This window comes from Arenimonas sp., from assembly GCF_036275555.1.
In the GTDB taxonomy this organism is placed as follows: Bacteria; Pseudomonadota; Gammaproteobacteria; order Xanthomonadales; family Xanthomonadaceae; genus Arenimonas.
The window spans coordinates 1-53,630 of record NZ_DASUDO010000006.1; the positions used below are offsets into that span (position 1 = coordinate 1).

58 protein-coding genes, 1 tRNA gene and 1 other RNA gene (1 of these 60 running past the window's edge) are annotated in these 53,630 nt (G+C 68.4%); 19 read left to right on the forward strand and 41 right to left on the reverse strand.

What is annotated here, in order from left to right; genetic code table 11:
* The 3 genes from purL to xerD form a co-directional block, all read right to left on the reverse strand.
* Positions 1–3,323, reverse strand: a 3,323-nt coding sequence (purL, locus tag VFV21_RS00940) for a phosphoribosylformylglycinamidine synthase (RefSeq protein ID WP_329667697.1), incomplete at its 3' end; no start/stop codon positions are given.
* Positions 3,324–3,405: 82 nt separating this feature from the next.
* On the reverse strand, positions 3,406–4,218 hold the full coding sequence (locus tag VFV21_RS00945) for a thioredoxin fold domain-containing protein (RefSeq protein WP_329667698.1): 813 nt from the start codon (positions 4,216–4,218) through the stop codon (positions 3,406–3,408).
* Between the two features lie 82 nt (positions 4,219–4,300).
* Positions 4,301–5,254 carry a site-specific tyrosine recombinase XerD gene (gene xerD, locus VFV21_RS00950; protein ID WP_034210765.1) on the reverse strand — a complete coding sequence of 318 codons (954 nt, stop codon included), beginning with the start codon at positions 5,252–5,254 and terminating at the stop codon, positions 4,301–4,303.
* A 45-nt stretch (positions 5,255–5,299) separates the two neighbouring features.
* Here xerD and VFV21_RS00955 point away from each other — a divergent pair, with 45 nt between their 5' ends.
* A complete protein-coding gene (locus tag VFV21_RS00955) occupies positions 5,300–5,746 on the forward strand; it encodes an RDD family protein (protein WP_329667699.1) in 447 nt (148 codons plus the stop codon).
* Positions 5,747–5,749: 3 nt separating this feature from the next.
* On the opposite strand, the gene lptG is transcribed toward VFV21_RS00955, so the two are convergent.
* Together lptG and lptF are read right to left on the reverse strand one after the other, a co-directional pair.
* Positions 5,750–6,853 carry an LPS export ABC transporter permease LptG gene (lptG, locus tag VFV21_RS00960; RefSeq protein ID WP_329667700.1) on the reverse strand — a complete coding sequence of 368 codons (1,104 nt, stop codon included), beginning with the start codon at positions 6,851–6,853 and terminating at the stop codon, positions 5,750–5,752.
* Positions 6,850–7,932 carry an LPS export ABC transporter permease LptF gene (gene lptF, locus VFV21_RS00965; protein ID WP_034210759.1) on the reverse strand — a complete coding sequence of 361 codons (1,083 nt, stop codon included), beginning with the start codon at positions 7,930–7,932 and terminating at the stop codon, positions 6,850–6,852. The genes lptG and lptF overlap by 4 nt, the downstream gene beginning before the upstream one ends.
* A gap of 128 nt (positions 7,933–8,060) precedes the next feature.
* On the opposite strand from lptF, the gene VFV21_RS00970 reads away from it, so the two are divergent.
* Positions 8,061–9,533, forward strand: coding sequence for a leucyl aminopeptidase (locus VFV21_RS00970; protein WP_329667701.1), 1,473 nt, complete (start codon positions 8,061–8,063; stop codon positions 9,531–9,533).
* A gap of 1 nt (position 9,534) precedes the next feature.
* The gene (locus VFV21_RS00975; RefSeq protein ID WP_034210755.1) at positions 9,535–9,960 is read left to right on the forward strand and encodes a DNA polymerase III subunit chi; all 426 of its coding nucleotides are present in this window, start codon (positions 9,535–9,537) and stop codon (positions 9,958–9,960) included.
* Between the two features lie 180 nt (positions 9,961–10,140).
* Here VFV21_RS00975 and VFV21_RS00980 read toward each other — a convergent pair whose 3' ends face one another.
* Entirely contained in the window at positions 10,141–11,451 is a 1,311-nt protein-coding gene (locus VFV21_RS00980; protein WP_329667702.1) for an aminopeptidase P N-terminal domain-containing protein, read from the reverse strand.
* Positions 11,452–11,458: 7 nt separating this feature from the next.
* Positions 11,459–12,010, reverse strand: coding sequence for a UPF0149 family protein (locus tag VFV21_RS00985; RefSeq protein ID WP_329667703.1), 552 nt, complete (start codon positions 12,008–12,010; stop codon positions 11,459–11,461).
* A gap of 160 nt (positions 12,011–12,170) precedes the next feature.
* Between VFV21_RS00985 and VFV21_RS00990 the strand changes: the two genes are divergently transcribed.
* The 7 genes from VFV21_RS00990 (at position 12,171) to rpiA (ending at position 17,007) form a co-directional block, all read left to right on the forward strand.
* The gene (locus tag VFV21_RS00990; protein ID WP_329667704.1) at positions 12,171–14,456 is read left to right on the forward strand and encodes a putative bifunctional diguanylate cyclase/phosphodiesterase; all 2,286 of its coding nucleotides are present in this window, start codon (positions 12,171–12,173) and stop codon (positions 14,454–14,456) included.
* A 32-nt stretch (positions 14,457–14,488) separates the two neighbouring features.
* Positions 14,489–14,710 (forward strand): TIGR02449 family protein, encoded by a 222-nt coding sequence (locus VFV21_RS00995; RefSeq protein WP_034210749.1) that lies wholly within the window; start codon positions 14,489–14,491, stop codon positions 14,708–14,710.
* A complete protein-coding gene (locus tag VFV21_RS01000) occupies positions 14,707–15,000 on the forward strand; it encodes a cell division protein ZapA (RefSeq protein ID WP_034210747.1) in 294 nt (97 codons plus the stop codon). Before VFV21_RS00995 ends, VFV21_RS01000 begins: the two co-directional genes overlap by 4 nt.
* A 106-nt stretch (positions 15,001–15,106) precedes the next feature.
* Positions 15,107–15,292, forward strand: a non-coding RNA gene (gene ssrS / locus VFV21_RS01005) — 6S RNA.
* A gap of 3 nt (positions 15,293–15,295) precedes the next feature.
* The gene (locus VFV21_RS01010) at positions 15,296–15,871 is read left to right on the forward strand and encodes a 5-formyltetrahydrofolate cyclo-ligase (protein WP_329667705.1); all 576 of its coding nucleotides are present in this window, start codon (positions 15,296–15,298) and stop codon (positions 15,869–15,871) included.
* 7 nt (positions 15,872–15,878) lie between these two features.
* Positions 15,879–16,340 carry an EVE domain-containing protein gene (locus VFV21_RS01015; protein WP_329667706.1) on the forward strand — a complete coding sequence of 154 codons (462 nt, stop codon included), beginning with the start codon at positions 15,879–15,881 and terminating at the stop codon, positions 16,338–16,340.
* Between the two features lie 13 nt (positions 16,341–16,353).
* Entirely contained in the window at positions 16,354–17,007 is a 654-nt protein-coding gene (gene rpiA, locus VFV21_RS01020; protein ID WP_034210741.1) for a ribose-5-phosphate isomerase RpiA, read from the forward strand.
* A gap of 169 nt (positions 17,008–17,176) precedes the next feature.
* On the opposite strand, the gene VFV21_RS01025 is transcribed toward rpiA, so the two are convergent.
* The 4 genes from VFV21_RS01025 to rplM all read right to left on the reverse strand — a co-directional run bounded on the left by VFV21_RS01025 (position 17,177) and on the right by rplM (position 19,509).
* A complete protein-coding gene (locus tag VFV21_RS01025) occupies positions 17,177–18,235 on the reverse strand; it encodes a cyclic nucleotide-binding domain-containing protein (RefSeq protein WP_329667707.1) in 1,059 nt (352 codons plus the stop codon).
* Positions 18,236–18,562: 327 nt separating this feature from the next.
* Positions 18,563–18,636: transfer RNA gene (locus VFV21_RS01030), tRNA-Gln, on the reverse strand.
* Positions 18,637–18,666: 30 nt separating this feature from the next.
* Positions 18,667–19,059: a 30S ribosomal protein S9 gene (gene rpsI / locus VFV21_RS01035; RefSeq protein WP_034210737.1), complete on the reverse strand. Its 393-nt coding sequence runs from the start codon at positions 19,057–19,059 to the stop codon at positions 18,667–18,669.
* Positions 19,060–19,068: 9 nt separating this feature from the next.
* On the reverse strand, positions 19,069–19,509 hold the full coding sequence (gene rplM, locus VFV21_RS01040; RefSeq protein ID WP_034210735.1) for a 50S ribosomal protein L13: 441 nt from the start codon (positions 19,507–19,509) through the stop codon (positions 19,069–19,071).
* A 98-nt stretch (positions 19,510–19,607) separates the two neighbouring features.
* Between rplM and VFV21_RS01045 the strand changes: the two genes are divergently transcribed.
* Together VFV21_RS01045 and coq7 are read left to right on the forward strand one after the other, a co-directional pair.
* Positions 19,608–20,741, forward strand: a complete 1,134-nt coding sequence (locus tag VFV21_RS01045) for a (Fe-S)-binding protein (protein WP_329667708.1) — start codon at positions 19,608–19,610, stop codon at positions 20,739–20,741.
* Positions 20,738–21,382, forward strand: coding sequence for a 2-polyprenyl-3-methyl-6-methoxy-1,4-benzoquinone monooxygenase (coq7, locus tag VFV21_RS01050; RefSeq protein WP_329667709.1), 645 nt, complete (start codon positions 20,738–20,740; stop codon positions 21,380–21,382). Before VFV21_RS01045 ends, coq7 begins: the two co-directional genes overlap by 4 nt.
* 195 nt (positions 21,383–21,577) lie before the next feature.
* On the opposite strand, the gene speD is transcribed toward coq7, so the two are convergent.
* A complete protein-coding gene (speD, locus tag VFV21_RS01055) occupies positions 21,578–22,372 on the reverse strand; it encodes an adenosylmethionine decarboxylase (protein WP_034209981.1) in 795 nt (264 codons plus the stop codon).
* Between the two features lie 190 nt (positions 22,373–22,562).
* Between speD and crp the strand changes: the two genes are divergently transcribed.
* Together crp and VFV21_RS01065 are read left to right on the forward strand one after the other, a co-directional pair.
* Positions 22,563–23,234: a cAMP-activated global transcriptional regulator CRP gene (gene crp, locus VFV21_RS01060; protein ID WP_052574982.1), complete on the forward strand. Its 672-nt coding sequence runs from the start codon at positions 22,563–22,565 to the stop codon at positions 23,232–23,234.
* A 3-nt stretch (positions 23,235–23,237) separates the two neighbouring features.
* Positions 23,238–23,699, forward strand: coding sequence for a GNAT family N-acetyltransferase (locus tag VFV21_RS01065; protein ID WP_329667710.1), 462 nt, complete (start codon positions 23,238–23,240; stop codon positions 23,697–23,699).
* Positions 23,700–23,760: 61 nt separating this feature from the next.
* On the opposite strand, the gene VFV21_RS01070 is transcribed toward VFV21_RS01065, so the two are convergent.
* From VFV21_RS01070 to pdsR, 26 genes are all read right to left on the reverse strand, one after another.
* On the reverse strand, positions 23,761–24,417 hold the full coding sequence (locus VFV21_RS01070; protein ID WP_034209984.1) for a haloacid dehalogenase-like hydrolase: 657 nt from the start codon (positions 24,415–24,417) through the stop codon (positions 23,761–23,763).
* Positions 24,418–24,424: 7 nt separating this feature from the next.
* Complete coding sequence (trpC, locus tag VFV21_RS01075; RefSeq protein WP_329667711.1) at positions 24,425–25,213, reverse strand: indole-3-glycerol phosphate synthase TrpC; 789 nt, start codon at positions 25,211–25,213, stop codon at positions 24,425–24,427.
* A gap of 24 nt (positions 25,214–25,237) precedes the next feature.
* Positions 25,238–26,272 carry an anthranilate phosphoribosyltransferase gene (trpD, locus tag VFV21_RS01080; RefSeq protein WP_034209986.1) on the reverse strand — a complete coding sequence of 345 codons (1,035 nt, stop codon included), beginning with the start codon at positions 26,270–26,272 and terminating at the stop codon, positions 25,238–25,240.
* Between the two features lie 23 nt (positions 26,273–26,295).
* Positions 26,296–26,883 (reverse strand): aminodeoxychorismate/anthranilate synthase component II, encoded by a 588-nt coding sequence (locus VFV21_RS01085; RefSeq protein WP_329667712.1) that lies wholly within the window; start codon positions 26,881–26,883, stop codon positions 26,296–26,298.
* Between the two features lie 307 nt (positions 26,884–27,190).
* The gene (locus VFV21_RS13470; RefSeq protein ID WP_414638441.1) at positions 27,191–27,661 is read right to left on the reverse strand and encodes a type II toxin-antitoxin system YafO family toxin; all 471 of its coding nucleotides are present in this window, start codon (positions 27,659–27,661) and stop codon (positions 27,191–27,193) included.
* 328 nt (positions 27,662–27,989) lie between these two features.
* Positions 27,990–28,325, reverse strand: coding sequence for a hypothetical protein (locus tag VFV21_RS01090; protein WP_329667713.1), 336 nt, complete (start codon positions 28,323–28,325; stop codon positions 27,990–27,992).
* A gap of 208 nt (positions 28,326–28,533) precedes the next feature.
* Positions 28,534–29,235: an SOS response-associated peptidase gene (locus tag VFV21_RS01095; protein ID WP_329667714.1), complete on the reverse strand. Its 702-nt coding sequence runs from the start codon at positions 29,233–29,235 to the stop codon at positions 28,534–28,536.
* Between the two features lie 160 nt (positions 29,236–29,395).
* A complete protein-coding gene (locus tag VFV21_RS01100) occupies positions 29,396–29,764 on the reverse strand; it encodes a hypothetical protein (protein WP_329667715.1) in 369 nt (122 codons plus the stop codon).
* A 17-nt stretch (positions 29,765–29,781) separates the two neighbouring features.
* Positions 29,782–30,162 carry a hypothetical protein gene (locus VFV21_RS01105; protein ID WP_329667716.1) on the reverse strand — a complete coding sequence of 127 codons (381 nt, stop codon included), beginning with the start codon at positions 30,160–30,162 and terminating at the stop codon, positions 29,782–29,784.
* Positions 30,159–30,464, reverse strand: coding sequence for a hypothetical protein (locus tag VFV21_RS01110; RefSeq protein WP_329667717.1), 306 nt, complete (start codon positions 30,462–30,464; stop codon positions 30,159–30,161). Before VFV21_RS01110 ends, VFV21_RS01105 begins: the two co-directional genes overlap by 4 nt.
* Positions 30,465–30,584: 120 nt before the next feature.
* Positions 30,585–31,010 carry a hypothetical protein gene (locus VFV21_RS01115; RefSeq protein WP_329667718.1) on the reverse strand — a complete coding sequence of 142 codons (426 nt, stop codon included), beginning with the start codon at positions 31,008–31,010 and terminating at the stop codon, positions 30,585–30,587.
* On the reverse strand, positions 31,007–31,411 hold the full coding sequence (locus VFV21_RS01120) for a hypothetical protein (protein ID WP_329667719.1): 405 nt from the start codon (positions 31,409–31,411) through the stop codon (positions 31,007–31,009). The genes VFV21_RS01115 and VFV21_RS01120 overlap by 4 nt, the downstream gene beginning before the upstream one ends.
* A 264-nt stretch (positions 31,412–31,675) precedes the next feature.
* Positions 31,676–32,338, reverse strand: coding sequence for a hypothetical protein (locus tag VFV21_RS01125; RefSeq protein ID WP_329667720.1), 663 nt, complete (start codon positions 32,336–32,338; stop codon positions 31,676–31,678).
* A complete protein-coding gene (locus VFV21_RS01130) occupies positions 32,338–34,671 on the reverse strand; it encodes a hypothetical protein (protein ID WP_329667721.1) in 2,334 nt (777 codons plus the stop codon). The genes VFV21_RS01125 and VFV21_RS01130 overlap by 1 nt, the downstream gene beginning before the upstream one ends.
* 702 nt (positions 34,672–35,373) lie before the next feature.
* Entirely contained in the window at positions 35,374–36,525 is a 1,152-nt protein-coding gene (locus tag VFV21_RS01135) for a primase C-terminal domain-containing protein (RefSeq protein WP_329667722.1), read from the reverse strand.
* A 362-nt stretch (positions 36,526–36,887) separates the two neighbouring features.
* The gene (locus VFV21_RS01140) at positions 36,888–37,148 is read right to left on the reverse strand and encodes an AlpA family transcriptional regulator (protein ID WP_329667723.1); all 261 of its coding nucleotides are present in this window, start codon (positions 37,146–37,148) and stop codon (positions 36,888–36,890) included.
* A gap of 269 nt (positions 37,149–37,417) precedes the next feature.
* A complete protein-coding gene (locus VFV21_RS01145; RefSeq protein ID WP_329667724.1) occupies positions 37,418–38,131 on the reverse strand; it encodes a hypothetical protein in 714 nt (237 codons plus the stop codon).
* Between the two features lie 90 nt (positions 38,132–38,221).
* On the reverse strand, positions 38,222–38,455 hold the full coding sequence (locus tag VFV21_RS01150; RefSeq protein ID WP_329667725.1) for a hypothetical protein: 234 nt from the start codon (positions 38,453–38,455) through the stop codon (positions 38,222–38,224).
* The gene (locus VFV21_RS01155; protein ID WP_329667726.1) at positions 38,452–38,649 is read right to left on the reverse strand and encodes a hypothetical protein; all 198 of its coding nucleotides are present in this window, start codon (positions 38,647–38,649) and stop codon (positions 38,452–38,454) included. Before VFV21_RS01155 ends, VFV21_RS01150 begins: the two co-directional genes overlap by 4 nt.
* A gap of 30 nt (positions 38,650–38,679) precedes the next feature.
* Complete coding sequence (locus VFV21_RS01160) at positions 38,680–38,907, reverse strand: hypothetical protein (RefSeq protein WP_329667727.1); 228 nt, start codon at positions 38,905–38,907, stop codon at positions 38,680–38,682.
* A 73-nt stretch (positions 38,908–38,980) separates the two neighbouring features.
* Positions 38,981–40,198 (reverse strand): tyrosine-type recombinase/integrase, encoded by a 1,218-nt coding sequence (locus VFV21_RS01165; RefSeq protein WP_329667728.1) that lies wholly within the window; start codon positions 40,196–40,198, stop codon positions 38,981–38,983.
* Positions 40,199–40,504: 306 nt separating this feature from the next.
* Positions 40,505–41,524 (reverse strand): TerC family protein, encoded by a 1,020-nt coding sequence (locus tag VFV21_RS01170; RefSeq protein WP_329667729.1) that lies wholly within the window; start codon positions 41,522–41,524, stop codon positions 40,505–40,507.
* 250 nt (positions 41,525–41,774) lie between these two features.
* The gene (locus VFV21_RS01175) at positions 41,775–43,520 is read right to left on the reverse strand and encodes a sensor domain-containing diguanylate cyclase (RefSeq protein WP_052574984.1); all 1,746 of its coding nucleotides are present in this window, start codon (positions 43,518–43,520) and stop codon (positions 41,775–41,777) included.
* 6 nt (positions 43,521–43,526) lie between these two features.
* Complete coding sequence (gene trpE / locus VFV21_RS01180; RefSeq protein WP_329667730.1) at positions 43,527–45,002, reverse strand: anthranilate synthase component I; 1,476 nt, start codon at positions 45,000–45,002, stop codon at positions 43,527–43,529.
* 105 nt (positions 45,003–45,107) lie between these two features.
* Positions 45,108–47,126, reverse strand: coding sequence for an ATP-binding protein (locus VFV21_RS01185; RefSeq protein ID WP_329667731.1), 2,019 nt, complete (start codon positions 47,124–47,126; stop codon positions 45,108–45,110).
* A 1-nt stretch (position 47,127) separates the two neighbouring features.
* Positions 47,128–47,817 carry a proteobacterial dedicated sortase system response regulator gene (gene pdsR, locus VFV21_RS01190; protein WP_034209992.1) on the reverse strand — a complete coding sequence of 230 codons (690 nt, stop codon included), beginning with the start codon at positions 47,815–47,817 and terminating at the stop codon, positions 47,128–47,130.
* Between the two features lie 143 nt (positions 47,818–47,960).
* On the opposite strand from pdsR, the gene VFV21_RS01195 reads away from it, so the two are divergent.
* The 3 genes from VFV21_RS01195 (at position 47,961) to VFV21_RS01205 (ending at position 50,899) form a co-directional block, all read left to right on the forward strand.
* On the forward strand, positions 47,961–49,994 hold the full coding sequence (locus VFV21_RS01195) for a marine proteobacterial sortase target protein (RefSeq protein WP_329667732.1): 2,034 nt from the start codon (positions 47,961–47,963) through the stop codon (positions 49,992–49,994).
* A 93-nt stretch (positions 49,995–50,087) separates the two neighbouring features.
* A complete protein-coding gene (locus VFV21_RS01200; RefSeq protein ID WP_034209993.1) occupies positions 50,088–50,282 on the forward strand; it encodes a hypothetical protein in 195 nt (64 codons plus the stop codon).
* A 92-nt stretch (positions 50,283–50,374) separates the two neighbouring features.
* The gene (locus tag VFV21_RS01205; RefSeq protein ID WP_052574986.1) at positions 50,375–50,899 is read left to right on the forward strand and encodes a class GN sortase; all 525 of its coding nucleotides are present in this window, start codon (positions 50,375–50,377) and stop codon (positions 50,897–50,899) included.
* Between the two features lie 228 nt (positions 50,900–51,127).
* Here the strand turns inward: VFV21_RS01205 and rpe are convergent, their stop codons facing one another.
* Entirely contained in the window at positions 51,128–51,805 is a 678-nt protein-coding gene (gene rpe / locus VFV21_RS01210) for a ribulose-phosphate 3-epimerase (protein WP_329667733.1), read from the reverse strand.
* Positions 51,806–52,003: 198 nt separating this feature from the next.
* Here rpe and VFV21_RS01215 point away from each other — a divergent pair, with 198 nt between their 5' ends.
* A complete protein-coding gene (locus tag VFV21_RS01215) occupies positions 52,004–52,831 on the forward strand; it encodes an outer membrane protein (protein ID WP_329667734.1) in 828 nt (275 codons plus the stop codon).
* Positions 52,832–52,876: 45 nt separating this feature from the next.
* On the opposite strand, the gene VFV21_RS01220 is transcribed toward VFV21_RS01215, so the two are convergent.
* A complete protein-coding gene (locus VFV21_RS01220; RefSeq protein WP_329667735.1) occupies positions 52,877–53,200 on the reverse strand; it encodes a J domain-containing protein in 324 nt (107 codons plus the stop codon).
* Complete coding sequence (locus VFV21_RS01225) at positions 53,197–53,514, reverse strand: c-type cytochrome (protein ID WP_329667736.1); 318 nt, start codon at positions 53,512–53,514, stop codon at positions 53,197–53,199. Before VFV21_RS01225 ends, VFV21_RS01220 begins: the two co-directional genes overlap by 4 nt.
* A 94-nt stretch (positions 53,515–53,608) precedes the next feature.
* Between VFV21_RS01225 and VFV21_RS01230 the strand changes: the two genes are divergently transcribed.
* On the forward strand, positions 53,609–53,630 hold the 5' end (the start) of the coding sequence (locus VFV21_RS01230) for a phosphoribosylaminoimidazolesuccinocarboxamide synthase (RefSeq protein ID WP_329667737.1). The gene runs 875 nt beyond the window's last position; only the first 22 of its 897 coding nucleotides appear in the window; it begins with the start codon at positions 53,609–53,611; its stop codon lies off the right edge, out of view.

Consider the following 53,630-nt stretch of genomic DNA (forward strand, 5'->3'; position numbering starts at 1 on the left):
CGCGGGTTGAACAGGATCGACTTGGCCCAGCCCTCGCCGGCGCCGAGCACGTCGCCGAAGGAGAATCCGCCGCAGGCGGCGAAACCCTTGAAGTCCTTGAGCGCCGCGCGTCCGTCGATGACGTCGCTCATGGTCACGTCCACAGCGGTGAAACCGGCGCGGGTGAAGGCTGCGGCCATTTCCACCTGGCCGTTGACGCCCTGCTCGCGCAGGATCGCGATGCGAGGGCGCACGCCGGTGTGGATCCACGGCGCGGCGACATCCTCGGACGGATCGAAGGACAGCTTCGGCGACAGGCCGGGATCGGCGAAGTCGAGCCGCGCCTCGCGCTCGGCATCGGCGCCGGCGGGGTCGTCGCGCATCGCCTGGATGGCGTGCGTCACCGACCACCAGGCGCCGAACAGTTCCTGCCAGCCCCACTCGGCCAGCACCTGCGCGCCGTCGCTGACGCGCACCACTGGCGCCGTGGTCGGGCGGCCGATGCGCTGCGCGCAGTGCGTGAGCTGGTGGCGGTTGACGAGGTCGGCGAAGGCCACGCGGTCCTCCGCGGCGACCTGCACCACCGCACCCAGCTCTTCGTTGAACAGCGTGGTGAAGGGATCCTCGCCCCAGCCCTCGAGGTTGATCTCGAGGCCGCAGTGGCCGGCGAAGGCCATCTCGCACAGGGCGGCGAAGGCGCCGCCGTCGGAGCGGTCGTGGTAGGCCAGCAGCAGGCCGTCGGCACGCGCCGCCTGCACCAGCGCGAAGAAATCGCGCAGGCGCTCGGGCTCGTCGAGGTCGGGGCTGGCGCCGCCGAAGGCCGCGTGCACCTGGCCCAGGATCGAACCGCCCATGCGCCGGGCGCCGGCGCCCAGGCCGATCAGCCAGAGCTCCGAATCAATGCTGCGGTCGAGCACCGGCACCAACGTCTGGCCGGCGTCGGCGACGCGCGCGAACGCGGTGACCACCAGCGACACCGGCGACACCGACTTCTGCGGGCCTTCCGGCGCCTGCCACTGGGCCTGCATGGACAGCGAGTCCTTGCCGACCGGGATGGCGATGTCGAGTTCCGGGCACAGCTCCATGCCCACGGCCTTCACCGCGTCGAACAGCAGCGCGTCCTCGCCCGGGAACGAGGCGGCCGCCATCCAGTTGGCCGACAGCTTCACTTCCGACAGCGAGGCGACGCCGGCGGCGGCCAGATTGGTGATGGCTTCGCCGACGGCCATGCGCGCCGAGGCGGCGGCGTCGATCAGGGCCAGCGGCGTGCGCTCGCCGATCGCCATCGCTTCGCCGGCGGCGGTATTGAAGCCGGTCAGCGTGACCGCGACGTCGGCCAGCGGCAGCTGCCAGGGGCCGACCATCTGGTCGCGCGAGCACAGGCCGCCGACGCTGCGGTCGCCGATGGTGACCAGGAAGTTTTTCGACGCGACCGTGGGGTGCGACATTACGCGCAGGCCGGCTTCGCGCAGCTCGAGCTTGCCGACGTCCAGGCGCGGCCAGCGCGGCGCGGGCACGCGCTGGGTGTCGCGGTGCATGCGCGGCGAATTGCCGAACAGCACGTCCATCGGCAGGTCGATCGGCAGGCTGCCGTCGGGCGCCTTCAGCACCAGCCGCTCCTCGGCGGTGGCGAAGCCGACCACGGCGAACACGGCGCGCTCGCGCCGGCAGATCGCCTCGAAGTCGGCGATGCGGTCGGCGGCGACGCCGAGCACGTAGCGTTCCTGCGCCTCGTTCGACCACAGCTGCATCGGCGACAGGGAGGGGTCGTCGCTGGGGATCCTGGCCATCTCGATCACGCCGCCGACGTTGGAGTCGTGCAGCAGCTCGGGGATGGCGTTGGACAGGCCGCCCGCGCCGACGTCGTGCGCGGTCAGGATGGGGTTGCGCTCGCCCTGGGCGAAGCAGCGGTCGATCACTTCCTGGCAGCGGCGCTGCATCTCGGGGTTCTCGCGCTGCACCGAGGCGAAGTCGAGGTCTTCCGAGCTCTGGCCGGCGTCCACCGACGAGGCGGCGCCGCCGCCCAGGCCGATCAGCATCGCCGGGCCGCCCAGCACCACCACGGCGTCGCCGGGGCGCAGGTCGAGCTTCTTCACCTGGCTGCGGTCGATCGCGCCAAGGCCGCCGGCCAGCATGATCGGTTTGTCGTAGGCGCGGGTCAGGCCCGGCTGGTCGGTGGGCTGCTCGAAGCTGCGGAAATAGCCGGCCAGCGCGGGGCGACCGAACTCGTTGTTGAACGCGGCGGCGCCGATCGGGCCCTCGGTCATGATCTCGAGGGCGGTGGCCATGCGCGGGTTCAGCGGGCGCTCGGCTTCCCACGGACGCGGCAGCGACGGGATGCGCAGGTGCGAGACCGAGAAGCCGGTGAGGCCGGCCTTGGGCTTGCCGCCGCGGCCGGTGGCGCCCTCGTCGCGGATCTCGCCGCCGGCGCCGGTGGCCGCGCCCGGGAAGGGCGAGATCGCGGTGGGATGGTTGTGGGTCTCGACCTTGATGCAGAAGGCGGAATCCACCGGCGCGCCGTGGCCGTACTCGGCGCTGCCGGGGTCGGCGCGGAAGCGCGCGGCCGGATGGCCCTCGACCACCGCGGCGTTGTCCTTGTACGCGGTCAGCGTGAGCTGCGGCGACTTCGCGTGCGTGTTCTTGATCATGCGGAACAGCGAGAGCGGCTGCGGCTCGCCGTCGATGGTCCAGTCGGCGTTGAAGATCTTGTGGCGGCAGTGCTCGGAGTTCGCCTGCGCGAACATCATCAGCTCGGCGTCGGACGGATCGCGGCCGAGTTCGGCGTAGCGGGCCTGCAGGTACTCGATCTCGTCCGGCGACAGCGCCAGGCCCAGGCGCAGGTTGGCCTCGGCCAGGGTGGCGGCGGGGATGCGCTCCAGCGCGCCCGGGGCCAGTTGCACGAACAGCTTCGCGGCGTCCTCGCGCGCGGCCAGCAGCGACTGCGTCATCGGATCGTGCAGCGCACGCGCCAGCTTCGGCCAGCGCGGGTCGCCGGCGGGCGGCAGGCCGGCGAGGTCCAGGCGCAGGCCGCGCTCCACGCGCTTCACGGCCAGGCCGGCACCCTGCACGATCTCGGTGGCCTTGCTCGACCAGGGCGACAGCGTGCCCAGGCGCGGCACCACGAAGCGGGACTGGGCGCCGTCGGCAAGCGGCTCGCTGCCCGTGCAGCCCTCGAGGATGCGGCCGAGCGCCGCCAGGTCCGGCGAGGCGCCGGATTCAGGCTCGACAAAGTAGGCATGCCAGGCCCCGGTGACCCGGAGGCCGTCGACGATCTGCTGCAGGCGGTTCTGGAGACGGTCGCGCCGGAAGGGCGACAGGGCCGGCAGGCCCTCTAGGACGATCATGTCCGCACAATTCCGTGGGAAACGAGCGCCGTATTGTAGAGCAAGACCGGGCCCGCGGCCCGGTCGGGTCGCTCCGCCGGGCTCAGCCCGCGGGCTTGGCCGGCTTGGCGGCCTTGGCGGCGAGGTCGTTCAGGCGGGACAGCATGGCCTCGGGCTCCAGGTAACCGCCCAGCTGCACGCCGTCGGGGGTGTAGATGGCCGGGGTGCCGTCCAGGCCCATGCGGCGGCCCAGGTCGTAGTCCATGGTCACCGGGTTGGTGCAGTTGGCCTTGGGCAGGATCTTGCCGGCCTTGGCTTCCGTCAGGGCCCGGTTGCGGTCCGGGGAGCACCAGACGGCCACGGCCTGCTCGAAGGACTCCGAGCCGATGCCGCCGCGGGGGTAGAACAGGTACTCGATGGTGATGCCGAGCTTGTTGTAGTCGGCCATCTGCTCGTGCAGGCGGCGGCAGTAGCCGCAGTCGATGTCGGTGAACACCGTGACCACGTGCTTGGGCTCGGCCGCGGCGAAGACGATGCGGCGGTCGGTGCCGATGGTGGCCAGCAGGTCCTTGCGGATCACCGCCTCGCTGGCGCCGGTCAGGCTCTCGCGCGCGGCGATGTCGAACAGGGTGCCCTGGATCAGGTACTTGCCGTCGTTGGAGACGTAGATGACGCGGCCCTCGAGCACCACCTCCTGGTAGCCCGCGATCGGCGAGGCGGCGATCGTGCCGATCTCGGCGCCGGGCGCCAGCGCCTCGAGCGCGGCCCGGACCTTGGCTTCGGTGCCGGCCGGGGCCGTTGCGGCGGTGGCCGCGGCGGCGGCGGGCGCGGCGGCGGGCGCCCCGGCAGGCTGCGGCTCGGCGGCGCAGGCGGTGAGGCTGAGCAGGAGGGCGACGGGCAGGGTGCGACGGATCATTCGGGGCGTCCTTCGGAATCAGTGCGGCTACGACCGCGGCCGGGGCGGGAAGTTCGCCGATTGTGGCACGGGCGGCGCGGCTTCAGGCACGGGGGTGGTGCTGCTGGTGCAGGCGTTTGAGGCCTTCACGCGCGACCAGGGTGTAGATCTGGGTGGTGGACAGCGAGCTGTGCCCCAGCAGCATCTGCAGCGCGCGCAGGTCGGCGCCGTGGTTGAGCAGGTGGGTGGCGAAGCTGTGCCGCAGGCCGTGCGGGCTGGCCTTGGCCGGGTCGATGCCGGCCAGCAGGGCCAGGCGCTTGACCACGTTCCAGAACTGCTGCCGGCTGATGGCCTCGCCGCCCCGCCCCAGGAACAGCGGCGCCGCCGCCCGGCCGCCGGCCAGCGCCGGGCGGGCCTGCGCGATGTAGCGCTCGAGCCAGTGCTGCGCCTCCTCGCCCAGCGGCACCAGGCGCTCCTTGCTGCCCTTGCCCATCACCCGCACCACGCCCTGGCGCAGGTTCAGCGCGGTGGCGGGCAGGTTCACCAGTTCGCTCACGCGCAGGCCGGTGGCGTACATCAGCTCGACCATGGCGCGGTCGCGCAGCCCGGCCGGGGTGTCGGTGTCGGGTGCGTTGATCAGCGCCTCGACTTCGCTTTCGGACAGCGCCTTGGGCAGCGAGCGGCGCAGCTTGGGCGGATCGAGCAGCGCCGTCGGGTCGGCCTCGCGCAGGCCCATCCGCACCTGCTGGCCGTAGAAGGCGCGCAGCGCGGACAGCAGCCGGGCGTTGCTGCGCGCGGCGTAGCCGTCGGTGGTCCGGCGCGAGAGGTAGTCGTAGAGCACTTCGCGATCAACGCCGGCGAGGTCGCGGCCGCGCGTGGCCAGCCAGCGCGCCAGGCCCTCGAGGTCGCGCCGGTAGCTGTCGAGCGTGAGCTTGGACAGCCCGGACTCGGCCCAGGCGCGGTCGAGGAAGCCGGCGATCGCGCGCTCATCCTGCGGCGCCGCCGGCGGCAGCGCCTGGGCACGTGCGCGACGGTCGGCGGGGCGCGAGGAAGGCATCGGGACAGCTTAGCGAGGCCCCGCCGGCGCCGCTATGCTGTGCGCATGAATGATGCCGCCGCCCCCGTCGCCCGCCCCGCCAACCTGGCCTGGCGCGTGCTCGCCCTGGTCTACGACGCGATGCCGAACATCGCGCTGTGGTTCGCCGTGAGCGGCCTGGCGCTGCTGCTGCGGCCCAGCCACGAGGCGTTCGCGCCGTGGAGCGCGGGCCAGTTGGTGCTGTGGCTGGCCTGCGCGGGCGTCAGCGGCCTGTATGCCGTGTGGTCGTGGCGGCGCGCCGGGCAGACGCTGGGCATGCGGCCGTGGCGGCTGAAGGTGACCACGCCCGACGGCCGCCTCGCGACGGCGAAGCAGCTCTGGCTGCGCTACGCGGTTTCGATCGTGTCGCTGGGCGCCGCCGGCCTGGGCTTCCTGTGGTCGCTGGTGGACCGCGACCGCCGCACCTGGCACGACCTCGCCAGCGGCACCGTGCTGGTGCGGCTGCAGCGCTAGCCGCTACTCGCGCCGCGCGAACAGGCCCCAGCACAGCACCAGCAGCGCCACCGGCGGCAGCAGGTAGGCCAGCCGCGCATCGAAGTCGTAGACATCCGACAGGCTAACCACCAGCCGCTGCGCCAGCAGGTAGGCGACGCCGATGACGATGGCGGTGAACAGCCGCTTGCCGAAGCCGCCCGAACGCAGCGAACCGAACGCGAACGGCAGCGCCGCCAGGCACAGCACCGCCACGTTCACCGGGTAGTACCAGCGCGCCCAGTAGGCGTTCTCGAAGGCCTTGGCGTCGAGGCCGTTGCGCTCCATGTATTCGATGTTGCGCTGCAGTTCGGCCGCGCTGAGGTAGCGCGGCCGCTTGGCGGCCGACGCCAGGGCGTCGGCGTCGAGCGCGGTTTCCCAGCGCTCCTCGGCGATGGTTTCGCTGGAGACGGCGCGGCCCGTGAAGCGCACGCGGGTGACGTCGCGCAGGCGCCAGCCGTCCTCGCGGTGCTCGGCGATCCGGGCCTCGGCCAGCGACACGAGCCGGCCCTCGTCGTCGAACTCGAACAGCCGCACGCCCTGCAGTTCGGTCCAGGCGCCGTCCTCGGATTCGCGGCGGGCGCCATCGCGGGCGTTGAGGTAGCTGTTGCCTTCGCGCAGCCACAGGCCCGACAGGCGGGCCACCACCATGTCCCCCGACTTGGCCGCGTTCGCCACCGCCTGCGCGTTCTGCTCGCCGCGCGGCGCGATTGTCTCGGCGTTGACCATCATCAGCGCCGTGAGCAGGCCCAGCGACAGCAGCGCGCCCAGGCCGATGCGCAGCCGCGACATGCCCGCCGAGCGCATCGCGGTCAGCTCCGAGCGCGCCGACAGCCCGCCCAGGCCGAGCACGCAGCCGATCAGGGCCACGGTCGGGAACAGTTCGTACATGCGCCGCGGCACCGTGTAGGCGGTGTAGAGCACGGCGTGGCTGAGCGTGTAGCCGCCCTCGCCCACCTCGTCGAGCTCGTTGAACAGCGCCGTCATCAGGTCGAAGCCCAGCAGCACCGCCCAGGTGGCCAGCGCCGTCAGCAGCACCGTGCGCGCCAGGTACAGGTCGATGATGCGCGGGCGCAGGCGGGCGATCATGCCGGCACCGGGCGCGGGCGGCGCAGGCGGCCGTCGGTGCGGAACAGCCACCCGGCCAGCAGCGCCATCGGCAGCAGCAGCCACCACAGGCCGGCCCAGGCCGGCAGCGCGCCCGTGGCCAGCCAGCCCTTGCCCAGCATCAGCAGGGCCATGGCGTTGATGTAGATCAGCAGCGCCGCGAGGATGCGGCCGTAGCGCGCCTGGCGCGGCTCGCCGCGGCCCAGCGGCATGGCCAGGAAGCCCAGCGCCAGCGTCAGCAGCGGCGTGGCGATGCGCCAGTGCAGTTCGGCCCGCGCGGCGGCGTCGGTTTGCGCCAGCAGCTCGCGGGTGCGGCGCGCCTCGATCTCCTCGGCCTCGGCCTCGACCTCGCGGTCGGGGATGCGCAGCTCGTTCTGGTCGAAGCGCATCAGCCGGAAATCCTTGGCCGCCGGCGTGCCCTCCACCCGGAAGCCATCGCGCAGGCGCAGGAAGCGGCCGGTCTCCTCGTCGAAGAAGATCTCGCCGTCGCGGGCGGTAATCACGTCGAGGCGGCCATCGCGCTCGGTCTGGACGAACATCTGCCGGAAGCGCGTGCCGTCGCTACTCAGCTCGCCGACGTAGAGGATGCCGGCGCGCCCGGGCAGTTCGAGGAAGCGCCCCGCCTCGAGCCCGGCGACCAGGAAGCTGCGGTTGGCGGTCTCGATCATGTCGCGGGCGATGCGGGCGCCGGCCGGCGCCAGCCACAGCGAACTCAGCGCGACGATCACGGCCACCGGCAGCGTGACCATGAGCAGCGGCCGCCACAGCTTCTGCGGGCCCAGGCCCACCGAGGACAGCACGGCCATCTCGCTGTCGCCATACAGGTGGCCCACGGCCAGCAGCAGGCCGACGAACAGCGCCAGCGGCATCAGCAGGGGCAGCACCTGCAGCGAGCGCAGGCCCAGCTGCGACAGCAACAGCGCCGCCGGCACCTGGCCGCGGGCGATGTCGGACATCAGGTCCACCAGCAGGCCGCCCAGGCCCACCATCAGCAGGATCGCGGCCACGGCGGCCACGCTGAGGACGAACTGGCGCAGCAGGTAGCGTTCGATCAGCAGCAATGGGGCGTCCTGGCCGGGGCGGGAGTGGGCGTGGGGCTGAGTTGCTAGAATCGCGGGGTCATCACGGCGGGCCGCCACAATTGGCAGGCCTGCCCCGAATCCCCTTCGATTGTACGGAATCCCAGACCATGGCCCTCGAATTTCAACTGAACCACGCCGATCCCGCCACCGCCGCCACCGATTGCCTGGTGGTGGGCCTGTTCGCCGACGGCCGCTTCGCGCCCTCGGGCCAGGCCGTGGACAAGGCCAGCGGCGGCAAGCTCGCCGCCCTCGCCGCCCGTGGCGACCTCTCCGGCAAGACCGGCCGCACCGCCCTGCTGCCCGACGTGCCCGGCATCGCCGCGCCGCGCGTGCTGGTGGTGGGCCTGGGCGAGGCCGGCAAGTTCGGCGTGCCGCAGTACCTCAAGGCGGTCGCCGACGCCGTGCGCGCGCTGCGCACCGGCCCGGCCGACAGCGCCCTGCTCACCCTGCCCGAGATCGCGGTCGGCGGCCGCGACGCCGGCTGGAACGTGCGCCAGGCCGTGATCGCCGCGGACCACGCCGCCTACCGCTACACCGCCACCCGCAGCAAGAAGGACGAGCCGGGCCTGGCGAAACTGGCCGTGCTGGGCGCGGACGCGCAGCGCGCCGACTTCGCGCGCGGCCTCGCAATCGCCGCCGGCGTGGAGTTGGCGCGCGAGCTGGGCAACCTGCCGCCGAACATCTGCAACCCGGGCTACCTGGCCGACACCGCCCGCAAGATCGCCGCCGAGCACGCCAACGTCGAGGCCGAGATCCTCGAGCGCGCCGACATGGAGAAGCTGGGCATGGGCTCGCTGCTGGCCGTGGCCCGCGGATCGGCCAACCCGCCGCGCCTGATCGTGCTGCGCTACACCGGCGCGGGCAAGGCCAAGCCGCATGCCCTGGTCGGCAAGGGCATCACCTTCGACACCGGCGGCATCAACCTCAAGGTGCAGGGCGGCATCGAGGAAATGAAGTTCGACATGTGCGGCGCCGCCACCGTCATCGGCACCTTCGCCGCGGTGGCGAAGATGCAGCTGCCGGTGAACCTGGTCATGGTGGTGCCGGCGGTCGAGAACATGCCCGACGCCGACGCCTACCGCCCCAGCGACATCCTCACCTCGATGTCGGGCAAGACGATCGAAGTCGGCAACACCGACGCCGAGGGCCGCCTGATCCTGTGCGACGCGCTCACCTACGTGCAGAAGTACGAGCCGCAGGCCACCGTCGACGTCGCCACCCTCACCGGCGCCTGCGTGGTCGCCCTGGGCAAGTTCGCGGCCGGCCTGATGAGCAAGCACGACGACCTGGCCAACGAGCTGCTGGAAGCGGGCGACACCGTGTTCGACCGCGCCTGGCGCCTGCCGCTGTGGGACGAGTACCAGACCCAGCTCGAGTCGGCCTTCGCCGACGTCTACAACATCGGCGGCAAGAACGCCGGCGCGATCACCGCGGGCTGCTTCCTCGCCCGCTTCACCGAAGGCCAGCGCTGGGCGCACCTGGACATCGCCGGCGTCGCCAATGGCGACGGCCGCAAAGGCCTGGCCAGCGGCCGCCCGGTCGGCCTGCTGACGCAGTGGCTGATCGACCAGGCCGGCTGAGATGGCGCGCGCCGATTTCTACCTGATCGGCAAGCCACGCTTCCGCGAGCAGCCGCTGCTGCTCGCCTGCGAGCTGGCCCGCAAGGCCAGCGACGCCGGCCTGCCGATGCTGGTGCTGTGCGCCAGCAGCGCGCAGGCCGAGATGCTGGACGACCTGCTGTGGTCCTTCGACCCGGATGCCTACGTGCCGCACCAGATCGTCGGCGCGGACGAGGACGAGGACGAAGTGCCGGTGCTGATCGCCGCGCCCGAACACGATGCGGCGCTGCGCCCGCTCGTGCTCAACCTCCGCGACGAGGCCGTCCCCGACGGCTTCGACCGCGTGCTGGAAGTCGTCCCCGCCGATGACTCCGCGCGCGGCCCGCTGCGTGAACGCTGGAAGCAATACGTGGCGCGGGGATTGGATGTCGCGAAGCACGATATGTGAGGCGTGGGGGAAAGCAGGAAATAGTGAAGAGAAGGTAGGAGATAGTGAAAAGCGTTGCGACGGCGCGCTAGCGCGGAGGCCCATTTTTTTCAACCAGTCCTCGGCCCCTCACCACTATCTCCTACCTCCTCTTCCCTATTTCCTGCTCCCGTACGGCTCTCCCCCCACCGCCCCCGGCCTTCAACGCCCCGCCAACACCGCCTCCACCTCATCCACCGCCTTCGGCACGGCATCCGTCAGCACCTCGTGCCCGGCCTTCGTCACCAGGACGTCGTCCTCGATGCGGATGCCGATGCCCTGCCACTTCGCGGGGACGCCCTTGGCGCCGGGGGCGATGTAGAGGCCGGGCTCGATCGTGAAGACCATGCCGGGCTCGAGCTCGCGGTACTCGCCGGCGAGCTTGTATTCGCCGACGTCATGCACGTCCAGGCCCAGCCAGTGGCCGGTCTTGTGCATGTAGAACTTCTTGTAGGCGCCGCTGGCCAGCACCGACTTCAGCGAGCCCTTGAGCAGGCCCAGCGACAGCAGGCCCTCGGACAGCACTTCCACCGCGGCGTCGTGGCCGGCGATCCAGGGCTGGCCCGGGCGGGCCTTGGCCAGCGCGGCGTGCTGCGCCGCCAGCACCACCTCGTACAGCGCGCGCTGCTCCTTCGAGTAGCGGCCGTTCACCGGCCAGGTGCGGGTGATGTCGGAGGCGTAGCCGGCGTACTCGGCGCCGGCGTCGCAGAGCAGCAGGTCGCCGTCGGCGGTGGGCGCGTTGTTGTCGCGGTAGTGCAGCACGCAGGCGTTCGGGCCCGAACCGACGATCGGCTCGTAGGCCGCGACGGCGTTGTTGCGGCGGTACGTGAACTGCAGCGCGGCCTCGACCTCGTACTCGCGGCCGCCGGGGCGGGTGGCGAGCATCGCCGCACGCTGCGCCTCGCAGGCGATGCGGGCCGACTCGCGCATCAGCTTGAGTTCGGCCGCGCTCTTGAACAGGCGCAGCTCGTGCAGCAGGTGGCCCAGCTCAAGGAACTCGTGCGGGGGCTGCACGCCCTGGCGCACCTGCGAACGCACGCGGTTCACCCAGCCGATCAGCTTGAGGTCGAACTCGGTGTCGCGGCCGAAGTGGTAGTAGACGCGCGAACGGCCTTCCAGCAGGCCGGGCAGGATCTCGTCGAGGTCGGCGATCGGGTAGGCGTCGTCGACGCCGAAGGCCTCCACCGCACCCTCCGGCCCGGCGCGCGGGCCGTCCCAGGCCTCGCGCTCGGGGTCGCGCTCGCGGCAGAACAGCAGCGCCTCGCCGTGCTTGCGGCCCGGCACCAGCACCAGCACCGCCTCGGGCTCCGGGAACCCGGAGAGGTACCAGAAATCGCTGTCCTGGCGGTAGGGGAAATGCGTGTCGTGGCTGCGCACGCGCAGCGGCGCGCTGGGCAGGATGATGATGGCGTCGTCGTCCGCCATGCGCATGAGCTGCTTGCGGCGGCGGGCGAACTCGGCGGCCTTGATCACGGTCGCCTCAGTTGAGCTTGCGGCGGTGCCGGGGACCCAGCACGCAGTCGCTGTGCAGCAGCATCACCGCGACCCGGATGAACTCGGACACTTCCTCGAGCGCGGCGGCATCGGCCTCCGGGTCCTCGTAGCTGAGGTCGCTGGCGGCGATGCGGGCGATGTCGCCGAGCGCTTCCTCCGATTCGTCCGACAGCGGCGGCTTGGCGCCGGCGGCCAGGCCGAAGCCGCCGAGGAAACCGCGGCACCAGGCCACCAGGCCGTCGCCGCGCTCGCTGACCGGGTGGCCTTCGGCGGGCAGCAGGAGCTCGAACTCGAAATCGGGCGATTCCAGCTGGCGGGTGCTGGCCGAGTACAGCCGGTCCAGCGCGCCGTCCGCTTCCGGCGCCGACAGCAGCGGATCGGCCATTACCTGCGCGAACCAGGTGCGGCGATCGTGCTTGCCGCCGCCCGACAGGTAGCCACACAGCGAGCCGTGCAGCTCGCAGGGTTCGAGACCGGCCTCCAGGCCCTGGAGTTCGGCGACGAGTTCGGCGTGGTCGGGCAACTGGGCGTCTGGCATGGGATCGGGGCTGGCGGGGTGGCCGCATTCTAGCAAGGCCCGCCGGCGCCGGCCGGACGGCGCTTGTGGCGGTGTTAGCGCCACCCTACACTGCCGTAGTTCAGGGGTGATCGTAATCAGGGGAAATCCGGGCCCAATGGCGCGTTCGCGAATCAGTGGCATGCGTCCGGGGCGAGGCCTCGCGGCCTTCAGCCTCGGGGCGATGCTCGCGCCCGCGGCCGTCCATGCCCAGGCCCCGCACGCACCGGGCTCCGGCTTCGCGCTCCAGCTGGTGCTGTTCGCCATCGCCCTGTTCCTGGGCTGGCTGCTGTGGCGGGTCTGGACCCACCGCCGGCGCCAGGAAACGTCCCTGCTCGGCGAGATCCGCGAGCGCGAGGAGCGGCTGAACCTGGCGCTATGGGGCTCCGGCGACGAGTTCTGGGACTGGAACATCCGCGAGAACAGCCTCTATCGCCTCGGCGCCAACCAGCTGCTGGGCCAGGGCAGCCGCGAGGAGCTGAGCACCGACGACTGGCGCACGCACTCGATCCACCCCGAGGACCTGCCGCGGGTGCAGAAGCTGCTGCAGGAACACATCGTCGGCCACACCGACGTGTTCGAGTCCGAGCACCGCATCCGCAACGCGCGCGGCGAGTGGGTCTGGGTGCGTTCGCGCGGCAAGGTGGTCGAGCGCGACGCCAGCGGCAGCCCGCTGCGCATGGCCGGCACCGCCCGCGACATCACCATCATCCGCCGCGCCGAGCGCGAGCGCCGCGTGGCGCTGGAAGTGCTGCGCTCGATGAGCGAAGCCGTGGCGGTGATCGACCTCGACTTCCGCTTCATCTCGGTCAACCCGGCCTTCTCGCGCATCACCGGCTACAGCGAGGAAGAGGTGATCGGCCAGAACAGCCGCCTGCTCGACTCCAGCCAGCACAGCGCCGAGTTCTACCGCCGCGTGCGCGACGTGCTCGAGCGCACCGGCCACTGGGCCGGCGAGATGTGGCAGAAGCGCAAGGACGGCGAGGAGTTCCTCGGCTGGATCGAGATGAGCGAGGTGCGCGACGCGATGGGCCTGCGCAGCCACTTCGTCGCGGTGGTCAACGACATCACCGACAAGAAGCGCGCCGAGCAGGAGCTGCGCTACCTCGCCAACTACGACACCCTGACCGGCCTGCCCAACCGCGCGCTGCTGAGCGAGCGCCTGGGCCGCGCCATCGTGCGCGCGCGCCGGCAGGAAACGCGGGTGGCGGTGCTGTTCCTCGACCTCGACCGCTTCAAGGACATCAACGATTCGCTGGGCCACGCCGCCGGCGACCGCCTGCTCAAGGCCGCGGCCACGCGCCTGCAGGCCACGGTCGGCGCTTCCGACACGGTGGCGCGCCTGGGCGGCGACGAGTTCACGGTGGTGCTGGAGGACGTCGAGTCGATCCCGGCGGTGGAGCGCATGGCGCGCGAGATCCTCACCGCGTTCTCGATGCCGCTCGAGGTGGACGAGCGCCACGACGTGTCGATCACGCCGTCGCTGGGCATCAGCCTCTACCCCGACCACGCGCTGGTGCCGACCGACCTGCTGAAGTATTCGGACACGGCCATGTACCAGGCCAAGGCCGAGGGCCGGAACACCTACCAGATCTACAACGAAACCATGGACGCCGAGTCGCGCCGCCGCGCCACCGTGCTGGCCTCGCTGCGCAAGGCGCTCGACCGCGGCGAGTTCCGGCTCGTGTACCAGCCGCGCATGGCGCTGGCCGACGGCCGCATCACCGGCGTCGAGGCGCTGCTGCGCTGGCACAGCGCCGAGCTGGGCGAAATCCCGCCGACCGTGTTCATCCCGCTCGCCGAGGAATCGGGCCTGATCCTGCAGATCGGCGACTGGGTGCTGAGCGAGGCGCTGCAGACGCTCAAGCGCTGGCGCGGCCACGGCCTGAGCGAGATTTCGATCGGCATCAACGTCTCGGTGCTGCAGCTGCTGCGCGGCAACCTGCCGCTCACGCTGCGCAGCCTGATCCACGACCTGGGCGTGCCGGCCAACCGCATCGAGCTGGAAGTCACCGAGTCGATGGTGATGCAGAACGCCGAGCAGACCACCCACGTGCTCAACGAGCTGCGCAAGCTCGGCATCACGCTCGCCATCGACGACTTCGGCACCGGCTATTCCTCGCTGGTCTACCTCAAGCGCCTGCCGATCGACACGCTGAAGATCGACAAGGAATTCATCGGCGACCTCACCCGCGACCCCGACGACGAGGCCATCACCGCCACCGTCATCACCATGGGCCACTCGCTGGGCCTGAACGTGATCGCCGAAGGCGTGGAGAGCGAGCAGCAGCTGAGCTACCTGCGCGAGCAGGGCTGCGACGAGATCCAGGGCTTCTGGCTGTCGCCGCCCCTGGATTCGCACCGCTGCCTGGCCTTCATCCGCAGCTGGCAGCCCGGCACCGTGGCCGCCATCCCGGCCCCGTATTGACCCCTTCCCCCGCCCCGCCTAAGGTGGCCGCGATGAGCCCGAACGATCCGATTGCCCAGCTCCAGGCCCTGGCCGAGCGCTTCGAGCGCCTGGCGGAGCAGCATCGCCGGCTGCTCGAGGAGAACAAGAGCCTGCGCCAGGGCCAGGAGCAGCTGGTCGCCGAGCGGGCCGCGTTGCTGAACAAGAACGAGCAGGCCCGTTCGCGGGTGGAAGCCATGATCACGCGGCTCAAGTCGCTGGAGCACAACGCGTGAGCGAGCCGGTCAACGTCAAGATCCTCGACCGCGAATACACCGTCGGCGTCGAGCCCTCGGAACGCGACAGCTTGGTGGCGGCGGCGCAGCTGCTCGACGCCCGCATGCGCGAAGTCCGCGGCAGCAACCGCATGGCGGCCATCGACCGCGTCGCCGTGCTCACCGCACTCAACCTCGCCCACGAGCTGCAGCAGCTCAGGCAGGCCGCCGACCAGCGCGACCAGGCCCTCGCCCGCACCCTGGGCGAACTCAACCGCAAGCTCGACGGCCTCTTCGACGCCCCCCGCTAGAAAAAGGGGTCAGAGTAATTATCCGTTTGAAATGGATAATTACTCTGACCCCTTTTTTGGGGAGCCGCGTTCACCCTTCCGTTAGGGGCCAGGCTTATAATCGGGGCGTCCTCTGCCGTGTTCGACAGCGTGCCTAACATTACGCCTTGTCCCATAAACACGACCCGGGAATCCGCCCCGACCGCGGTGTGCATGTCCGCCCTGTTGCGGAAAGCCTGAAGCGGCGGATCGGGTACCCACTTGATCCCTGGGATCAAGGTCGTTTCGTACGCATCGGCATGGTGGAGGAACTTCTTTGACTTCGACGCGCGCCGACCTCCGCGCCGATCTGCGCGCCCGCCGCGCGGCCCTGCGCCCCGGCGAACGCCTCGCGGCCGCCGACGCCGTCGCCCGGCACCTGGGCGAACGCCCCGAACTGCGCGAGCCCGGCTACGTCGCCGGCTACTGGGCCGTGAACGGCGAACTGCCCCTGCACGCCGTGCAGCTGCGCCTCGCGCCCGGCCAGGTCTGGTGCTTGCCGGTGGCCATGCCCGACGGCGGCCTGCGCTTCGCGCCCTGGCGCGCGGGCGACCCGCTGGCGCCCAATCGCTATGGCATCCCTGAACCGGTGGCCGACACCACGCTGGCGCCGTCGGATATGGCCGTGGTGCTGCTGCCCCTGCTCGGCTTCGCCCGCGACGGCACGCGGCTGGGCATGGGCGGCGGTTACTACGACCGCGCCTTCGGCTTCCGCCGCGGGCGGGCCGCACCGCCCCGCCTGGTCGGCGTCGGCTACGCCTGCCAGGAGACCGACGGCCTGGTCGCCGAGGACTGGGACGTGCCGCTGGACGCGATCGCGACCGAAGCCGGATTCCGCGCGTTCGGGCGATAATGCCGGCATGAGGAAATACTGGCTGATGAAATCCGAGCCCGACGAGTTCTCGATCGAGGCCCTGGAAAAGGTGGGCCGCGAGCCCTGGACCGGCGTGCGCAACTACCAGGCGCGCAACTTCATGATGAAGGACATGAAGGTCGGCGACGGCATCCTCTTCTACCACTCCAACTGCGCCGTGCCCGGCGTGGCGGGGCTGGCGGAAGTGGTGTCGGTGGCCTACCCGGACCCGACCCAGTTCCAGAAGAAATCCGATTACTACGACGCCGCCAGCAAGCCCGAGGAGCCGCGCTGGTGGCTGGTGGACGTTGGCTTCGTGCGCAAGCTCAAGCGCGTGGTGTCGCTGGACGACATGCGCGCGGAGGCCGGAACGCTGGGCGAGGATTTCGCCCTGCTCCGCCGCGGCAACCGCCTCTCGGTGCTGCCGGTGACCGCCGCGCAGTACAAGCACATCCTTTCCCTCGAATAAGCCGGAGCCGCCGATGTCCCGCGACGCACAGAAGAAACTCGCCGCCGAGAAGGCGCTCGAATACGTCGAGGACGGCACCGTGGTCGGCGTCGGCACCGGCTCCACCGTGGCCTTCTTCATCGACGGCCTGGCGCGGATGAAGGGCCGCATCGAGGGCGCGGTGTCGAGCTCCGAGCAGAGCACGCGCCAGCTCAAATCGCACGGCATCCCGGTGTTCGACCTCAACGCGGTCGGCCCGCTCAAGCTCTACGTGGACGGCGCCGACGAGTGCGACCCGTACAACCGGCTGATCAAGGGCGGCGGCGCGGCGCTCACGCGCGAGAAGATCATCGCCGAGGCCAGCGAGCGCTTCATCTGCATCATCGACGAGGCCAAGCAGGTCGAGGTGCTGGGCCAGTTCCCGCTGCCGGTGGAAGTGATCCCGATGGCGCGCAGCCTGGTCGCGCGCCGCATCGTGGAGCTCGGCGGCCAGCCGGTGTGGCGCGAAGGCGTGACCACCGACAACGGCAACTGGATCCTCGACGTGCACCACTGGCGCATCACCGACCCGGTGGGCCTGGAGGCCAAGCTCAACCAGATCGTCGGCGTGGTGGCCTGCGGGTTGTTCGCGGCGCGGCCGGCCGATGACGTCATCATCAATGGGCAGGTGCGGGTGGTGGCGAGGTAGTGGGTGTTTGAAAGAGAGGAAATAATTAAGAGGAGATAGGAGATAGTAAAAGCGGGGTTCCGCTCTTCACTACTTCCTATCTCCTCTTCACTATTTCCTAAAAGTTGACCGCCGGTTATTCAGGCTGGAACTGAAGTCCACCTCAACCACGCGTCGCTGCCAACGCGGCTCACGCCGGGGCGTTGGCCGCCAGCAGGCGCAGCATGGCGCCGAGGCCGCCATGCAGCGCGCTCACTTCATAGCCGAGGCGCTTGAGCACGAAGGCGGCGGCGGCCGAGCGCTCGCCGGTGTTGCAGTACACGACCACGCGCGCGCCCGAGGGCAGCACGTTGGCGATGTCTTCGCGCAGGCGGTACAGCGGCACGTTGACGGAACCGTCGATCGCGCGCTGCGCGTGTTCCTCGGGCATGCGCACGTCCAGCAGCGCGGCGCCGCCCTGCACCAGGCGCGCGGCCTCGGCCGGGAGCACCCACGACAGCATCGGCGGCTTGAGCACGGCCTCGAAGGCCTCGCGCGAAAGCCGCATCAGCTGGCCGCCCTGCATCATGCGCACGGTGGCGTTGCGGGGCAGGTTCGACAGCAGCGCGTCCTCGCCGAAGGTGTCGCCCTCGCGCAGGTAGGCGACCACTTGCGGCGCGCCGTCGAGGTACTTCGAGATCGAGGCCGTGCCTTCCCGCACCACGTAGAAATAATCCGGCGCGTCGCCCTCGCGCATCACGATCTCGCTGGGCTTGACGCTCACCGGCTCGAACAGCTGGAACATCTTCTCGATGTTGCCGGTGGGCAGGCGCGCGAAGGCCTGGCTGCGCAGCAGGCGGAACACCCAGTTGTTGCCGCCAGGGGCCGATCCGAAGTGGCGGTAGTTCTCGTCGCGGCTGAGCTGGTCCCAGGTGATCAGCTTCTCGAGGTAGCGGCGGTCGATGCGCATCACCCGCGCCTTGGACGACACCACCTTGGCGGTGAAGCGGCGCGGCACCGCGTCGTTGAGCGAATAGCGGCCGTGCGGGGCGTTGGCGACGTGGGCGACGCTGCGGCCATCGGGGTAGTTGCAGCGCAGCTCGCCGTCGAGCAGGTAGATGGTGTCCTCGTCCAGGTCGCCGGCCTCGAACACGTTCTCGTTGCGGCCGTAATCGGACACCGACGCCTCGCGGGCCAGCTGGTCGCGGGTTTCCTGGCGCAGCGATTCGAGCGGGAACAGGCGGGCCAGGTGGTCGGCGGGGACGGGCATGGGTCTTGGCTCCGGGGCGGATAGCTTGAGTCTATAGCTGGTCGGGCGGGATGCGGTAGCCGACTCCCTGTGGGAGGGACTTCAGTCCCGAAGCTCTTCGGCGGAACGCATCGGGACTGAAGTCCCTCCCACAAGGAGCGAAGCGCCCGCTTCGCGGGGGCTGGGGGACTAGGATTGCCAGGCACCTCCATGTGCCTGGCCCTCCGCTTCGCTACGGGTCGCCTTCGGCGACGAAAATTGTTCCTGGCAATTTTCTCGAGCGAGGTTCGACTTACCTTCCCCCCAGCCAAAATGAAGAGGGCCCCCTTTCGGGGGCCCTCTTCATTTTGGCTGGGGGACTAGGATTCGAACCTAGATAGGCAGAGTCAGAGTCTGCAGTCCTACCATTAGACGATCCCCCAATTCGGGGACGCCGCCAGTTTACGAAACGATTAGCGCTTCGAGAACTGGGTGGCGCGGCGGGCCTTGTGCAGGCCGACCTTCTTGCGCTCGACCTCGCGGGCGTCGCGGGTCATGAGGCCGGCCTTGCGCAGTTCCGGCTTCAGGGTGTCGTTGTACTCGACCAGCGCGCGGGCGATGCCCAGGCGGATGGCGCCGGCCTGGCCGGTGATGCCACCGCCCTCGACCGTGACGGTGAAGTCGAACTTGTCGCCCATCTGGCTGACGACCAGCGGCTGGCGCACGATCATGCGCGAGGTCTCGCGGCCGAAGAACTCGTCGACCGGACGGCCGTTGACGACGATCTTGCCGGTGCCCGAACGCATGAACACGCGGGCGGTGGAGGACTTGCGACGGCCGGTGCCGTAGTTCTGCTGGATAGCCATGTCTGTGCCTTAAGCCTTGAAGTCCAGAGCCTGCGGCTGCTGGGCGGTGTGCGGATGCTCCGAGCCCTTGTACACCTTGAGCTTGCGGAACATGGCGCGGCCGAGCGGGTTCTTCGGGAGCATGCCCTTGACGCCGATCTCGATCACGCGCTCCGGGTGGGCGTCGAGGGCCTGGCCGAGGGACTCGGTCTTCAGGTTGCCGACGTAGCCGGTGAAGCGGTGGTACTTCTTGTCCTGCAGCTTGTTGCCGGTGACGTGGATCTTCTCGGCGTTGATCACGACGAGGTAGTCACCCGTATCAACGTGCGGGGTGTATTCCGGCTTGTGCTTGCCGCGCAGACGGCGCGCGAGTTCCGAGCACAGGCGGCCCAGGGTCTTGCCGCTGGCATCGACCACGTACCAGTCTTGCTTGACGGTCTGGGCGTTGGCGCTGACGGTCATGGTCTTCATGACGGCTCCAAATAGAAATCGGGGTGGAAAGAGGCGGAATGATAGCGGCCCTTTTGGGCCCGTGCAAGCCCGGAATCACGCCGTGTTAGCATCCCGCCATGCCCACGCCGCCCGAAACGGCCCCCCACCCCGCGCCCGGCGCGCCTGCCGCCGGCCTGGTGGCGCTGGCCGACCGCTGCGTGCAGTGCGGGCTCTGCCTGCCCCATTGCCCGACCTACGGGCTGGACCGCAGCGAGGCCGAATCCCCGCGCGGCCGCATAGCCTACATCCGCGCCGTCGCCTCGGGCCAGCTCGAGCCCACGCCCGCCGGCGACACCCACCTCGACCACTGCCTGGGCTGTCGCCGCTGCGAACAGGCCTGCCCCGCCGGCGTCGAATACGGCGCCCTGCTGCTCGGCGCACGGGCCGCGCAGGCCCAGCGGACGCCGCCGCCGCGGCGCGAGCGCGTGGCCGGCTGGCTGCTGGCGCGACCGTCGCTGCTGGGCCGCCTGCTCGATTTCCAGCGCGTGGCCACGCCGTGGCTGCCCGCCGCGCTGCGCCCCGCCCTGCCGCCGCCCCCGCGTGAACCGCTGCCCCCGCCGGCGGGGCGCGAGAGGCTGGCCGTGTTCGCCGGCTGCATCGCCGACCGCCACGAGTCCGGCAGCCGCGCCGCGCTGGCCCGCCTGCTGGCCGCGGCCGGCCTCGACGTCGAGATTCCGGAGGGCCAGGGCTGCTGCGGCGCCGCGGCCGCGCACGCCGGCGACGCCGCCACGGCCGCCCGCCTCGGCGACGCCAACCGCGCCGCCTTCCAGGGCCGCGACCGCGTGCTGTGCCTGGCCAGCGGCTGCCTCGACAGCCTCTCGCGCAGCGTGGACGGCCGCGCCGAGGACGCCCTGGCGGCACTGGATGCGCTCGGCGACCGGCTGGCCTTCCGCCCTGCGCACGGGCGCGTGGTCCTGCACCTGCCCTGCACCCAGCGCAGCGGCGCGGCCCTGCGCCGGCTGCTGGGCCGCATCCCCGGGCTCGACCTGGTGGTGCTGCCCGACGCCGGCTGCTGCGGCGCCGCGGGCCTGCACCAGGTGGCGTTCCCGGCGCGGGCCGCGGCCCTGCGAGGTCCGGTTCACGCCGCCGTGGCGGCCAGCGGTGCCACGGTATTGCTGTCGGCCAACATCGGCTGCCGCCTGCACCTGGCGCCCGGGCTTAAAATGCCGGTGCGCCATCCCATCGACTTCCTCGCCGAGCACCTGGCATGACCGCGACCCGCCACTTCAGCCCGCTGGACCGGATCCTGATCGAGGCCCAGCACGCCCTGGGCACCACGCTGGGGCAGGCCCGCGCGGAGCGCCCGAACCCCGCCGGCGAGCTGCCGCTGGCCACGCTGGACCCGGCCGAACGCCGGCACGCCGCCGGCCTGATGCGCATCAACCACACCGGCGAGGTCTGCGCGCAGGCGCTGTACGTCGGCCAGGCCGCGGTGGCCCGCGACGCCGCCACCCGCGCCCAGCTCGAGCACGCCGCGCAGGAGGAAACCGACCACCTGGCCTGGTGCGCCGACCGCCTGCGCGAGCTCGACAGCCGGCCCAGCCTGTTCAACCCGCTGTTCTACGCGGGCAGCTACGCCATCGGCCTGGCCGCAGGCCTGCGCGGCGATGGCTGGAACCTCGGCTTTGTGGTCGAGACCGAACGCCAGGTCGAGGCCCACCTCGAGGAACACCTGGCCACCCTGCCCCCGGGCGACGAGCGCAGCCGCGCGATCCTGCGCACCATGAAGTCCGACGAGGCCCGCCACGCCGACGAAGCCCTCGCCGCCGGCGCCCGCGTCCTGCCCTCCCCCATCCCCCGCCTGATGGCCCTCACCTCGCGCGTCATGAAGGCCATCGCCTACCGCGGCTGATTTTTTTTGCCACGGATGAACACAGATGAACACTGATAATGCTTCTGGCGGTTGATCGCCAACAAAGCCTCACTCTCGGCGACGCCCACTAATAATTCATTGTCCTATCTGCTTTTATCAGTGTTCATCAGTGGCCAAAAATAAACGGCCCGGGGCTTGCGCACCGGGCCGTTTTTCGCGAAGCAGCGAGGCGGTTCAGTCGGCCAGGTTGTGGCCGTTGAAGAGCTCGACGATCTCGCGCTTGAGCTGGTTCTCGATGCGCATGCGGTCCTTGAAGCCGAGGTTCTTGGCCTTCTCCTCGAACAGGTAGGTGTCGAGGTCGAACTCCTTGAGGTGCATCTTCGTGTGGAACAGGTTTTCCTGGTACACGTTGACGTCGATCATCTCGTACTTGTTCTTGATCGGCTTGGACAGGAAGTCCTGGATCGAGTTGATCTTGTGGTCGATGTAGTGCTTCTTGCCCTTCACGTCGCGGGTGAAGCCGCGCACGCGGTAGTCCATCACCACGATGTCGGACTCGAAGGACTCGATCAGGTAGTTCAGCGCCTTCAGCGGCGAGATGACGCCGCAGGTGGCCACGTCGATGTCGGCGCGGAAGGTGGCGATGCCGTTGTGCGGGTGGGTTTCCGGATAGGTGTGCACGGTGATGTGCGACTTGTCCAGGTGCGCCACCACGGCGTCGGAGATCAGCTCCTTGCCGGCCGCCTTCTTGTCGATCACGGGCTCTTCCGAGATCAGGATCGTCACCGAGGCACCCTGCGGATCGTAGTCCTGGCGGGCCACGTTGAGGATGTTGGCGCCGATGATCTCGGCCACGTCGGTCAGGATCTGGGTCAGGCGCTCGGCGTTGTAGGCCTCGTCGATGTACTCGATGTAGCGCTGGCGCTGCTCTTCCGAGACCGCGTAGCAGACGTCGTAGATGTTGAAGCTCAACGCCTTGGTGAGGTTGTTGAAACCCTGGAGCCGGAGGCGAGGCAGTGGCTTGACCACGTGGGCATTCCCGTATGCGGAGGGGGTGGAGCGAGGGGGCGCATTATCGGCCAAACCGCCCCCCGGGGGAACCTTGGCGCCGGAGGGGGCCTCGCCGGCATTGCCCGGGGCACGTTACCGGCCTAAGCTGAATGCTTGCAGGGGCCTCCAGAGCCCGCCTTGGCGCCGTCAGAACAGGAGTTCGCCGAACATGTCGATCCAGCCGCCGAAACTGGTCAACAGCCCGCTGGCGCCCGATGCCGCGACCATGGGCCGCTTCCTCGACCACTGCCACCGGCGCCGCTACCCGTCCCGCACCGACGTCTTCCGGCCCGGGGCGCCCGCCACCTCGCTGCACTACGTGGTCAGCGGCTCGCTCAGCGTGGTAAGCGAGGAGCCCGATGGCCGCGAGCTGATCCTGGGCTACGTCAACGCCGGCGAGTTCATCGGCGAGATGGGCCTGTTCTTCGCCGCCGACGCCCGCGCCGTGGTGGTCCGCACCCGCAGCGCCTGCGAGCTGGCCGAGATCAACTACGACCGCCTGCACCAGCTCTTCGCCGGCCCGCTGCAGGCCGAGTGCCCGCGCATCCTGTACGCGATCGGCCTGCAGCTGTCCAAGCGCCTGCTCGACACCAGCCGCAAGGCCAGCCGCCTCGCCTTCCTCGACGTCAGCGGCCGCATCATCCGCACCCTGCACGACCTCTGCGCCGAGCCCGATGCGCTCTCGCACCCGCAGGGCACCCAGATCCGGGTGTCGCGCCAGGAGCTGGCGCGCATCGTGGGCTGCTCGCGCGAGATGGCCGGCCGCGTGCTCAAGCAGCTGCAGGAGCAGAACCTGCTGCACGCCCGCGGCAAGACCGTCGTGGTGTACGGCACCCGCTGAAGCATGGGCCGGTCCGGCGTCGCGGGCACCGATTCCCTGCTGGTCCGTCCCGCGACGGCCCAGGATGCCGCCGGCGTCGCCACCCTGCTCGGCGTGCTGGGCTACCCCTGCGACCGCGCCGAAGCCGCGAACCGCCTGCGGGCCCTGGCCGAGGAGGCCGACCAGGAAATCCTGGTCGCCGACCGCCACGGCTGCCTGGTCGGGCTGCTGGCGCTGGACCTGATGTATTACCTGCCGCTGGGCGCGCGCACCTGCCGCATCACGGCGCTGGTGGTCTCCGACGGCGAACAGCGCCGCGGCGTCGGCCGCATGCTGCTGCGCGAGGCCGAGCACCGCGCCCGCCTGGCCGGCGCGGCGCGCATCGAGCTCACCTCCGCCACCCACCGCACCGAGGCCCACGCCTTTTACAACGCCTGCGGCTTCAACGAAAGCGCCCTGCGCTTCCTCAAACGCCTCGGCGACTGACCAAAAAGGGGTCAGAGTAAATATTTGTTTGAAACAAATATTTACTCTGACCCCTTTTTGGTCAGCGGAGGAGTTCGAAGGCGCCGCGGAGGCGCTTGTGGACGCGGGCCAGGCTGCGCGGGTCGGGGCGGACCAGCACGGGCCGCGCTGTTTCGCACAGGAGGGGCAGGTCCCAGAAGCTGTCGCTGTAGACCGCCGCGAAGGGCGACCGGATGCCTTCGCGGGCCAGCGCGGCGATCTTGCGCGGGCCGATCGTGTGCTCCTGCCCGATCCAGCCGCCGAAGGCCTGGCGCACGCTCGAGCCCACCACGGGCACCGCCGGCTGGCCCAATGCCTGCCACAGGTCGCGGGCCAGGCTGGCCTCGGCGCCGGTCACGATCACCACCGGGTCGCCGGCCTCGAGGTGGGCGTGCAGGCGACGCACGGCGGGCGCGATGAGTAGTTCATCGCGGCGCAGCGCGCACTCACGGAGGAAGTCCTCGCGCGCCTCGACCAGCGCCTCCTGGGTGCGGCCCACCGTGGCCAGCCAGGTGTAGAAGCTGGCCGGCAACCACGCGCTGCGCCACCAGGCAAAGCCGGGCGCGAGGAAGGGAAAGCTCAGGCCGGCCGCGAGCCGGCGCAGCGGATGGCTGCGGAGCTGGCCGCGCAGCCAGGCCGCCGCGCAGTCGCCCCGCACCAGGGTACCGTCGAAGTCGAACAGGACGGTCGCGGCGGGCATCGGGGCCTCAGGCGAACAGGCGCGCCAGCTCGGCGCCCGGGTCCGGCGCGCGCATGAAGGCCTCGCCGACCAGGAAGGCGTGCACGCCGTTGCCGCGCATCAGCGCGACGTCGGCGGGCGTGGCGATGCCGCTCTCGGTGACCAGCAGGCGGTCGCCCGGCACGGCCTGCTTCAGGTCGAGCGTGGTCTGCAGCGTCACGTCGAAAGTGCGCAGGCTGCGGTTGTTGATGCCCACCAGCGGCGCCCCGACCTGCAGCGCGCGCTCGAGTTCGTCGATGTCGTGAACTTCCACCAGCACGTCCATGCCGAGGTCCATCGCCAGGTGCGAGAGGTCGGCCAGGGCCGCGTCGCCCAGCGCGGCCACGATCAGCAGGATGCAGTCGGCGCCCAGCAGGCGCGCCTCGTACACCTGGTAGGCGTCCACGGTGAAGTCCTTGCGCAGCACCGGCAGCGTGCAGGCGCCGCGGGCCTGCACCAGGTAGTCGTCCGCGCCCTGGAAGAAGTCGACGTCGGTGAGCACGGACAGGCAGGCCGCGCCGCCGCGCTCGTAGCTGGCGGCGATGTCGGCGGGATGGAAGTCGGGGCGGATCACGCCCTTGCTGGGGCTGGCCTTCTTGACCTCGGCGATCACGGCCGGCTGCCCGGCATCGATCTTCGCCTGCAGCGCGGCGGCGAAGCCGCGGGTCGGCGGCAGACCCTCGCAGCGCGCCACGAGCTCGGCCAATGGCAGGCGCGCGGCGCGCTCGGCCACTTCTTCGGCCTTGCGGCGCAGGATGGTTTGCAGGATGTCGCTCATGTCGTTCCTTGGTGGGCGGCCGGATCAGCGCCCGCCCAGGCGGCGGGTGGCGGCGACGAACTCGTCGAGCTTGGCGCGGGCCTTGCCGGCGGCGATGGCCTTGCGCGCCTGGTCGATGCCGTCGGCGATCGAGACCGCGCGGCCGGCGGCGTACAGCGCGGCGCCGGCGTTGAGCGCGACGATTTCCTTCGGAAGGCCGTCCTTGCCGTCCAGCGCCTCCTTCAGCAGCACCATCGACTCTTCCGAGTTCTCGACGCGCAGGTTGCGGCTGGCGGCCATCGAGATGCCGAAGTCCTCGGGATGGATCTCGTACTCCACCACGTCGTCGCCGCGAAGCTCGCCGACCATGGTGGCGCCGCCCAGCGAGATCTCGTCCATGCCATCGCGGCCCCAGACCACCAGCGCGCGCTTGGCGCCGAGGCGCTGCAGCACGCGCACCTGGATGCCGACGAGGTCGGGATGGAACACGCCCATCAGGATGTTGGGCGCGCTCGCCGGGTTGGTGAGCGGGCCGAGGATGTTGAAGATGGTGCGCACGCCCAGCTCCTTGCGCACCGGGGCCACGTTCTTCATGGCCGGGTGGTGGATGGGCGCGAACATGAAGCCCATGCCGGTCTCGGCGATGCAGGCCGCCACCTGCTCGGGCTGCAGCTCGATCACCGCGCCCAGGGCCTCGAGCACGTCGGCGCTGCCGGACTTGGACGAGACGCTGCGGTTGCCGTGCTTGGCCACCTTGGCGCCCGCCGCCGCGACCACGAACATGCTGGCCGTGGAGATGTTGAAGGTGTGCGCGCCGTCGCCGCCGGTGCCGACGATGTCGACGAAGTTGTGCGCGTCGGGCACCACCACCTTGGCGGCGAACTCGCGCATCACCCGCGCCGCGCCGGCGATCTCGCCGACGGTTTCCTTCTTCACGCGCAGGCCGGAGAGGATGGCGGCCGTGACCACGGGCGAGACGTCGCCGCGCATGATCTGGCGCATCAGCTCCACCATCTCGTCGTGGAAGATCTCGCGGTTCTCGATGATGCGCTGGAGCGCGTCCTGCGGGGTAATCGGCATGGCGTTGGCCTGTGGGAGGGGTTTCAACCCCGATCCGCCTTGAGGAAGTTACGAAGCATGTCGTGCCCGTGCTGCGTCAGGATCGACTCCGGATGGAACTGCACGCCCTCGACCGCGAGCGTCTTGTGCCGCAGCCCCATGATCTCGTCGATCGATCCGTCTTCGTTCTCGGTCCAGGCCGTGACCTCGAGGCAGTCGGGCAGCGATTCCTTGCGCACCACCAGCGAGTGGTAGCGCGTGGCCTCGAACGGATCCGGCAGGCCGGCGAACACGCCCACGCCCTTGTGACGGATCGGCGAGGTCTTGCCGTGCATGATCGTGCGTGCGCGCACCACCTCGCCGCCGAAGGCCTGGCCAAGGCTCTGGTGGCCCAGGCAGACGCCGAGGATCGGCACCTGGCCGGCCAGCTTCTCCAGCACCTCCAGCGACACGCCCGCCTCGTTGGGCGTGCACGGCCCGGGCGAGATGACGATGTGGTCGGGCTTGAGCGCGGCGATCTGCGCGACCGTGAGGTCGTCGTTCCGGACGACCTTCACGTCCTGCCCCAGCTCGCCGAAATACTGGACGAGGTTGTAGGTGAAGCTGTCGTAGTTGTCGATCATCAGAAGCATAAATCGGCCTATCTCATTGTTTTATATGGCCGTTTAAGCTGTAGATCAGCGGATGTACCCGCACGGGTACCCGCTAATTGTTGGGCAGCTGCTGGCAGTTGGCCGCCGAGAATAACCGAGGCGACAGTGATTGGGGCGCGAGCTGGGCCGCCAGGCTGAGCAAGACGGTACATAGCGCTGGCGGCCGAGACAAAGTCCCAGGCACTGGGTCTGGCCGACATTACTCTCCGTCGGAGCAGTCCGTCACTGAGTCTCCCGGACCCTGCCGGCCTTTACGAAAGACAAAAATAACAAAGGCCATGCTCAGCTAGGGGACGAGGTTCACCCAGTCAACGAACGAAGCTCGATTATTTCGCCAATCCTCGGCTACGCGCGCGCACCTAAGCATCAAATCCCTGTTGGGATCTGACTTCATTTTGGCGGTCTCATGAGCTCGCGTCTGCAGATGCCAAATGATGATGTAATCCTCTGGCGACTTCGAGGATCTCGCGTAAATTAGAGCGCTGTCTGACGCTCTAGCGCCTTGTCGTGCACTGACCCATTGTTGGCGAGCCGCCCTGTCTGATCGTGGCGGCGGAAGGTGGACGTGCCAAAGCTCTTTTAGTGACCCGACGGTCGGTACGGCGTAAGAAACGTCCACGCCGAATAGCATCGAAGCGGTGCGATCGTAGTCAGGGAGCAGCTTGAATTGATGAAAATCAGCAGCAAGTGCTCTGAACGCGGCTTGCTTCTGCGCTGGCGCAGTGTCCCAAAGCCCGCGCCACACATCGACTGCCATTCCTTGGACTACCTATTGCCGTAAGCCCGATGAAAACCCTCAACTGTGAAATCAGGCTCGGACGCCAGCCACTCAAGCGCCTCTTCAAACAAGTCACTCGCCCCAATGTCGAGCGGGTCGGTAGCGGGCAACTTGAGCATGACGCCTCCAGCCACAGGCCTCATCGAATGGGCCAGGCGGTAACAACCCCATGCCGGCGATTCGCCCGAGAGGTCGAACGCAAAATATCCGGACAAAGTCCTATGCCCGGCGATTCGCACCGGAGAGTTTGAGCCGGATGAATAGAGCTCTTCCGATAGTGCTCGACGCACCACTTCTGGATTAGCACTCATTTTTCCTCGCCCTTATCAAGAGTCTTTTCCAACGCTTTCACGTGCACCTGAAGCAAATCCAGAAGCCCCTTTGCCGTAGACAGGGAAAGACCAATTCGACCGTATGCCACGCGCTCAGGTGAAGTCGTGAACTGCAACTGCGGATTACCAGCCTTGTCGGCTATTTCCGGACTTGTATCAACAGTCATGTGGTCAACGGCCACGAAGTCATCACAGAACACAATCTGAAGCCCACCATCGCCGGTCGGCTGTGTGATGACAAAAGAGTTCGGCCTGATATTGAAAAATCCTGAGTTCCGAACAACAGGGACTTCAACCTTTCCGTCGGCCATTTGAACTAGTGCTCCCAGAGGTCGGGCAATAAAACGACAAATGTGTACAGGGCGCAACCAGTCTCTTTCTCCAATGAGACCAGCTTGCGGATTTATCCTTCTGACAATAGCAATTTGAGGTGCATGCCGAAAATAAAAGGAAGACCGACGAGGCGGTTTATCCGCCAGCCGGGAATAGCCGTCCGACAGGCGTATGGCCTGCCACCGACTACGCAGGATTGAGTGCCTCAATTAACTGCTCCCCTTGGCTCCGGGGATTACCTACGGCCAGCCCTACCTGGTGCAACTGGAGCGGCACCTCTTGGGGCTCCAGGAACGCCCCGGCCTCGGCGGCGGTCCCCGCCAGCCATGCCTGCCAGTCGCCCGGCATCAGGACGCGCGGCGAACGGTGATGAATCTTCCGGATCTCACCTAGGGCCTCGGTAGTGATGATCGTGTACGTCGCGATCTCGTTACCCTCGGGACCGGTCCACCGCGAGAACAGGCCAGCGAACATGATCGGGTTCTGGCCCCCGGCGTCTCGGATGAAGTACGGCTGCTTCCTTGCCCCACCCTCGTCCACCCACTCGTACCAGCCTGACGCCGGCACCAGGCAGCGCTGACCGCGCTTCCAGGCATCCCGGAAGGCAGGGGCCGTGCGGACGGTCTCGGCGCGGGCATTGATCGTACTGTAAGCCTTCTTGGCGTCCTTGGCCCAGAACGGCAGGAGCCCCCAGCGCATCGACTCCAAGCCCGGGCCGTCCTCGCCCAGCGTGCACACAGGCAGGATCTGCGTGGGCGCGATGTTGTAGTGGGCCTCGACGCTCACCAAGGGGTTCCAGATCCGGTCGGTGTAGCCATCCTCGAAGCCGCTGGGGAGAGTGTCCTCACCGCGCTTTGGATTCCCGAACAAGGCGTAGCGTCCGCACATGACCGAAGCGTACACCTAAGAGTTGCCACTCGGCGTAGCTTGCCCCGCGCTGTCGGCCCGGCGGGGAGGTGCGGAGTGCTTCCGAATGGCGCAACTAGGCTATTGGATACCAATGAACTTCGCTATAAGAGAATGGCTCTCCGATGAGCAAGCCGTCAGACTAGAACGGGTGGCGCGAAAGCAAGTCGGCGAACCAGAAGCTGGCAGCCAAGATGGCCGCCGTGGCAGCTAAAGCAAGCAGCCAGTCGAAGTTCCGCCGTTTAGAGAACGCTTCTTTGTAGGGAACCCACTTATATGATCCAGAAAAGAAGTGGATGAAGTAGCCCCACAACAGCAGCGCCAGGATCCAAATCAGACCGGTGATTGGCCATGCTTGCGTTCTGCGCTCAACGAAGATCAGTAACGACAACACGGCTGACCACTCTATCCACTTAAAAGCGAGTGGAGCGGCAGTCTTCTGAAACCTTGCGACGAAACGCATTACGTAGTGATACCGATCGATCTCAACTTGGCTGGGCTCCTTCAGCATCGCGGCTCCGGAAGGGGTTAGAACAATCGGTCGCGCTTGGCGCAAGTGCCAGTGAACTCGGCCGTGGCCATTCGCCCATCCACCTGCTGTTGCCCGTAAATCAGCGCGCCAGTGAATCGATCCAAGTTGAACCAATACGTCACTCCGGACTCCGTGGCCAGTGATCCCATATAGATCTTCGGGGTTTCTTGCATGGTGCCCCGCGCTTCACCAACCGCTGTCTCAAGCGTCACCGCGAGTGTCTCGGCGTCCCAACGAATGACCGTGCTAATTCGCACTTCCTCGGATTGGAAGAAGGTCACTCCTTCACAATAGAGTTCCTGCGCCGCTGCTTGGCCAGTGAGGGCTGCAAACACGAGCGCCGTTATCAAGGGCGCCCCAACCCGGCGGGCGCTCACCACTCGTCCTCTGGCAAGCAATCGTCGTCGTAATCGGGGTCGCACTCCTCGCCATCCTCGGTGACATGAACTTCTTCCGCCTGCTGCTGCTCGGCGTAGTCCCAGCAGCCCTCGATGAAGGATTGCGACCGGCCGCCGCAATCATCAGGGTCATCAATGCCGTTCCTCTCGGCCCAGGCATAACCAGCCTCGTGGCCTGAACAGTCATCTGTGCAGCCGTACTTGCCGGAGTACTGGGCGAAGCACTCACCGACAAACAAAACGGCAGCCAAAGCGAGTGTCGGCTTGATTAAGAGTGTCATCGGAAAACCCTCGGAAAGACAGCTACGTCCGCCACGCAAACCAACGCACTTCTGGGTACCCGCCGGCCAAAGCAAGGCTATCTCGGGGCACGGCTCGCGGATGCCAACAATTGTTTTGGCCTAACTCGGAGCCGAGTCACGCTTATGCTTTTCCTGCAACAACTTGACGTGCCTTGCCGTAGCGCCTTCGGACGACCAATACCCGGCAGAGAGAACCATTAAGAACCCAGCCAGCAAACAAACCCATCCCGCGTTCAATTCGAGCAACCACAGCGCCAAGCGATCTATGCCAACCCACCGGCTCGAACTTGCAAGAACCTCAGAGGAGACGCCCGCTTCGAGTAGCACGTCTGCTGTGGACACGGAGCGCCACTCGCCATGCTTCATCCAAGCGTAGATGCCGTATACAAACGCGGCCGCGGCGCCTAGGAAAGGTGCGCCTGTGAAGAAGACGAGACCCTCCTCAGTATCAACCGTGTCGAAATAGAAGAGCGCGCTAATCACGAAAATGATTGCGCCAGCGCCCAGGAAGTAGATGACGATCATGCCGCACCCGATCGTTTCGGGAAGAACCCGCGCCATATCCAGCCCACCGACCAACCGAGTGCGTACAAAGTCACGAGGAGCGCCGCCAAAACCAATCCGACCCAGGAAGCATCCCTCCAGTGCTGGGAAACTTTCTTGTCCAGAATGGAGCCGTCCGCTATAGCCCTGATTTCAGCAGTGCAATCCTGAAACCTGTCCACCGAGCCATCCTCTAACGCCCACGGGTAGAAATCAGCCTCTGGGATACCGTTCTTCTGATAGTCGATTGCACGCGCCTTCGTCATCGCCGTGTCTTGCAATGAGCAACCGTACACCCCCCAAATCTCTTGTTCACGTGGAAACAAGGCGATAAAGGCAATCAGCGCAGGCACTGCGACAATTCCGCACAGAACGACGAACATTCGCTGCCATCCGTTCACAGCCCTCCCCCTCTCTGCGCTTAAGTTGTTGCACGCTTACGAAAGAACAGCGCCAAGGCTCAAGACGCTTTGCAATCAAGCTACACCAGCACATGACCAGATCCCACCTTGCCCCACTGCCATCCTAGCGCGGAGGCCTAACCCCTGAGGAGGCTCGCCAACCTCCGCAATAGCTTGCGGTACCCGCCCTTCCACGCGTTCCGGCTGGCCCGAGCCCGCCCGGCTTCGGTCCTTGGACCGGTTGACTTAGCCCACGGCCGCCAGCGCCTTATGGCCTCTGCCTGCCTTGCCCGTCGCTCGGGCGTCCATCCGTTGGCCATCCTGACTCTCCAAAAGTTCGTTTGGCTGAATTTTTCTCATTTCCGCCTGCGAGGGCTCCGGAGCTGGCCCCGGGACCCCGTTATTCACCTGCTGGTGGCCATGGGCGATGTTCGCCTGCTTGGCATAGATGACCGGCGGGTTTTTGATGTTGGCCAGCGCCTCCAGCGTGGTCCGGCACTGGCTCTGCGCCTTGAACGCCAACCGGATGTATCGGTCTAGGGTCGCGATGTCCTTCCCCACGAAGTTTGCGGCGTGACCCGCCAACCGGTTGAAGATCGAATCCAGCGTCTGTGCCTGGGCCATGAGCATTACCTCGGGGCGGGAAAAGTCACCACCGCTGGCTTGATCGCATTGACTCGCCAACTCCGTGATCATCCGACCCAGTGGAATCGGCTCTAGGCCATTGATACGAAACGACTCGGCAGTGATGCCACCCCTAACGACCGGGTCAAGCACATAGCGAGCGGTAGCCGCGTCCTGGCTCTCACCCGGCCTCAGGCGTACGAATAGTCTGTTTGGAACGTCCTCATTCTCGTTTTCATCGGTCAGATTCGAGTTTTTGTCTTGCGTGGCGATGTCCTTCCCCATCACTGGCGCCCCTGAAGCTGCTGCGTCAGACGCTCAATCTCGTAGGCTGCCTCCAGCATTTCCGGATCCCCCATTACCTGGGCCTCCACCTTGAGCTTGGCAATCTGGGCAGGCAGGGCAGCCGATGGGACTTTGGTCTGTCGGGCAAGCCACCCGACCAACCGCGGATTGGTCATTAGCCTTGCAGCGAGGTTGGCAGTGCCTACGCCGCTGCCAATGGCCGCTGCGGTGCCGAACTCCATTTTGGCAACCGAGAGGATCAGAGAGGCCGCAGTAGCTATCTGCGCCGTGGCCTGTGCTGTCCCCGGTGGATTCCGGAAGACCTGCGCGCCCGAGCGGATGCTGGCGGCGGTCTTTGCGACCGCCTCCATGTCCCGCAGGTAGGTAGGCCCCATCCGAGCAAAGAGAGTGGTCTTCGCCTCCGGCGCCAGCGTGTTCCACATGGTCAGGAACCGCTCGGAGCTGAACTGCTCACCGATATCGTCCTGAGCGCCAGGGGTGGCACGGCCCATTCGCCGAACCACGGCGGCCACCAGCTGCTTGCGGGCATCCTGAGGAAGCGACTGCATGACGGCTCGAAGCGTGGTGGCGCCCTCACGGCTGCCGGAAGTAGCGGCAGCAAAGACCTTCTCAGGGCCGCCATTGCGCTCAATGACGCGCTCCAGCTGCTCCATGCGGGCCATGCCGAACTTGTAGTAGTTGTTGGCCCGCGTCACGGCCTGGATTGCCTTCGGATTGCCAGTGGCAACGGCCGCGGCGTTCAGGTCATCGCTCAGCGCCGCATAGACCTGCCGAAGCTGCTTGGTCGGAACGTCTGTGGCGAAGGTCGAATCCGCGATCAGCTCACCCATTCGCGACCGAAGCGATTTGACCGCCTCATAAGGCAGCTCCCCACGCCCCGCTGCCGCCAGCGACGCCTGCATGTCCGCATCAAGAGCATTGCGAATGTCTGCCACCCTTCCGCTGGTCAGCACCCGGGACGTTGCCGCCGCGCCAGGCGTCGGACGGGCGAGCGTGTCCAAGGTCGCTTTCGTTCTGGAAACCGCAATGGGCGTGGTGGGTGGGATGAACTGGTCAACCCGGTCGTACAGCTCTGATGCCTGATTGCGAAAGTTCACCATGAAGCCGTTGGGACCTACTATGCCCCGCTCGATAGCACGACCGGCCTGCTCCGGACTTGCGCGGGTGGATAGCTGGTCCGCCAAACCGGCGACCCGTTGACCCATCGCCTGCTGCTGGGCCGTCCCTGCACGCTCCATCACACCAGCACCGCCGGGGACGCGTCCCAGCAGGACTTCGGCACCCCGGGCGACTCGGCCCTCGCTGGCCTGCCCAATGCTCGGAGAGGCCACGCCAGCACGCTGGAAGGAGTCGATGTTGGCACTCATGCTCTGCCGGCCCGCTTCACCGCCGCGTACTGCGCCGCGAAGAGTCATAGCGGCACTCGACGGAGCAAGCGCACCGGCGAGCCCCGCGAAAAACTGACCGGTGGGACCGGCACCCATCTGTGCAGCCGTACTAGCGCTAGCGCCGCCTAGTGCGGCGGAAGCCGTTTGCATTCTTGGGGAGGCGGCAAGAGACTGACCGACTCGCCCAGCCAGCCCAGGGGCCTGAGCTGAGACCTGACCAGCCCGGAGAATGGGTGCGCCGCCCGCTACGGCTCGGCTTGCGCCAGCCACCACTTCTTCAAGGGCACCTTCAGGCTTCGGCAGTCCCATTGCATCGGCCGCACGAGATGCGAGTGCACTCGCTCGCTCGCCGCCCATCGCGTATGCCAGCGGGTCGGAGAAGATGCCGATCGTTCCTGCGAGGCCCTCAAGCCCGTACCGGGCGGCCTGCCCCAGCGGGCGGGTGACGTAGGTTTCAAGATTGCTTCGCTTGGGGGCAGCGGGGGCTTCCGCGAACGGATCGCCCTCTACCGGGACGAGGCGCGGACCCTGCTGCTGGGCGAATGGGTTGTAGTCAACGGGCGTCAGTCTCGGATTGGACTGCGCCTGCACATCCGACAGCTTCAGGCGTGCGGCTGGCGCTTGGCCCGTTACGTCGGACAGCCGAAGGGGCTGGGACTGATGCCGGGTCCACGGCCCCTCTTGGGCGGGCTGAGCCTGCTGGTACTTCTCCCACGGGCCCGCCGCCGTACGGACCGAATCGGGGATCTCACCCCGGCGGACTTCCATGATTCTGCGCGCCAACGCCCGGGCTGCGGGAACATCTCCAGCGGCATGCGCTTTTCTCAAGGCAGGAATGAGCTTGCTCTCGTCGTACGCGGGTGGCAGCTGGGGCTGCTGGCCTTGAGCAGGTGCGTCCGCGTCGGGTCCGTTGTAGTTGGTCATGTTCTTCTTCCTCTCTAGCGCAGTAGCCGGTCACCACCGCGCCTGGCATATGAAAAGCCGTCCTTGGCAAAGAAAAGGGCCGCCATCAGGCAGCCCATTCGGATAGTTGCTGCCAGTGACGGGTGGCAGCGCCCGAGATCAGCGCCGGGGGAGCGTGGAAGATCTAGGGTCAGTCTGCCTATCGGTGGGAATTTCGGATTCCGGCTTTAGTGCGTCTCGCCATTTCGGCGTCTTGATTTCTTGATTGCTTTTCAAGCCGCCGGGATCGCTAACCGCGGGCCAGCCCGTAACGCCACTGGGCCTCCATAATCCCAGCGCGCAGCCAAGCAGCGGCGTCGGCCCTTAACCGTTGAGCCGTTTCGTCTCGCAAGCGAATCGGTAGCGATTCGGTTCGGCAGCGCCCGGCCAGCACATGCGCCATCGCCCAGCGGATGACGGAGCTAGCCCGTTCTGCATCCACGGGCCAGCAAGACACCAACGCACGGCGGGCCAAGTACATTTCGACCGCCCCAACCTGTTCGCGCCCATGCGAGCGATACCAGATCAGCAGCGAATCACCCTCAGGCGTCCCGTGTCGTGCAAATGCCCTTGCCCCAGCGCACAGGCTGTTGGCGATGGGCGGGCGGGAGTCTGCCGGCCCGGCGTCCTCGCGCTTTGGCTTGATGCATGCGCCCTTGAAATGGCCCCTCACCTCCAGAGGCTTCATGAGCCTAGAGCCTGTAAAGCTTCAGGCCCCACACCTATGGGGGGTATTCGGGCACTGGAATACCCCACACCAATGGGGGGTATTGCAAGCCGGTAGAAGGTGGGCTTAGGTCCGCTGCCCTTCTTTGGTGCCTTCGGTGTTGGGGCCTCAACGACCTGAAAGATGCCGCACCGGACCACTCGATCCCGAACGCGATAGAAGGTTTCCTCTCTCGGGAACCATTGCCTCACCTCTGACCAGGGCAGCGTTAGGCGGTGGGCGTTGAAGGAATCAGCTCGGCGATAGGCGACAACCACCAGCATTCGGCCAGCATGATCGAGCGCCTTGAACGCGTCGGAGTCCATGACCGCAAGCGGCAGCGATGCGGCACCCGTAGACGGGCTGCGGTAGGCGCTGCGGACGGCGCTCTCAACCTCCGAGGCCGCAAGGGGCGGGTCAAACTTGGCGTTGACCTTGAGCGCCTTGGCCAGCTGTTCGGCCTCTGGCACCCCCTTCTGGCACGCGGAGCGAGCGAGCTTGAAGATCGTGCTATTCCGATCCCCCTCCCCCACGCGATCGGGCAGCCGCATGACCGGCGCCAGGTCAAAAGCCCGGGTCATTTCGTCCCAGGTGAAGGGCACCGGGTCTGCGCTTTCAAGTCGGGTGATTTGCGGCTCGCCCTTGCAATGAAGGAAACCCGGCAGGCGCATGACGCGAGGGGCGTCACACACCTTTGGGTCTCCATCGAACAGAGCTGCTATCGCCTTCTGGGCGCAGGAGAATTGACCAAGCGGGAGATCAGCTACAGGCCAGTAGCAGTGCCACTTTCCGGCCGAGGATTCCACGACGATGCGCGGCGGCAGTTGGCAGGCCAGCACCGGCTCGACCGGGGCGCCGTCCAAGTCCAAAAAGAGGGCGCGGGCCGCAACCACGTTGGACGCCTTGCGCCCGCCTAGGTCGCCACGGTTGACCATGACGAAGATGCCGGCCCCCCGCTGGTTCAGCGCCATAAGCTTTCGCTCCAGCTTGGCGAACGAGCCATGCAGCACTCGCTTCAAGCCAGGCACGCTCCGACCACCCTCGGGAAAGGTCTGAAACGTGAACACGGCGTCCCTACTCAGCGCCGACAGGAATCGGGCCGTCATGGCAGTGTCGATTTGCGGTTCCATGCGCCCCCCGGCGACTTGGCGGCGTCACTCGCCCGTGGTCGGCCCGTGGAGCTGCTGGGGCGGTCCCAGGAGCGCATTTCCTGCATGACTGGGGCAATCGCCCTCGCCGCTAGGTGGACGGTCTGAAACAGCCGCCCCAGCACGCCGGCTATCGGGCGCCATGAGGAAGCCACTCGGATTCCGGACCCAGCCCGCTTCCTGCATTGCGCTCAGGCTCAGGCAGTAGCGTTCGTCACGCAGACTGCCGGGGCGGGCATAGGAGCCCTTCCGGTGCCGATCGAAGGCGCTGGGGCTGGCGAAGTACTCAAAGCAGCTCATGCACTGGCATCGGCAGCCCCTGAGGGCCTTGGTTGCCCGGCCCATCATGCCGCCTCCCCGGAGTCCCGCTCGCTGATGCGCGCCGAGATCCAGGCCTCAAGCTCTGACTCCACGAAGGCAGACGCGTGGACGCCCAGCTTCAATGGCTTGGGAAACGCCTCTAGGGAGACCCGGCGATAGATCTCAGACCGGCTGAGGCCGGTGCGCTTGAGAACTTCGGGAAGCCGTACGAGGCGGATCGGTGCGGGCGAAACGGGGGCGCTCACGCTGCAACCCCTCGGCCAGTGTTCTGGCTCTCGATCCACCGGTCAAACCCGGCAGGGTCGATATAGACGCGGCGGCCACCAACGCGAACGATGGCGTTATGGGCCGCTAGGCCGTTGGATTCTGCGTTGTGAATCCACCAGCGGATTTGCCCCGGGGAGAACGGCGTCTTGGCCGCGAACTGCTCAACTGTATGAAGGTCTCGGATCATCCTTGCTTGTCCACGATTGGCCATTGCTGGCCGGTGTGGACATGCTCTAGCGCGCCATCTTTCGCAACGGCATCCAGCTAGTAAGTTGCCGGCATTGTGCTAGCAGGCTGCCGAAATCCAACCTCGGATTGTCCTCTCCGATGCCCTCAACTTTGCACGGGTTCTGATTTGGAGTGCGCTGAGTTCCGGGTTCTTGCGGGAAAATTCGATCGCGACCGCCTTCTCTGGATTCTCAACCAGCTTCGCGGCCCTCGCCTTCCCCCCTTTGGAGCGAAGCTTAGTGGCATCATCCCTCTCAACGTCTTTTCCGCGCCAGAAAGCAACCTCTAGCATCAGAACGCTGGCAGCCGCGCTGGCCTTTCTTAGCTCGCTGGAATCTTCACCAGCCTCATCAAGCTGCTTCAATGCGTACCCCACGGCCAAGTGGCTGGGCGAAGCGCTGATATCACCCACCGAATTCTTGACCGTCTTGGCTAGCTCGGAAAAAGCCGGAATTTTGTCATCCGCCATCAAAAGCCAATCCAGGACAACAAGCAGGACTTCCGCCCTTGTGATTGGCTCGTCCGAAAGCAGCGCTCTGTCTGCCTCTGTGCAAGTGGCGCGGCCCAACACCGTGTTTAGGACCCTGGGATTACTCGATCCAAAATCTACCAGTCGCGCCGCATCCACTGCCCAAGCCCAAATTGACTCCGCCGATTCATCCGGCCAATCAATGACCCCCCCCAGCGCATCGATGAGGGGATTAAGGTCTGAAAGCGGACCATGCGAAGCCGACCACTCGCAGTCAGCAAACACTAGTCTTTTCGAGAACATCACGCACACCTCTGCGCCCTTCAAAGGGGGCCGCGCCAGCCGGGGAAGGTGCCCGGTGTTCGGGGATCAACCTAGGCGCGGCTTAGCGGGTCATCTTTCTTTCTTGAGCCGTGCCATCGCTTCGCGCGCCATGCGAAGCAGCCTCGTGCCCTCATCTTCGCCAGGCACTTCTCGCGCAACGTAGATGTGTTCCTCCACCCGCTGTCTCGCTTCCTCTGTGGAGAGTCCGTCGCAATGCTTGAAGTGATTGAAGAGGTATTGGTCGTGCCCTGTCCAATGCGTGGGATAGGTAAATGTCGGGAAGGGAATGATGGTGGCGTTCATTTCTTCGACCCTACCAACTCACGGGCTTCCATAAGCAATCGGAAAGTCACGCGGTTGGCGTTCTGCAGCATGTCGAAATCTTCCTCATTGTCTCCGCTGATTCGCGTTGCCATCTCTTGAATGGCCTCGGCTTCTGCAAGCAGTTGACGAAGCATGAAGGCCTGATCGTCCGAGATACTGAGCGGCTCAAGCATGGCGGCGTCTCTCGCTGAAAGGTTCATGGGTCAGTCCCCCCGTTCCGAGGCAGAGATGAGCTTGAGCGCTTCATCCGCAGTTTCAGCCAGGTTGTAGAACGCCCAGCGAGCATCGTCCACGTTGAATGCATCCGCGCTCGATCCCATCATCGAGATGCCCCGGATTTGCTTGAGCATGACCTCGACCTGGCCCAGGTCCCAGGCGCTGATTGGCGGGATTGGTGAATCCTTAGAGGTTGCTACACTTTCAGTTGCCATGATCGTTCTCCATTGGAACGGTTGTGGAAGGCCGCCCGGGTGTCACTAGCACCCGGGCTGGCCGCTTGAAGGGCTAGGCCCTCTTGCTCTTGATTGGCCGCACCTTGCCGCTGCTCGTTGCAGCATCCAAGTAGTTGGCCCACTCTTGCATCATCTTTTTGCGCTCGGGCATGTAGGACGCCTGGTTGTAGCTGGCCCGCACCTTGTTCCGCTCCCGGTGAGCCAGCTGGCGCTCGATAACATCCGGGCGATACCCCAGCTCGTTGAGTAGGGTTGAAGCCGTGGCCCGAAACCCGTGGGCAGAGAAGTGACCGCCGTATCCCATCCGCTCCAATGCGCGGTTTAGCGTGGTGGGCGACATATCCCGCTTGGGGTCACGCAGATTGGGGAACAGCTGGGGGCGCCCACCGGCCTCTGCCTTCAACTGGCGAAGCAGCTTCACCGCCTGGCGGGACAGCGGGACCACATGGGGCTCCCCCATCTTCATCCGGTCGGCAGGGATTCGCCATTCGGCGGCGTCCAGATCGAACTCCGCCCAGCGGGCGCCGCGCAACTCACCAGGCCGGACGAACGTCAGCAACAGCAGGCGCAGGGCCGTGGACACCGGGAGGCCACTTTGGGACGCATCCAGGCGATCCAGGAATAGTCCTAGCTCCTTTTGAGACAACGGGCGCTTGTGCTGGGTCTTGGGCTTACGGACGGCGCCGCGGAGCGCGGCGGCAGGGTCGGCGTCGGCCCTGAGCGTGGCCACGGCGTAGCGGAAGACCGCAGAGGCCCACTGACGGACCAGCAGTGCGATGGACGGGGCGTCCCTCTTCTGAATGTCCTTGAGGATGCCCAGCAGGTGGGCAGCGGTCACGGCACGGATCGGGAGGCCACCAATCCGGGGGAAAACGTCGGCTGCAAGAATGGTCTCTACTTGCTGGCAGTAATAGGCAGACCAGTGATCTCGGTTTTGGGCTATCCACTCCCGGGCCACGGCCTCAAAAGTGTTGGCCGCCTCGGTGGCTGTGACGAGGCGGGAGGCCTTCCGGTGCTGGGATGGGTGGATGCCCTCCTTGACCAGCCGGCGCGCGGCATCGCGAAGCTCCCGGGCCTGCTGGAGGGTGACGCCCGGGTAGTCGCCGATCGCGTACAGATTCTCAGCCCCAGCAATCCGGTAGCGGAAGCGCCAGAGCTTGGAGCCAGTCGGCGTGACCAACAAGTACAGTGACCCGCCATCAGGCAGCTTGTATGCCTTGGCCTGCGGCTTCGCGTTTCGTATTCCGGTGTCTGTGAGTCGGGCAGCCATTGCACACCAAAAGCGGGTATCCGTACCCCCGACTATACCCGCATCTCACTTGGCTGCAAGTGGCCCCGGCAGGACAGCATGGGACACTATGCTGGCTATATGAAGCCTTTTCCCTCTCAACTTGGATGGCTCGGAACTCGTCAGATCACCAATGCCTGTTATCGATCATCAACAGCATTGGTAAGGCCGGCCGTCGCGGAAAAGAGCGCAAGTATAGGGCGGACGAAGGCTCGATGCCGCCCTTTCCGGCCGGGACCGGGCGCCCGGGACGGCCGGTGGGGCCGCCGCCGGGCGCACGGGCCATGCCTAGGCCGTGGTGGGGGCCGCGCTGCCGCGGGACTTCCACAGCGAATAGCCGATGCCGCCCGCCAGCAGGGCCACCGTGACGCCGAGGCTCAGCTCCGCGGGCATCTTGCCGTCCCACAGCCAGTCGCCGAGCAGGATCTTGGCGCCGATGAAGACCAGCACCAGCGCCAGCGCGTACTTGAGGTAGTGGAAGCGGTGCACGACCGCCGCCAGCGCGAAGTAGAGCGCCCGCAGGCCGAGGATGGCGAAGATGTTCGAGGTGTAGACGATGAACGGATCGGGCGTGATGGCGAAGATGGCCGGCACCGAGTCGATCGCGAACACGACGTCGGCCAGCTCCACCAGCACCAGGCACAGGAACAGCGGCGTCGCGAACCAGGCCAGCTTGCCGGTGGCGCCGTCGGGCAGCTTCACCCAGAAGCGTTCGCCGTGCAGCTCGTCGGTCACCCGCAGACGCCGGCGCAGGAACTTCAGCACGCGGTTGTCCGCGAGGTCGGGCTGGTGGTCGATCGCGAACAGCATCTTGATGCCGGTCGCGATCAGCAGCACCGCGAACACGTACAGCACCCAGGCGAAGTTCATCACCAGGGCCGCACCCGCGCCGATCATGATCGCGCGCAGCACGATCACGCCCAGGATGCCCCAGAACAGCACGCGGTGCTGGTGGATACGGGGCACCGCGAAGTAGGCGAAGATCATCGAGATGACGAACACGTTGTCCAGCGCCAGCGCCTTCTCGACCAGGTAGCCGGTCAGGTACAGGGTCACCGCTTCCCAGGCGCGGGCCTCGGCGGTCGGCAGGGCCGCGATCTGCGGATCGAGGGCGCCCTCGCCGCCGTAGGCGCGGTAGATGAACCAGACGGCGACCGCCCACAGCAGGCCGAGGCCGATGTAGAGCGCCGACATCCACAGGCTTTCCTTCACTTCGATCTCGTGGGCGTCGCGGTGCAGCACGCCCAGGTCGAAGACAAGAATGGCCAGTACGACGGTGATGAAGGCCAGCCACACCCAAACGGGCATGCCGAGCCAGATTCCAGCAAGGATTTCCATGGTCAAGTTCCCAGGCAGGTCGAAGGTTCGATGCCAGGCGCCGCCGTTCGGGCAGAAACATGGGGAGCAGCGGGCCAGGGCGTCGTGTCGTCGACTACGACATCGCCGTGCTTTGCGCACGACCAGAGGGGCCCGCAGTCATGCGGGAAGTTGCGGGGCATGCCGTGAAAGCCCGGTGAAGTGACTTTCCGGGGCGCCCCCGGGCCGGCCCGTGGGGCGACTAGGGCGCCGCCACTTCCACCCGGTTCCGCCCGTTGCGCTTGGCACGGTAAAGCGCGTCGTCGGCCGCGGCCAGCAGGCGCTCGGGAGCCTTGAGCAGGTCGCCCTGGCGCCCCCACAGCACCGCCACGCCCACGCTGATCGTCACCGGCACCGCGGTGCGGCCCACGGAAATCGGTCCCGCGTTCTCGATGCAGGCGCGCAGGCGCTCGGCCAGGGGCATGGCCTCCGACATCGGCGCCTCCAGCGCCAGCACCGCGAACTCCTCGCCGCCCACGCGGGCCAGCAAGTCGCCGCCGCGGACGTTTTCCTCCAGCAGCATCGCCACCCGGCGCAGCACGGCGTCGCCGGCGGGATGGCCGTGGGTGTCGTTGATGACTTTGAAGTGGTCGATGTCCATCGTCACCAGCGCCAGCGGCTTGCCCTTCTCCCCGCAGCGAATCACTTCGCGCGCCAGCTGGTCGCCGAAGTGGCGGCGGTTGGCGAGGCCGGTCAGGCCGTCGGTCATGGCCAGCACTTCGAGCTGGGCATTGGCTTCGCTGAGCTCGACGGTGCGCTCGCGCACGCGCTGCTCGAGCTGCTGGGTGAGCGCGGTGAGCTCGCGCTCGTGCGCCGTGAGTTCCTCCACCAGGCCGCGCAGCGCGCCGGTGAGTTCGCGCGCCTCGCGGTAGCCGCGCTCGGGCGGGAAGGTCGCATCCGGCTCGCCGGCCTGCAGGCGCCGCGCCGCGGCGGCCAGCGCCTGCAGCGGCGTGCCGATCTGGCGCGCCAGCAGGAACGCCACCAGCAGGAACACGAGGGTCAGCGCCACCGACACCAGCCAGATCTGGCGCCGCAGGTCGGCCACCGGCGCGAACGCCAGCTCGGCGTCCTTGCGCACCAACACCGCCCAGCCCAGGCTTTCGAACAGCGGGCGACCGCGCGTCCTTGCATAGCCGGTGAGGTAGTCGCGGCCGTCGGGCCAGGTCTCGAGCACGAAGCCAGGCGGCCCCGCGCGCACGGCCCGTCCGCTGGAGACCTCGAGCAACCGGTCGCGCCAGCCCTCGGGACCCAGCACGACCATGCCGTCGTTGTTGAGTACGAACACCTCGACCGGATCGCGTCCGATCTGGCCGGCGATCAGGTCCCGCCGCAGCCGCTCCGCCCATTCCGAGGACAGGTGCGCGCCCACCACGCCCACCGGCACCCCGAAATCGTCGTGCACCGGGGCGGCGACGTCGATCAGGCGCAGCGGGTCATCGGCCGGGGAATCGATGTACTTCTGCAGCAGCACCGCGTCGCGGATGTCGCCGACGAAGGGGTCGCGCAGCCCGGCCTTGAACCAGGGACGCGCCGACACGTTCTCGCCTTCCAGCATGCCGCGGCTGGCGACACGGACGACGCCGGTGGCGTCGGCGATGCCGATCCAGGCGTAGTCGCGATAGGTCAGCTGCATCATGTCGAACATGGCGCGCAGCGTTTCCTGGTTCGCCTCCGGCTCGGCGATGCCGGGCTGCAGCGACAGCGTACGCATGTCGTTGAGGCGCTCGTAGAGACCCTCGTCCATCCGCTCGGCCAGCGCGCCGGCGTTGGCGGCGAGGCGCAGGCCGATGTCGTACTCAAGCTCGTCGCTGGCGGCCCGCTCGACCAGCACCGACAGCACGCCGACCAGCAAGACCGCCAGCAGGCCATAGCTCAGGCCCAGCCAGGCCCGCAGGCCGGCGCGGCGTGGCCGCAGCCGCTCGATCAAGCCGCGGACGCGCGGACCCATCCGCGGCTAGAGCCCGCCGGCCGCCTGGGCCACGGCGCGGAACAGCGCGCGGCCCTTGTTCATCGTCTCGTCCCATTCCTTTTCGGGATCGGAGTCGTGGACGATGCCGGCGCCCGCCTGAACGTGCAGGCGGCCGTCCTGGATGACGGCGGTGCGGATGGCGATGGCGGTGTCGGCGTCGCCCCACCAGTTGAGGTAGCCGACGGCGCCGGAATAGATGTTGCGCTTCACCGGCTCGAGTTCGCGGATCACCTCCAGCGCGCGGATCTTCGGCGCGCCGCTGACGGTGCCGGCCGGGAAGGTGGCCTTGATCACTTCGGCGAAACCAACGCCCGGGCGCACCTGGCCGCGCACTTCGCTGACGATGTGCATCACGTGCGAATAGCGCTCGATGATGAAGCGATCAGGCACGGTGACGCTGCCCGGCTCGGCGACGCGGCCGACGTCGTTGCGGCCCAGGTCGATCAGCATCAGGTGCTCGGCGCGCTCCTTCGGGTCGGCCAGCAGCTCGGCCTCGAGCGCCGCGTCGGTTTCGGCGGTGGTGCCGCGCGGACGGGTCCCCGCGATCGGCCGCACGGTGATCTCGCCGCCCTGCAGGCGCACCAGGATCTCGGGCGAACTGCCCACCACCTGGGTGCCGCCCAGGTCGAGGAAATACATGTACGGCGACGGGTTGAGCGCGCGCAGCGCCCGGTACACGTCCACCGGCCGCGCCCGGAACGGCACGCTCATGCGCTGGCTCAGCACCACCTGGAAGATGTCGCCGGCGCGGATGTACTCCTTCGATTTCTCGACCGCGGCCAGGAAGCCGTCCTTGGTGAAGCCGGACACGAAGTCCTGCTCGCTCAGCAGCGAGGGATCGAGCACGTCCGGGTAGCTGCGGCCGGAGTGGCGCAGGCGATAGACCAGCTCGTCGAGCCGGCGCACGGCCTTCGCGTACGCCTGCGGCTCGGCAGGATCGGCGTGAACGATCAGGTACAGGCGGCCCTTGAGGTTGTCGAACACCGCCACTTCTTCGCTCAGCAGCAGCAGCGCGTCGGGCGTGCCGAGCTGGTCGGGCTTGTCGCCACCGGCCAGCCGCTTCTCGATCCAGCCGATGGTCTCGAAGCCGAAGTAGCCGACCAGGCCGCCCGTGAAGGCCGGCAGGTCCGGCATGCGCGGCACGGTGAACGATTCGCGCAGGCGGTCGACTTCCGCCAGCGGGTCTTCGAGCTGGCGGGTCTCGGTGAGCTCGCCGTGCTCCCGCACTTCCAGCGTGTGGTCGCGGAAGGTGTAGGTGCGCCGCGCAGGCAGGCCGATGATGGAATAGCGGCCCCAGGTTTCGCCGCCTTCGACGGACTCGAACAGGTAGGTATGCGGGCCGTCCGCCAGCTTCAGGTACACGGACAGCGGCGTATCGAGGTCCGACAGCACTTCACGGACGACGGGGATGCGGTTGTGGCCTTCACCGGCCAGGCGCTTGAACTCTTCGGCGGAAATCACGGGGCAAGCCTTTGCGGACAGGCCCCAAGTATAGCCACCGCCCCGTGTAGGAGGGACTTCAGTCCCGAAGCTTTCCGGCGAGGAGCAACGGGACTGAAGTCCCTCCTACAGAGACCGGGGGATGTCGCGGAGGTGGAGGGTGAACTCGACGCCGTCGCCGGCGGGCAGGTTGCGGGCGTCGGCGTGGCCGCGGTGGAGCTCGGTGATGAGCTTGGCGATGTGAAGACCGAAGCCCAGGTGCGTGCCGCCCTCGTCGCGCTGCGGCTTGGCCCGCAGGCTGACCAGGGAATCGAACAGCCGCGACTGCATCGCCTCCGGCAGCCGCGGGCCCGCGTTGGCCAGCGCGATGCGCGCGCCCTCGCCCTCCGCGGCCAGCGACAAGCGAACCCAGCCCTCGGGCGGGCAGAAGCCGCGCGCGTTGTCCACCAGTTTGTCCAGCGCCTGCACCACCAGCTCGGGCGAGCCGCGCAGCGGCAGCGGCGCCGCCGGAAGCTCGACCTGGAATTCACGCGGCGCCAGCAGCGACCGGTAGCCTTCGGCGCAATCGGCAAGCAGCGCCCGCAGGTCGAAGTCCTCGGGCTCGACCGCCGAGATCGCGTGCTCGATGCGCGTGACCTCGCTCATGGTGCGCACCAGCGTGCCCATGCGCTCGATGCCGTCGCGGGCGCGGCCGACGTAGGGCCGCGCCTCGGCCGGCAGGTCGGCCGAATCAAGGTTGTCGAGCGAAGTGCGGACGATCGCCAGCGGCGTATTGAGCTCGTGCGAGAGCTTGCCCGACAGCGAGCGCAGGTAGTCGGTATAGCCCGCGACCTGGTCCAGCAGGCTGGCGAAGCTGCGCGAGAGGTCGCCCACCTCGTCGCGCGCGGCCGTGACCGGGAAGCGCGTGACGCGGCCCTCGCGGTCCAGCGCCTGCTCGGCGGCGTCGCGCAGGCGTCGGATGCGCGTGCCCAGCCGCGAGGCGAACAGGAACAGCAGCCCGAACGAACCCAGGAACACCACGAAGCTCACGCCGAGCAGGCCGGAGAACGCGCGGTCGGTAAGCAGCAGCACTTCCGAATTCGAGCGCTCGAGCAGCAGCGCGGCGCGCACCTGGCCATCCACCCGCACCGGCACCGCGGCCGACAGCAGCAGGCGCGCGCCGGAAGGATCGCGGCGCCAGGCCGTGCCGGGCTGGCCGGCGATGGCATCGGCGACTTCGGCGCGCAGCACGCGGCGCGCGTCGGCGGGCTCGCTGGCGGTGGGCAGCGTGTCGCGGAACAGCAGCGCGCGATACAGCCCGCGGCGCCACGGCAGCAGGTCGTCTTCGGTAGTGTCGGCGCCGACCGCGCCGGCGCGCGCCATCACCCAGGCCGCGCGGTCGGCCAGCACCACGCGCATGCCCGGCGGCGCCAACGCCGCCAGCGTGGGCTCGAGGCCGCCCACGTAGCCGTGCACGGGGCGACGCTGCAGCGTGCCGTCCGCGTCCAGCGTGCCGGCCAGCCGCCGCTGGCCGCCGGCGTCGAGGTCGCGCGCCTCCAGGCCCAGCGTGCGCACGGCGAAGGCCTGGGGCAGCGCCAGTTCGACCGTGTAGCCCTCGGCATGCTCGCGCCAGAAGCCTTCGATGCGGATCGGCGGCGGCAGGCCGTCCTCGCCGGCCACGCGCAGCGCGCCCGTTTCGCTGTTGGCGAGCCGCAGGCGCAGTTCACCGGAGGGGCCGGAAAGATGCAGGCGCAGGCGGTCGTACTCGAGGTCGCCGGGCCAGTGCGCCTCGCCGCGCTGGCGGCTGGCGTCGCGCACGTCGAGCAGCAGGTGCAGGCGCTCGTTGCTGCGGCCCAGGGTCACCCGGAGCCAGGGCGTCGGGGCGCCGAACGCGTAGGGATCGACCTCGGCGCCCTGCCAGTCGCCGGCCTCGCCGTCGAGCCGCGGCGCGAACGCCAGCCGGTGCGCGAACCAGCCCTCGCCCGCCGGCGGCAGGCTGGCCGGCCGCACCGCGATGCCGCGCGCCAGCGCCTCGGCCGAGGCCAGCAGCGCCTGCTCCTGGCCCTGGCGCAGCAGGAACTCGAGCTGCTGCACGAACTTCCAGCCCGCCCACGGCAGCGCAAGCACCGACAGCGAAAGCAGCAGCAGCTTGGCGCGCAGGGTCACGTCAGGCGCGCCAGCGGTAGCCGGCGCCGTGCACGGTGTCGATCTCGTCGAAGGTGGCGTCGAGCGCCTGGAACTTCCGGCGGATGCGCTTGATGTGCGAGGTGATCGTGGCGTCGTCCACGACCACCTGCGCCTCGCGCATCAGCTGGTCGCGCGACTTCACGTGGCCGGGATAGCGCACCATCGCGTGCACCATCCAGAACTCGGTGACGGTGAGCGCCACCTCGGCCTCGTTCCAGCACACGCGCATGCGCTCGAGCTCGAGCGTGAGCGCGCGCAGGCGGTAAACCGACTCGCGCGCCTGCGGCGCGGCCAGCGAATCGAGCCGGCGGAACAGCGCGTGGATGCGGGCGGTCAGCTGCGGCAGGCTGGTGTCCTTGCTGAGGTAGTCATCGGCGCCCAGGCGCAGCCCAGAGATCACATCGAAGTCGGAGTCGCGCGCGGTCAGGAACAGGATCGGCAGCGTGGCCGAGCGCGCGCGCAGCTCGCGGCAGAGGTCGAAGCCGCCCTCGGGCTCGTCGCCCAAGCCCACGTCAATGATCACGAGGTCAGGCAGCTTCAGCGCGAACGCCGCCTGCGCCTCGGCGCGGCTGGCATGCGGCTGGACCGCGTAGCCGTGCCGGCGCAGGGCTTCGGCGTAGTTGGCGCGGATGGCGGGTTCGTCTTCGACGATGGCGACGGTGCGTGACATGGCGGCCAGCCTAGGCCAGCGCGCGGGGCGGCGGCAACGGATTGCCCGCAAATCGCCACAACTCGTCGGCGTCCTGCCCGAACCGGGCCCGGCGCCGGGCAGGCGGCGGCCGCGCAATGGCAGCGTCCCCAAGGAGCACCGCCATGCACGCCCGAGAAACCCGCAAGCCCCGCCTCTTCCGCCCACGCCCGGCGCCCGCGCAGCCGCTGGTCTGGCTGTACCTGGTCGCCACGCTGGTGCTGGCCCTGGTGTTCGCCCTCGCCCCGGCCCGCGCCAGCGAGTTCGACCCGGAGCCCGACCCCGAACCCGAAGGCCTGCAGATGAAGATCGGCGACGAGTGGGTCGCCACCCTGGCCATGGACACCACCGTGGACATGCAGGTGCGCGGCCTGCTGGCCGAAGTAACGGTGCGCCAGACCTACCGCAACGACGCCAGCGAATGGCGCGAGGGCCGCTACCTGCTGCCGCTGCCCGAGAACGGCGCGGTTGGCGCGCTCACCCTGCGCGTCGGCGACCGGCTGATCGTGGGCGAGATCCGCGAGAAGGCCGAAGCCGAGGCGATCTACCAGGCCGCGGCCGCCAGCGGCCAGCGCGCCAGCCTGGTGTCGCAGAACCGCCCGAACCTGTTCCAGACCCGCGTGGCCAACATCGGCCCGGGCGAGGAAGTGGAGATCGAGGTGCGCTACTGGCAGCCGGTCGCCTTCCGCGACGGCGCGTTTTCGCTGCACCTGCCGCTGACCCTGACCCCGCGCTACGAAGGCACGCGCGAAGCCGCGGGCCTGCTCGACCCGGCCAGCCGCCCGGCCGCGCTGCCGGTCGCCGACGAAGCGATCGTGCGCAGCGGCGCGCTGCCGCCGACGGTGGCGCTGAGCGTCGAGATCGAGCCGGGCCTGCCGCTCAAGAGCCTCACCAGCCCCAGCCATGCGATCACCGTGTCGGCCGAGGGCAGCACCTACCGGGCCACGCTGGCCAACCTCGTTGACGCTAGCGACCGCGACTTCCTCCTGCGCTGGGAGCCCGTGCCCAGCCGCGCGCCGCGCAGCGCCGTGTTCACCGACACCTTGGACGGCGAGTCCTTCGCGATGCTGATGCTGGTGCCGCCCACGCTGCCGGGGGCGCCGCTGCCGCGTGAACTGATCCTCGTGATCGACAACTCCGGCTCGATGTCGGGCGCGTCCATGGAACAGGCGATCGAGGCCGCCGACCGCGCGCTGTCGCGGCTGCGCCCGGGCGATCGCTTCAACGTGGTGCGCTTCGACGACAGCTTCGAGCTGCTGTTCCCGGACGCCGTGGCCGCCGAGCCGGGCAACGTGGCCCGCGCCCGCAGCTTCGTGCGCTCGCTGCAGGCCGAGGGCGGCACCGAGATGCTGCCGGCGCTGCGCGCGGCGCTGGCCGGCCGGGCGCCGGCGGGCTACCTGCGCCAGGTGGTGCTGGCCACCGACGCCGCGATCGGCAACGAAGACGAACTGCTGCGCCTGATCGAAGCCGAGCGCGGCGAATCGCGCCTGTTCCCGGTCGGCATCGGCAGCGCGCCCAATGGCCACTTCCTGCGCAAGGCGGCCGAAGCCGGCCGCGGCACCCAGACCCTCGTCCGCAACGTCGAGGAAGTCACCGAAGTGATGGACGGCCTGCTGGCGAAGCTCGACCGGCCGGCGATGCGCGACATCACGCTGGCCTGGCCGGGCGCGGCCGAGATGCATCCGGCGCGCGTGCCCGACCTGTACGAAGGCGAGGTGCTGCAGGTGGTGGCGCGCGTCGAAAACCTGCAGGGCACGGTCGCCGTGAGCGGCCTGCGCCCGCAGCCCTGGACGCGCCAGCTGAAGCTGTCGGGCGGCTCCGCGGTGCCGGCCCCGGGCATTGGCCGGCTTTGGGCGCGCGCGCGCATCGACACGCTGGAGGATGCGATGCGCCGCGGCGAGAAGGAGTCCGAGATGCGCGCGCAGATCGTCGACACCGCCCTGCGCCACGGCCTGGTGAGCCGCTACACCAGCCTGGTGGCCGTGGACAAGACCCCGGCGCGCCCGGCCGGCGAGGCCATGGGCAGCTCGCAGGTGATGAACGCCACGCCTGAAGGATCCCTGCAATTCGCGCAGGGCAGCATGGGCTGGCTGCGCGAGCTGCTGCTGGCGCTGGCGATGGCGCTCGCGTCCTTCCTGCTGCTGCGCGGGAGGGCCTGAGCCATGGTCGCCCGCGTCATCGCCTGGATCGTCTGCACCGCCCTGCTTTGCCTCCTGCGCGAACCCGCGCAGGCCTGACCCCGGAGGTTTGCCATGGTCCTGATCGTCGAACGCCGTGATCTTCCCCCGCTGCCGCCGCTGGCGCCGGTGCCCGACCCGGGCCCGCGCTCGACCGAACGCGCGCTGCGCCACATGCACTGGCACTTCGTGCCCGCCGACGCCAGCCCGCTGCTGCGGCGCCGGCCGGTGCCCCTGGTTTCCCCGCGGACGGCGCAGGAGGCGCCGTGATTTCCCCCGTCGCCAGCCCCGCATCATGGATGCACCCTCGGGACAGGGAAGTCCCACCACCGCGGCTGCGCCGCTGGCTGGGCCGGGGGCTGATGCTGGCGGCGCTGGCGCTGGGCGGCCACGCCGCCTGGCTGCCGGCCAAGGCGATGCTGGCGCAGCAGCTGCTCGACCGCGCCTGGGAAACGAGCCTGGCCGACGGCGCCGCGCATCGCCCCTGGCCCTGGGCCGACACGCACCCGGTGGCGCGCCTCGGCGCGCCGCGACTGGGCATCTCGCAAATCGTACTGGCCGGCGACGCGGGCCGGCCGCTGGCCTTCGGGCCGGGCTGGGCCGAAGCCAGCGCCGCGCCGGGCGCCACCGGCACGACCATCATCAGCGGCCACCGCGACACGCACTTCCGGTGGCTCGAACACCTGCGCGACGGCGACTGGGTCTCGCTGGAATCCGCCGCGGGCCCGCGCCGCTACCGCGTCACCGCCCGCGAGGTCGTGGACTCCCGCACCACCCGCATCGCCACCTCATCCACCGACCAGCTCGTGCTGGTCACCTGCTGGCCCTTCAACGCAACCGCCCCCCGCGGCCCGATGCGCTACGTCGTCACCCTCGCGCCGATCTAGGTTAGAGCGGTATTGACGCGGATTCACGCGGATGAACGCGGATAGAGCGAGAGCAGATCAATTAGGTGAAGAGGCGATAAAAAGGGGTCAGAGTGAATATTCGATTGAAACGAATATTTACTCTGACCCCTTTTTCTGTCTTGGCGGGCGCGATGGAGTTTCAGCTTCGGGTAACCACTCCCGCTTCTGCTCTATCCGCGCTCATCCGCGCAAATCCGCGTCGAAAAATCACTCCCCCCGGGCGGACGCGACAGCAGCACGCATGCGGGCGATCACGTCGGCGTAGTCGGGGGCGTTGAAGATGGCGGAGCCGGCGACGAAGGTGTCGGCGCCCGCCGCGGCGATGGCGGCGATGTTGTCGGCCTTGACGCCGCCGTCGATCTCCAGCCGGATCGGCTTGCCCAGCTTGTCGATGCGGTCGCGCACGCGCTTGAGCTTGTCCAGCGCCGACGGGATGAAGGCCTGGCCGCCGAAGCCGGGGTTGACCGACATCAGCAGCACCAGGTCGAGTTCGGGCAGCACGTAGTCGAGCACCTCGAGCGGCGTCGCCGGGTTGAGCACCAGGCCGGCCTGGCAGCCGTGCGACTTGATCAGCTGCACGGTGCGGTGCACGTGCTCGCTGGCCTCGGGGTGGAAGCTGATGATGCTCGCGCCCGCGGCGGCGAAGTCGGGGACGATGCGGTCCACCGGCTTCACCATCAGGTGCACGTCGATCGGCGCGGTGACGCCGTGCTTGCGCAGCGCCTCGCAGACCAGCGGGCCGATGGTGAGGTTGGGCACGTAATGGTTGTCCATCACGTCGAAGTGCACCCAGTCCGCGCCGGCGGCGAGCACGTTGTCCACTTCCTCGCCCAGCTTGGCGAAATTGGCGGACAGGATGGACGGGGCGATCAGGCAGGACGACATGGCGGGACCCGGCAGCGGCGGGCGCGGCCCGCGGACGGCCCATTCTACCGGGCCAGCGACGCGGGCCGGGGCCGCCGTGGGAGCGACGCCGCCGGGCCTCGCGGGCGCGACCCGGGCCCTGCATCCGGCGGCCCCTTTGGGTGCGTAGGGCAGGGGTCGGAGACAGCCGACGCCCCTTTGCCCAGGAGTCCCCCCACGATGAAGACCTCCCTCGCCCTGCTGATCAGCCTCGGCCTCGGCGCCGCCGGTGCCGCCCAGGCCCAGTCCCCCTGGAACGGCGCCTACGTCGGCGGCCACGCCGGCCCGTCCACCCAGGCGGATGCCCGCGGCGAAGCCATCCTGTTCGACACCAACCTCGACGGCGCCTTCGGCGACACCGTGCGCACCGCGGCGGGCGCGAACGCGTTCTCGCCCGGCTTCTGCGGCGGCGGCGCCAACGGCCCCACGCCCGCCAGCGGCTGCCGCAGCAACAGCGACGACGACAACGACGACTACGGCCTGCGCCTGGGTTACGACTGGCAGGACGGTGCCCTCGTCTACGGCGTGCTGGGCGAAGTGGCGCGCGGCGGCCTCACCGACAGCGTCGCGGCCTTCAGCACCACGCCGGCCTTCTACACGATGCGGCGCGAGCTCGAGACCAGCTATGCCCTGCGCGGCCGCGTCGGCTTCAGCTTCGGCGACAACCGCAACCTGCTCTACGCCACCGCGGGCTACGCCTGGGCGTCGGTGTCCAACGACTTCAGCACCAGCAACGGCGTCAACACCTTCGTGGCCAACGGCGACAGCGATGCCTCGGGCGCGCAGTACGGCGTGGGCTACGAGCGCCGGCTCGGCGAGGCGTTCTCGGTGGGGCTGGAGTACCTGCGCACCGACTTCGAGGACGAGGACTATCGCGTGCGGGCGCAGGGCCCGGCGCCGGCCACCAATCCCTTCCTGCTGGTGAATCCCAACGGCACCGACTTCCGCCGCGGGAACAGCGACATCGAAGTCGAAAGCGTGCGGCTGACGCTCAACTACCGCTTCTGAGCCACGCGGCGCCGCGGGTGGGGCGGCCCTTCCCCTGGGGCCGGCCTACTTGCGGCGCTGCTTCTGGATGCGCTCGTAGGCGGCGTTGATCTCGCGCGCCTTGTCCTCGGCCTGCTGCCGGATCTCGGGCGCCACGCCGCCTAGGCGGTCGGGATGGTACTGCGCGATCAGCCGGCGGTACGCGCCCTCGACCTCGGCCTCGCTGGCGTCGCTGGTGAGGCCGAGGATTTCGTAAGGGTCGTACTTCTTGCGGCGGAACCAGTCGGCGTCCAGCGCGTGGCCCAGCAGCAGCCCCAGGGCGGCGCCCGCCGGATGGCGCAACAGCAGCCAGCCCGCCACGAAGCCGAGCAGCTTGCCGTAGTACCTCATCGCTGGCCCCCGCCGACGAAGCCGGGCTGGGCCGCGTACCAGGCCGCCAGGGCCTCGATGTCGCGCGGCTGCAGGGTGTTGGCGAGGCTGGTCATCGGCACTTGCTGGCGTTTGCCGCTGCGGTAGTCGGCCAGCGAGCGCTCGAGGTAGAGCCGGTCCTGGCCGCCGATGTGCGGCGTGCCCGGCGCGCGGCCGGTGCCGTCCTCGCCGTGGCAGGCGACGCAGAGACCGAGCTTGGTGGGCTTGGGCGGCAGGGCCGGGGCGGTGGCCGGAGCCGCGAGGCTGGCCAGCAGGAGCAGGGCGGGCGTGGTCATGGGCCGGATTCTAGCAGCGCGTCCTGCGTGTACGGCGTCATGGCCGGGCCGCCCGCCTTACAATGGCGGCCTCCCCCGTGCCCGCGAGCCCGCCGTGCCCACCACCCTGCACACTT

What these genes read in the sequence shown, in the direction of transcription:
- VFV21_RS01015 (WP_329667706.1), top strand. Translation starts at nt 15,879, where the DNA reads ATGAGGAAATACTGGCTGATGAAATCCGAGCCCGACGAGTTCTCGATC.
- VFV21_RS01090 (WP_329667713.1), bottom strand. Translation starts at nt 28,325, where the DNA reads ATGGCCGACGGAAAGGTTGAAGTCCCTGTTGTTCGGAACTCAGGATTT.
- VFV21_RS00985 (WP_329667703.1), bottom strand. Translation starts at nt 12,010, where the DNA reads ATGCCAGACGCCCAGTTGCCCGACCACGCCGAACTCGTCGCCGAACTC.
- lptG (WP_329667700.1), bottom strand. Translation starts at nt 6,853, where the DNA reads ATGATCGCCCGCCTGCGCCCGCGCATCATCGACCTGTACCTGGCGCGC.
- VFV21_RS01045 (WP_329667708.1), top strand. Translation starts at nt 19,608, where the DNA reads ATGCCCACGCCGCCCGAAACGGCCCCCCACCCCGCGCCCGGCGCGCCT.
- VFV21_RS13470 (WP_414638441.1), bottom strand. Translation starts at nt 27,661, where the DNA reads ATGGCAGTCGATGTGTGGCGCGGGCTTTGGGACACTGCGCCAGCGCAG.
- VFV21_RS01175 (WP_052574984.1), bottom strand. Translation starts at nt 43,520, where the DNA reads ATGGGTCCGCGCGTCCGCGGCTTGATCGAGCGGCTGCGGCCACGCCGC.
- pdsR (WP_034209992.1), bottom strand. Translation starts at nt 47,817, where the DNA reads ATGTCACGCACCGTCGCCATCGTCGAAGACGAACCCGCCATCCGCGCC.
- crp (WP_052574982.1), top strand. Translation starts at nt 22,563, where the DNA reads ATGTCGATCCAGCCGCCGAAACTGGTCAACAGCCCGCTGGCGCCCGAT.
- VFV21_RS01130 (WP_329667721.1), bottom strand. Translation starts at nt 34,671, where the DNA reads ATGACCAACTACAACGGACCCGACGCGGACGCACCTGCTCAAGGCCAG.
- rpe (WP_329667733.1), bottom strand. Translation starts at nt 51,805, where the DNA reads ATGTCGTCCTGCCTGATCGCCCCGTCCATCCTGTCCGCCAATTTCGCC.
- VFV21_RS00995 (WP_034210749.1), top strand. Translation starts at nt 14,489, where the DNA reads ATGAGCCCGAACGATCCGATTGCCCAGCTCCAGGCCCTGGCCGAGCGC.
- VFV21_RS00970 (WP_329667701.1), top strand. Translation starts at nt 8,061, where the DNA reads ATGGCCCTCGAATTTCAACTGAACCACGCCGATCCCGCCACCGCCGCC.
- VFV21_RS01100 (WP_329667715.1), bottom strand. Translation starts at nt 29,764, where the DNA reads ATGCTGAAGGAGCCCAGCCAAGTTGAGATCGATCGGTATCACTACGTA.
- coq7 (WP_329667709.1), top strand. Translation starts at nt 20,738, where the DNA reads ATGACCGCGACCCGCCACTTCAGCCCGCTGGACCGGATCCTGATCGAG.
- VFV21_RS01215 (WP_329667734.1), top strand. Translation starts at nt 52,004, where the DNA reads ATGAAGACCTCCCTCGCCCTGCTGATCAGCCTCGGCCTCGGCGCCGCC.
- VFV21_RS01065 (WP_329667710.1), top strand. Translation starts at nt 23,238, where the DNA reads ATGGGCCGGTCCGGCGTCGCGGGCACCGATTCCCTGCTGGTCCGTCCC.
- VFV21_RS01220 (WP_329667735.1), bottom strand. Translation starts at nt 53,200, where the DNA reads ATGAGGTACTACGGCAAGCTGCTCGGCTTCGTGGCGGGCTGGCTGCTG.
- VFV21_RS00955 (WP_329667699.1), top strand. Translation starts at nt 5,300, where the DNA reads ATGAATGATGCCGCCGCCCCCGTCGCCCGCCCCGCCAACCTGGCCTGG.
- VFV21_RS01195 (WP_329667732.1), top strand. Translation starts at nt 47,961, where the DNA reads ATGCACGCCCGAGAAACCCGCAAGCCCCGCCTCTTCCGCCCACGCCCG.
- VFV21_RS01115 (WP_329667718.1), bottom strand. Translation starts at nt 31,010, where the DNA reads ATGATCGTCATCTACTTCCTGGGCGCTGGCGCAATCATTTTCGTGATT.
- VFV21_RS01165 (WP_329667728.1), bottom strand. Translation starts at nt 40,198, where the DNA reads ATGGCTGCCCGACTCACAGACACCGGAATACGAAACGCGAAGCCGCAG.
- VFV21_RS01150 (WP_329667725.1), bottom strand. Translation starts at nt 38,455, where the DNA reads ATGAACGCCACCATCATTCCCTTCCCGACATTTACCTATCCCACGCAT.
- VFV21_RS01170 (WP_329667729.1), bottom strand. Translation starts at nt 41,524, where the DNA reads ATGCCCGTTTGGGTGTGGCTGGCCTTCATCACCGTCGTACTGGCCATT.
- rpsI (WP_034210737.1), bottom strand. Translation starts at nt 19,059, where the DNA reads ATGGCTATCCAGCAGAACTACGGCACCGGCCGTCGCAAGTCCTCCACC.
- VFV21_RS01120 (WP_329667719.1), bottom strand. Translation starts at nt 31,411, where the DNA reads ATGTTCGTCGTTCTGTGCGGAATTGTCGCAGTGCCTGCGCTGATTGCC.
- VFV21_RS01125 (WP_329667720.1), bottom strand. Translation starts at nt 32,338, where the DNA reads ATGGGGAAGGACATCGCCACGCAAGACAAAAACTCGAATCTGACCGAT.
- VFV21_RS01025 (WP_329667707.1), bottom strand. Translation starts at nt 18,235, where the DNA reads ATGCCCGTCCCCGCCGACCACCTGGCCCGCCTGTTCCCGCTCGAATCG.
- VFV21_RS01095 (WP_329667714.1), bottom strand. Translation starts at nt 29,235, where the DNA reads ATGTGCGGACGCTACGCCTTGTTCGGGAATCCAAAGCGCGGTGAGGAC.
- trpC (WP_329667711.1), bottom strand. Translation starts at nt 25,213, where the DNA reads ATGAGCGACATCCTGCAAACCATCCTGCGCCGCAAGGCCGAAGAAGTG.
- VFV21_RS01110 (WP_329667717.1), bottom strand. Translation starts at nt 30,464, where the DNA reads ATGACACTCTTAATCAAGCCGACACTCGCTTTGGCTGCCGTTTTGTTT.
- VFV21_RS01085 (WP_329667712.1), bottom strand. Translation starts at nt 26,883, where the DNA reads ATGCTTCTGATGATCGACAACTACGACAGCTTCACCTACAACCTCGTC.
- VFV21_RS01155 (WP_329667726.1), bottom strand. Translation starts at nt 38,649, where the DNA reads ATGCTTGAGCCGCTCAGTATCTCGGACGATCAGGCCTTCATGCTTCGT.
- VFV21_RS00990 (WP_329667704.1), top strand. Translation starts at nt 12,171, where the DNA reads ATGCGTCCGGGGCGAGGCCTCGCGGCCTTCAGCCTCGGGGCGATGCTC.
- VFV21_RS00975 (WP_034210755.1), top strand. Translation starts at nt 9,535, where the DNA reads ATGGCGCGCGCCGATTTCTACCTGATCGGCAAGCCACGCTTCCGCGAG.
- VFV21_RS01205 (WP_052574986.1), top strand. Translation starts at nt 50,375, where the DNA reads ATGCTGGCGGCGCTGGCGCTGGGCGGCCACGCCGCCTGGCTGCCGGCC.
- rpiA (WP_034210741.1), top strand. Translation starts at nt 16,354, where the DNA reads ATGTCCCGCGACGCACAGAAGAAACTCGCCGCCGAGAAGGCGCTCGAA.
- VFV21_RS01070 (WP_034209984.1), bottom strand. Translation starts at nt 24,417, where the DNA reads ATGCCCGCCGCGACCGTCCTGTTCGACTTCGACGGTACCCTGGTGCGG.
- VFV21_RS01135 (WP_329667722.1), bottom strand. Translation starts at nt 36,525, where the DNA reads ATGGAACCGCAAATCGACACTGCCATGACGGCCCGATTCCTGTCGGCG.
- VFV21_RS01200 (WP_034209993.1), top strand. Translation starts at nt 50,088, where the DNA reads ATGGTCCTGATCGTCGAACGCCGTGATCTTCCCCCGCTGCCGCCGCTG.
- VFV21_RS01225 (WP_329667736.1), bottom strand. Translation starts at nt 53,514, where the DNA reads ATGACCACGCCCGCCCTGCTCCTGCTGGCCAGCCTCGCGGCTCCGGCC.
- VFV21_RS00945 (WP_329667698.1), bottom strand. Translation starts at nt 4,218, where the DNA reads ATGATCCGTCGCACCCTGCCCGTCGCCCTCCTGCTCAGCCTCACCGCC.
- xerD (WP_034210765.1), bottom strand. Translation starts at nt 5,254, where the DNA reads ATGCCTTCCTCGCGCCCCGCCGACCGTCGCGCACGTGCCCAGGCGCTG.
- VFV21_RS01145 (WP_329667724.1), bottom strand. Translation starts at nt 38,131, where the DNA reads ATGTTCTCGAAAAGACTAGTGTTTGCTGACTGCGAGTGGTCGGCTTCG.
- rplM (WP_034210735.1), bottom strand. Translation starts at nt 19,509, where the DNA reads ATGAAGACCATGACCGTCAGCGCCAACGCCCAGACCGTCAAGCAAGAC.
- VFV21_RS01160 (WP_329667727.1), bottom strand. Translation starts at nt 38,907, where the DNA reads ATGGCAACTGAAAGTGTAGCAACCTCTAAGGATTCACCAATCCCGCCA.
- trpD (WP_034209986.1), bottom strand. Translation starts at nt 26,272, where the DNA reads ATGCCGATTACCCCGCAGGACGCGCTCCAGCGCATCATCGAGAACCGC.